Source organism: Pseudomonas sp. 3JA, assembly GCF_036961705.1.
In the GTDB taxonomy this organism is placed as follows: Bacteria; Pseudomonadota; Gammaproteobacteria; order Pseudomonadales; family Pseudomonadaceae; genus Aquipseudomonas; species Aquipseudomonas fluorescens_Q.
Genome location: NZ_JBAMDJ010000002.1, coordinates 114,821 through 172,491 on the forward strand (window position 1 = coordinate 114,821; position 57,671 = coordinate 172,491).

The following is a 57,671-nucleotide window of genomic DNA, read 5'->3' on the forward strand; positions in this document are numbered from 1 at the left end:
AAACCCTGTGGACCTCCGAGCACCACACCCTGGAATGCACCATCGCGCCCAACCCGTTCCAGACCCTGACCTGGCTCGGCCAGCACACCGAACGCATTCGCCTGGGCACCGCGACCCTCGCCGCCGCTTATTGGCATCCGATCCGCCTGGCGGGCGAAGCGGCGCTGTGTGATCACCTGACCCAAGGTCGCCTGGAGTTCGGGATTGCCCGCGGTTCCTACCAGTACGAATTCGACCGCATGACCCCCGGCCTGCAACAGCAGGAAGGCGTGGGCTACATGAAGGAACTGGTGCCGGCGGTGCAAAAGCTCTGGACCGGCGACTACGCCCACGACGGCCACTACTGGAAATTCCCGCAGACCGCTGCGGTGCCCAAGCCATTGCAAAAAGGCCACCCGCCAATCTGGGTCGCCGCGCGGGACCCGGGCACCTTCGATTGGGCGGTGAGCATCGGCGCGAACATCCTGTCCACCCCGCTCTCGCTGCCGGCGGCCGAAATCGCCGTGCTCGGCGAGAAGTTCAACAAGGCCGTGGCCGACAACCCCCACGTGCCGCGCCCGCGCTTCATGATGCAGCGCCGTACCTGCGTGTACGCCAATGCCAACGACTGGGAATTGCCGGTCAAGCACAGCATGGACTTTGGCCGCGCCTTCGAAAACCTGATGCAGAACATCGGCACCGTGCACAACGGCTTCCCGGAGCCGGTGCCGTTTGAAAGCGTGCGCGGCAAAGACAACTACAACCCGGAAAACCTGCGACGCAACCTGATGTTCGGCACCCCCGAGGAGATCATCGAAAAGCTGCTCGACTACGAAGCCGCCGGTGTCGACCAGTATTGCCTGGGCCTGACCTTCAACCTGCCGTTTGAATTGCAGAAGCAGACCCTGCGCCTGTTCATCGATGAAGTGATGCCGTTCTTCGCCGAGCGCGAACGCGCCAGACAACGCGACAAGGTCAGCGCGTGATGGGCCAGGCACAACGTTTCAGCGTGGCCAACGTCACGCTCAACTATCGCCTGGACGGGCATGGGCCGCGCCCGCTGGTGTGTATCCATGGCGTGGGCTCCAGCCTCGAGGCGTGGGCCGAGACGGTGGCCGATTTGCAGGAGCAGTTCACCGTGCTGACCTTCGACCTGCGCGGCCACGGCCAGTCGTCGCGCACACCCGGGCGTTATGAAATTGATCACCTGGTGGGCGAGGCCCTGGCCCTGGCAGATCACGTGGGTTTCAAGCAGTTCGACCTGGCCGGGTTCTCGTTGGGCGGTTTGATCGCCCAGCGCATGGCCCTGACCCATCCGGCGCGGGTGCGTCGTCTGGTGCTGCTGTCCACTGTGGCCGGGCGTAACGCCGAGGAGCGCGAGCGGGTGCAGGCACGCCTCGCCGCGTTGCAGGCCGGGGAGCCCGTGGCCCACTACGAGGCGTCGTTGTCGCGCTGGCTGACCGAGGACTTCCAGGCACGCCATCCCGAGGCCGTCACCCGCCTGCGTCAGTTGAATGCCGAGAACGACCCCGGCTGTTATGCCGCGGCGTATCGCATCCTCGCCGAGTCGGATTTCGGCGAACAGCTGTCACGGATCCACTGCCCCACCCTGATTGCCACCGGCGCCGACGATGCCGGCTCCAACCCGCGCATGGCGGCGTTCATGCACGCGCGCATCGAGGGTTCGCAACTGCAGATTCTGCCGGGGCTGCGCCATTGCATTCTGATCGAGGCGCCGCAACAGGTGGCCGCCCTGATACGCGATTTTCTAACCGACTCGGAGACCCATCATGGATAAATCACTGCAGGCCCAGGGCGAAAGCGTGCGCCGCCAGGTCTTGGGCGATAGCTACGTCGACCAGGCCCTGGGCCGCGCCGACGACTTTTCCCGACCCTTCCAGACGGTGCTCAACGAGTACTGCTGGGGCATGGTCTGGACCGACGACAGCCTGGACCTCAAGCAACGCAGCCTGCTCAACCTGGGGATGCTCGCGGCGCTGGGGCGCATGGACGAATTCGGCACGCATTTTTGCGGTGCCATCCGCAACGGCCTGAGCGACGACGAACTGCGCGCCGCCCTGGTGCAGATCGCGGTGTATTGCGGCGTTCCGGCGGGTGTCGAGGCGTTCCGCGTGGCCCGCAAGGCCCGGGAAAGCATGGCTCCATCGGATTCACCGACCGGTTGACGGCCAACCCTTGCACTCGTCACACCGCTCATGCTGTAAGTGCCTTGGCACCACAACAAGAAATTTTTGCGACTGCACCTTGCGTCGTCATAGCTCGAAGATTTTTAACTGCCAGTAGCCCAAAAATTTCTATTGATGAAGTTTTCCGCAGATTGCAAAACAACAATTGGAGGCAATTGGTGAGCGAACGACTAAAGATTGAGAACCTCTACAAGGTCTTTTCCTCGACGCCCGACAGAGCCATGCAGCTCTTGACCGCCGGGGCCAGCAAAGACCGGATCCTGGCCGAGACCGCAACCGTGGTCGGCCTCAACAACGTATCGCTGTCGATTCCAAGCGGTGCGATCTACATGATCATGGGCCTCTCGGGCTCGGGCAAATCCACCCTGGCGCGCTGCATCAACCGCCTGAACGAACCGACCGCGGGCAAGATCCTGCTGGACGGCGAAGACCTGGTGACCCTCGACGAAAACCAGTTGCGGGAAGTGCGCCGCACGCGCATCTCCATGGTGTTCCAGCACTTCGCGCTGCTGCCGAACAAAACCGTGATCGAGAACACCGAGTTCGGCCTCAAGCTGCGGGGTGTCTCGGCCGCCGAGCGGCGCAAGCGTGCCCTGGAAGTGCTGGCCATTGTGGGCCTGGCCAAGTGGGCAGACCACCATCCCCACGAGCTGTCCGGCGGCATGCGCCAGCGTGTGGGCCTGGCCCGTGCACTGGCCACCGACGCTGACGTGTTGATCATGGACGAAGCCTTCAGCGCACTCGACCCGTTGATCCGCACCGAGATGCAGGACGAGTTGCTGCGCCTGCAACGCACCCTGAAAAAAACCATCCTGTTCATCACCCACGACTTCCAGGAAGCCCTGAAGCTGGGCACGCGCATCGCGATCATGGCCGACGGCCAAGTGGTGCGCGAGGGCACGCCCCAGGAAATCGTGATGGACCCGGGCAGTGATTACGTCGCGGCGTTCACCCGGGAGGTGGACCGTTCGCGGCTGTTCGATGCGCGCTCGATCATGGAGAAAGCCAACACCCTGCTGGTGCAAGGCGACACCCGGGTGGTGGGCAATGAAAGCTCGGCAGCCTTCGTGCTCAACACCAGCGGCAAGGCCGTCGGCGTGCTGGACTCGGCGGCGCTGCTGGCCGTGGGCGGCGGCGCCGACGCCCTGCAACAGTTGTCGAGCCAGTTCGTCAGCGTGCCGGCCAACGCCAAGCTGGTGGAAGCCGCACGCCTGCTCAAGCCGGGCCTGCCGGTGGCGGTGGTGGATGGCGACGGGCTGTTCGTCGGCACGCTCAACAGCGCGCACATTCTTGATTGCATAGCCAGCGTCCCGGCCCCGCGCCCTGCCGCTGCGGAGGTTGCACAGCATGCTTAGTTCAGAAGACCTCGCGGTTCTACCCGTAGACCAATGGATCAGCCAGGGCGTGGAGTGGCTGGGGATTCATCTGCGGCCGATGTTCCAGGCGATCCGCTGGCCGGTGGAGCATTTGCTGGGCTTAAGTGACACGGTGATCCATGCGATCCCGTTCCCGGTCATGGTGCTGCTGATGTTCGTGATCGCCTATCGCGCCGCGAGCCTGGGAGTGGCGGTGTTCAGCGCCGTGGCACTGGTGGTGATCGCCGCGCTGGGAGTGTGGGACGAGGCCATGACCACCTTGTCGCTGATCACCACGGCGATTGTGATCTGCATGGTGGTGGGCATTCCGGTGGGCATCTGGTGTGCCCGCAGTGAGCGGGTGTGGGGCGTGATGCGGCCGATTCTCGACATCATGCAAACCACCCCGACCTTCGTGTACCTGGTGCCGGTGGTGATGCTGTTTGGTGTCGGCACTGTGTCGGGAGAAGTGGCGGTGGTGATCTCCGCCTGCCCGCCTCTGATTCGCTTTACCTACCTGGGCATCCGCATGGTCGACACCGAACTGGTGGAAGCCGGCCACGCCTTTGGTGCAGACACGGCCATGGTGATGTCGGTGGTGGTGGCGATGATCGGCGCCGAAGGCCTGGGCCTGGTGGTGCTGCAAGGCCTGGGGCGGATGGACGTGGGCCGCGCGGCGGTGGGCGGGATTGCCATTGTGCTGCTGGCGATGATGCTCGACCGCATCACCCAGAACCTGGCGCAGCCGACGGTGCGCAAACGCAAGTCGCTGTTCAAGCGCCTGCTGAATCCGAACCCGGTAAACGCTTAAAAATACAAGAAATCATGAATGCCCGTTGTTGACTGCCAACCCTGACCATAACGAGAAAAAAAAGAGGAAATCATGATGCATCCATTCAAAGCCTTGCTTGGATTTGCAGCAGTGTTGTACCTGGCAAGTACGCAGGTGTGGGCCGAAGATTTACCCGGCACCGGCAAGACCATCCGCTTCGTGCAATCGGAGAGCACCGGCGGCAACTACGTACTGACCAAAATCGCGATCGAGGCCACCAAGCGCCTGGGCTATGCAAGCAAGTTGAGCACCGTGAACACCACGCTGTTCTTCCCCGCCGCCGCCCAGGGCGACCTGGATTTGTCGATGGACGTGACTTTGCCGATGCTGCAACCCAGCTTTGACAAGGTGAAGGACCGCACCGAAGTGGTGGGCGCAGGCTTCATTACCGGCGCCGGCTACAACGGCTACATGATCGACAAGAAAACCGCCGATGCGTACGGCATCACCAGCCTGGAGCAAATGAAGGACCCGAAAATCGCCGGGCTGTTCGGCAAGGACGGCAAGGCCAACCTGATCAGTTGTGACCCGGGTTGGGGCTGTGGTGATGTGGTGGATTACCAGCTCGAGAAATTCGGCCTCAAGGACACGGTGAATCCGGTTCGCGGCAAGTACGAAGCGCTGATGTTCGAAAACGTCGCCCGCCTCAAACGTGGCGAGCCGGTGTTTTTCTATGCGTGGGCGCCGTCGTGGATGACCAACACCATGGTGCCGGGCAAGGACGTGGTGTGGTTGCCGACGCCGTTTGATGCATTGCCGGGCAATGTGCCGAGCACCACGTCGGCACTCACGCCCGGGGTTTCCGGGTGTGCCGGCGGGGCCGATCCGTGCCGCATGGCGATGGCGGCGTGGAACTGGTACGCGATCGGCAACAAGCAGTTCATCGCGGCGAATCCGGCGATCAAGAAGCTGGTGGAGCAGATGACGTTCTCCCAGGCGACCTGGAGTTATTGGGAAAAAACCATCAGCGCCGACGGCTCCAGCGAACGCAATATTCGCAAGCTGGCGGAGGACTGGATGAAAGAAAACAAAGCGACCTTTGACGGCTGGATAGCCACCGCAAAAACCGCGAAGTAGCACCCATTCAATGTGGGAGCTGGCTTGCCTGCGATGGCGGTGGTGAATTCAACATCGTTATCGCAGGCAAGCCAGCTCCCACAGTTGATTTTCACCCACCGCAAAAAAAACCTGTTTGGGCGACATCAATCAGAAAAAACCCACTGCCCCACCCCCACCAAACCACCAATCCCGCACGCGCCCCTGCCCTAGCATTACTCCCACTCAGACGAACCGGAGTGAACCCGATGACCTACAAACACCCACTGTTGTTCAAGGCCCTGTGCTACGTCGACGGCCATTGGGTCCACAGCGCCAGTGCCAGCACCATGGCCGTGCACAACCCGGCGAACCAGCAACTGATCGGCCATGTGCCGATGCTGGAAAAACCCCAGATTGTCGCCGCCATCGACGCCGCACACCGCGCCTTCGCCGCCTGGCGTGAACAGAGCCTCGATGCCCGCGCCACGATCCTGCGGCGCTGGGCGGCCCTGATCCTCGAACACCAGGAAGACCTTGCCCGTATCCTCAGCCAGGAACAGGGCAAACCGCTTGCCGAAGCCCGCGGCGAAATCGCCTATGCCGCAAGCTTCATTCCATGGTTCGCCGAAGAAGCCCGGCGCCTGTACGGCCAGAACATTCCCAGCCATATCCCCGGTGCGCACCTGGGCACCCTCAAGGAACCCGTGGGCGTGTGCGCCCTGCTGACCCCGTGGAATTTCCCCTCGGCGATGATCACCCGCAAGGCCGCTGCCGCCCTCGCCGCCGGTTGCACGGTGGTGGTCAAGCCCGCCCATGAAACCCCCTACTCGGCCCTGGCCCTGGCGCAACTGGCCGAGGAAGCCGGCTTCCCGCCGGGGGTGTTCAACGTAGTGCTGGGCGAACCGCAGATGGCCATGCAAACCCTGGTGCAGGACAGCCGCGTGCGTTCGGTGAGCTTCACCGGCTCGACCCGGGTCGGCAAGCTGGTATTGCAGGCGGCGGCCCAGGACGTGAAGAAGGTCTCGCTGGAACTGGGGGGCAATGCGCCGTTTATTGTCTGCGCCGATGCCCACCTTGAGCACGCCGTGAAAGTCGCAGTGGAGGCCAAATTCCAAACCTCCGGCCAGGACTGCTGCGCCGCTAACCGGATCATGGTGGAGCGCTCGGTCTATCCCGAATTCCTCAGCCGTTTCGCCGCCGCCGTGCGGGAGCTACGGGTCGGCCCGGCGTTGATCGGCGGCCAGGAGCAAAACGTCGACATCGGCCCGCTGATGCACCAGGCCGCCTTCGACGTCACCGCCGAGCGCGTGGCCGATGCCCTGGAGCTGGGCGCAAACCGTCTGGTGGGCGGCGAAGCCCATGCACTGGGCGGGCTGTTTTACCAGCCCACGGTGCTCGCCGACGTGACCCCGCAGATGCGCATCTACCGCGAAGAAAACTTCGCGCCGATCGCCGGGGTGATGCCGTTCGACTCGATTGAACAGGCCATCGAGATGGCCAACGACACCGAATACGGCCTGGCTGCCTACATTTGTTCCAACCGCCTGGACCTGATCTACCCGCTGATCCGCCGCCTCGACCACGCCATGGTCGCCGTCAACGGAGTGAAATTCACCGGCCACCCGATTCCCTTTGGCGGCATGAAAGCCTCGGGCCTGGGCCGTGAAGGCGGCGCCGAGGGTTTCGAAGCCTTTGTCGAAACCAAATACTTTTGCCTGCATCACCAAGGCCAATTCCAAGGAGAGCAACCATGAGCCAAGCACTCGAAAGCCTGTTCGAACAAGACCGCGCGCACTTCATGCACCCATCCACCCACGCCCATGACCACGCCAGCGGCGCGCTCAAGGGCCGCATCATCCAGAGCGCGTCGGGCATCCGTATTCGCGACCACGAAGGCCATGAATTCATCGATGCGTTTGCCGGCCTGTACTGCGTGAACATCGGCTACGGCCGCACCGAAGTCGCCGATGCGATCTACAAGCAAGCCAAGGAACTGGCCTACTACCACACCTACGTCGGCCACTCGACCGAGGCGATCATCGAGCTGTCGAGCCGTATCATGGACTGGGCGCCCGAGGGCATGAAAAAGGTCTATTACGGCCTGTCCGGCTCCGACGCCAACGAAACCCAGATCAAGCTGGTGCGTTACTACAACAACGTGCTGGGCCGCCCACAGAAGAAGAAAATCATCTCCCGTGATCGTGGCTACCACGGTTCGGGCATCATGACCGGCAGCCTTACGGGCCTGGCGGCGTTTCACCAGCATTTCGACCTGCCGGAACAGGGCATCCAGCACACCGTTTGCCCCCACTGGTACCGCAAGGCGCCGGCGGGCATGGACGAAGCCGGGTTCGTGCGTTACTGCGCCGATGAGCTGGAAAAAATGATCCTCGCCGAAGGCCCCGACACCGTCGCCGCCTTCATTGGCGAACCGGTGATGGGCACCGGCGGCATCGTGGTGCCGCCGGCCGGTTACTGGGCGGCGATCCAGGCGGTACTCAACAAGTACGACGTGCTGCTGATCGCCGATGAAGTGGTCTGCGCCTTCGGCCGCCTAGGCTCGAAAATGGGCAGCCAGCGCTACGGCATGCGCCCGGACCTGATCACCACCGCCAAGGGCCTGACCAGTGCGTATGCGCCGCTGTCGGCGGTGATCATCGGTGAGAAGGTGTGGGACGTGATTGAAAAAGCCTCGACTCACGAAGGTGCCATGGGCCACGGCTGGACCTACTCCGGGCACCCGATCTGCGCGGCGGCGGCATTGGCCAACCTGGATATCCTGGAACGGGAAAACCTCACCGCCAATGCGGACGAAGTCGGCAGCTACCTGAACCGTCGCCTGCGGGAAACCCTCGAAGGCCACCCGCTGGTGGGCGAAGTGCGCGGTGACGGCATGCTTGCCGCCGTGGAATTCATGGCCGACCGCGAGCAACGCACGCCGTTCGATGCAGCCTTGAAAGTGGGCCCGAAGGTCTCGGCCGCCTGCCTGGAACGCGGCATGATCGCCCGGGCCATGCCCCACGGCGACATCCTCGGCTTTGCCCCGCCGCTGATCCTGACCAAGGCTGAGGCCGACCTGATTGTCGACATCACCAAGGGCGCGATCGACCAGGTGGCCGGGGAAGTGTTGGGCTGATGCTTTAAATGTGGTGAGGGAGCAAGGCTCCCTCACCCCTGGTTAAGCTGATAGCCTGATACTTACCCGCCCGCCTGCCGAGTCCGCTCCCGATGCACAAGCTTGACCGCTATGACCTGAAAATCCTGCGCATCCTCTCCGAGGACGGGCGCATCACCAAGTCGAGCCTGGCCGAGGCCATCAACCTCTCGGTGACACCGGCCTGGGAACGCGTACGCAAGCTGGAAAGCGCCGGCCTGGTCAAGGGCTACCGCGCCGTGATCGACTGGAACCAGGTGTTCAAGAGCCAGCAACTGCTGGTGGAAATCACCCTCGCCCGGCACACCGCCCAGGACATGCGCCGCTTCGAACAACGCATGAGCGACGCCCCCGAAGTCGAGTTCTGCTACGCCACCGGCGGCGGCGTGGACTACATCGCGATGATCCGCGCCACCGACATCGACCAGTACCAGCGCTTTATCGACCAGTTACTGCTGGAAGACTTGGCGATTGAGCGTTACTTCACCTATATCGTGACAAAGACTATCAAGCTCGGCGGGGCTTCGCCAACCCAAATATTGAACACTTTACCATCCGTCAACTAATATGTTTTTGGTAGAAATGACTTAGCATAAAATTTGAAGCCACCACTTTCAATACATCAACAACCGACACGCCACCATGCATAAAATCATCGTTGAGCCAGACGAATACGTTATCGCCATAACTGACATGCATACTCCCCACTTACTTCGCCGCCGCTAAAGAATTATGCTGGCGCTGAATATTCCGCTGAACAACACACCAGAGGATAATAATGGTGCCCTTGCTAAAACCGCCACAAGGTTGTTGCTAATGTCCGGTCGATCACGTCGAATAGATTGTTATCGAGCGCCATGTCCATGCGGCCAATGATGTCACCGATCATTCACGCAGAATCAACGTCATCAAAGGCCTTGGTAATCAGCGCATACTCGGTTCTCGGTGAAACCCTACAGCAGTACAGTCAGACGGTTTCATAAGCCATGCAAATGATCTGATAAGCGAAACTCACCGAGACGACTGATTGCATGATAAAAGAACTGCAAGAAGGTAAATTTTATGGTGATTACAGTCAGTTACCATAAGAATCAAACACTTGTTTGCAAGCTATGCTTTCAACCTCATCTGATCACTCGATCAGTAAATAAAAAAGCACGCCACTTTTTACTTCTATCGTTAGCAAATATAAAGTCAGGGCTTTTTAATTGTGGCTTTTTTCACAGTTGTCTCATAGAATCAATTGCGTAGGCTAGCTCCTCTCAGATTTGGTCTACGTTTCCATTTTTTACCCAGCCGTCACACGCTGGGTTTTTTTACATTTATAGCGCAGCAGTAAACTGGCCGATAAACAGAGTTATAGTATTGAGACTAACGCACCTACAAAACAAATGAGGTCATACGGATCCGAGCTGTGCTGAGATCCGCTAGGTACACAACGAGGCAGGAGACGTGCCTAGCGTCTGCCCATTGTATTCTGCCAACTTATCTACGGATAAATCCCCTCCGTTTTTAGTCAACCCTCAGTCATGCAGGGCACGTCCTTATCTAATCAACTCTACGATAGAGAGATTAGGCGTTGAGCGACCATCTCAGGAGAACGATCTATTGAAATACCACTATTTTTAATTACCAAATTAGGACATATATTCAACAACTGAAATTGGGCTTATTTAGCCGAGCGTAGTGAAGTACACCTTCGACTTTAATTATCTCCATGACTATTATATGTCGATGGTAGAAACCTGACCTACAGCAACTTTATTATTGAGAAAATTCAGAAGAGCTCGACGCCAGGAATCGCTCCGACTTATAGAACAGCTATTTTTTCAAACTTTTCGACTCATTCACCACCATGTTGTTTGGCCGAATGCCAATACTATTAGTCATGACATCACACTAAACTAAGTAAAGCCGATCCTTCATAGAGAAACAATTAATAGTTACCGGCCCGAATTATTCGCACAACTATCACTCGAATGACATCCGCTCCGTGAAGGTACTGTTAAAAACTCATACATATAGAACCCGTTCCCTCTCCAGACATGCGTGGTTGAATCTTATTGAGCTTGATCAGTTAGACTGGTTTTCGGCTTGACGACGACCGTCGTAGTGGTCCCCGCCGATAAAAGCATTCCTGTTGGGATGAAATCAATATGAATACGTACGGGGACACGCTGCGCAAGACGCACCCAGTTGAATGTCGGGTTGACGTCCGCGATGAGTTGCTGGCTCTGCGGATTATCACGATCGTAAATCGCCCGCGCGATGCTAACGACATGTCCACTCATACGCTCCCCACTCATTAGCTGCATTTCAGCCTCGTCTCCAATGCTAATCCGCGGCAGCTTGGTTTCTTCAAAATACCCGTATACCCAGAAGGAATTTTTATCAACCACCGCAACTTGAGCAACCCCCACCTGCGAATAGTCACCTTCGTGCACATCGAGGTTGGTGACATAACCATCTACAGGAGCCAATACACGAGTGCGCTCTACATTCAGCCTCGCTGCTGCTACCGCGGCCAATGACTCGCGATAAGCAGCTTGAGCTGCTGCTGCTGTATTCCTCGCATCATCCAGACTTTCTCTGGAAACCACATCGTCATCCATTGCTGCGCGGCGCTTGGCATTGAGATTGCGCATTTCCATCGTGGCCCTACGCGAAGCAGCCAACGCCTCTGCTTGTTCCAATAAAATTGCATAATGTTTCGGATCTATCTCTAGGAGTACATCTCCTTTTTTTACCAACTGATTGTCCGTAATCGGAACACGAGTAATCACGCCGGCCACTTCTGCTGCGACATTCACGATATTTGCGCGCACTCGCCCATCACGAGTCCAAGGCTTTTCCATGTAATTAAACCAGAGAGCACGACCGATCATTACGGCAGCGCAAGCAATAGCCAGCGTGGCAAGCAGACCAAGTAACGGTTTTAATTTCATATTTTATCTTCAATTATAAACCATAAGGGACAAACTACCGAACAGACAGACGTATAACGAGACCCGAAAGAGAGCTGGATGCCAAGAAAAATTATATATGCCCATCGCCGCGAATAATCGGTCCAACGTCCAACATATAACCGCTGCTACCGCAGCGAGCAGGGTAAGCGTTGGAAAATATACACCTTGAAATGCCAGTTCACGCGGCAGCTCATCAAAAAGAATCATATTAATTCCCAACTGTTGCGAAAGTTTCATCAGCTAGCGGTGACTCTGGGTCAAGCAAGCTGCTTCGAATGAAATGCAAATAGCTGGTGATTCGACGAAGGGGTGAATATTCAAAGTGATGTTCAAACGCCCCCATGGCTTCGACAGTCGTGGCAATAGCGTATTCAACTGCTTCAAGCGTGTTTTCGCGGAGAGCTACACTAGGGTGGCGGAATAGTTCGGCCAATGCCATACCCATTCCCCTGACAGCTTGTCGCCAAGGTGCTGTTGGCGCGTAACAGGCCAGATCTGGCAGCCGTGATTGTTCCTCCCGCAATTCAATGATTCCATGACCGACCTCAAGTACCAGGAACATCCAGCGCAACAAGGATCTTTGCACTTTGGGATGCGTGGCTGAGACTCCATAAGCCTGATTCATCAAGTCACGAGTAGAGCTCTCAAAACGCTCACTAAGCCCCACCAGTTTACTGGTCATGGCTCGGGTAACTCTCATGCGCAAATCTTGCTCCAGGCGACGCCATAGCCAGGCACTTGTTGGTGGTAATAGGATTGCTGCAAATAGCGCAGCGGCTGTCTGCGAGAGAACTAACGCGATATATTGGTTAATCAAATTGCTAGGATCGTAAACGGTCAGGTTGGCGGGTACCGCACCGAACGAAAAGAAAATCAGCAACCCCATCCCATAGCCCGCATAAGGAGGTTTCACCGTAAGATATCCACCGGCGATGTATACGGGGGCGAGCGCCAAGCACAGCAAGGGAAAGCCATCCAGATGCGGAAAAACAAAAAACATCTCAATACAGCCTAAGATCGCGCCGCAAAAGGTGCCAACTGCCATCTGCCTGGCTTGCTTTGCTGGGTTCGGGGTGGCAGATAACATTGCGGCAATTGCAGTGGCCACCAGAACGAAAGTACTACCGCTAGGCCAAGCCGTCTCGATCCAAACGGTGCCTAGAACAAGGATCATGATTGCGGTGCGCGCACCCGCTACCAAAGCACCGACCATATTGGCTTTCGATGAAAAACCAAATCTCCAGTTTTCACGCTCATGGTGGTGATCCGCCAGCGACGCATGCGTCAAAAGGTAGTTATGTAAATCAGTCACGAGCCGATAGAGCAGCTCTCCCGCTGTTTCGAAATCCATCTGAATAGTACGGCTTGAACCATTCATCTGAAGTCCCACTCGCGCACTCCTGATTATTTCCCTCAATGCGTCTTGGTGTGCAATCAGTTCTCGCGCTAACACCTCCGCGTCGATATCGGTGAGCGGCTTACCCGCCCAAGGCATCAGAAGCTCTTTTAGGAGTTCTAGGCACGGCGTCAATGCATCCAAAGCGGCATACTCACCTTTACGTCCAAACCTGACTAGCACCTGATGCAACGCGTGATAACGTGTCGTAACCCCCATGAACTCACTGTTTGCGCGTGCAAGACGTCCCGCGCGGAGGCGCATATGTGGATCTTCGAACCAGGTGGCGCTGCGCAATGCCTCCAAACCTATCGCCTGGGAAACAAAGTTTATATTGGCGGCCTCAAAGTGCTTTTCCACTCCTCCACCAAGATTATCGAGAACAAATTGTGTGAACTCACCAAAGCGTAGATAAAGCGCATTACGCATCGCGGCGGCAGATGTCTGCGGTAGTATGACCGCGCTAACGACGCCGGAGCATACAATGGCCAAGAAAATCTCAAGCAATCGCCAGACCGCCAACATAAAAGCGTCTTGTGGTTGTAGCACCGCAGGGAGGCCGATTTGAGTCGCACTATACCCTGCAAGAACACACGCATAAGAGCGGAAGTCTCGATATCGCGCCGCACCGGCAGTGCAAAGGCCTACCCAGAGCGCAACCACCATTAAAAATAGAACTCTCTCCTGTGAGAACAACGCAATTAACACAAGCATTACTGCAAGCCCTATTACACTGCCAAGCATGCGATAAAAACTTTTCGCAAATACTTGCCCGCTTTGTGGCTGCATTACAATAAAAACTGTAATCACCGCAATGCTGGGCTGCGCAAGTTCGAAAACATAGGATAACCACAGCGTCAAAAATGCGGCAATCAACAGTTTAGCGATATAAACCCAAACCACACCATCAGTTCTTGCCCATTCAAAGAATGCTCTACGAAAAACATCGATAGATGCTTGCGTGCCATTTTTTTTAAACATGTTAATAGCTACGCTCATGCTTCGCAGTTTCAATGTACCTTACCCGAGAGTTCATCGGATACTGATCAATCGGAACTCCCCCCCCTAACGCAACGACAAGATCAGCCTGTGTTTTTAATAAACCAGCCTCCACACGCCGCAACTCAATGCGCTGCTGAAACATTTTGCTCTGTGCATTTAATACATTTAGATAGCCAGTCAGTCCGCCCCGAAATGCTTTCGTCGAGATGCTGAAGGCTGCCTCTGCGTACTCCACCGCCTTTAGTGCATGTTGATGTTGATTGCTCAATGAATTAAAACGGATAAGTTGATCCGAAATGCCTTTCAATGCATTGACAATTGTCTGATTGTACTCACCCACTGCAGCATCATAGGTCGCAGTTTGATAGCCGTATTGCTGGCGGCGTCTTCCTGCGTCAAAAATTGGTAACGAAATTGCAGGCCCTGCGTTGTAGTTGAACTTGCTTTTAGTCAGATACTCCAGCACCCCTCCGCCAACGGCACTGAATCCTAAGGTCGCAACCAAGTCCACATTGGGATAAAAGTCGGCCCGTGCTACATCCATACCCTTGGCCTGTGCTGCAATTTTCCAGCGTGCAGCCACAACATCGGGTCGATGCCCTACAAGCTCCAGGGGAACTGCGGTTGGCAATGCCGTGGAAACGCCTAACGACAGCGCTGGCCGCTTAATTACCGAGCCTGCCCCGGGGCCCTTCCCGGCCAATGCTGCGATCTGATTACGAGTCAAAACAATACCTTGATCAATTGCTTCAATTTTTCGCTCAGTTTCCGGCAAAGCCATCTGCGCTTCGACTATTTCCAACCTCGGGCCCAAGCCGCCTGCGAATCGACGTTTGGCGATAGATAATATTTCCTGCTGCTGTTGAAGCGTCGATTTAGCGATATCCAACTCCGCGTATTGTAAAGATAGCTGGATGTACACTCGGACAATATTGCTAACCAACTCAAGCTGGACCATTTGCGCCTCAGCTGCGGACATATATGCTAGATCCGTGAACCGCTCGGACTCACTGCGGTTACGTCCCCAGAAATCAAAGGCATAGCTAAAACCCAGATCAGTGTTGTTATCCCATGTGGTGGTATCGGCAAGGTCTCCAGCACCGTAGTGCTTATCCGTAGGCCACTTACGACGAAGAAGCGACGCATGGGCGCTCAATTGCGGAGATTCATTTGCGACCGCCAGGCCCGCCTGAGACAACGCCATGCGCACTCTAGCCGCAGCCTGACCTAGTGTTGGACTATTTTCCAGCGCTAGACTGACCCAATGATTGAGCTGAGGATCAGCATAGGCGCTCCACCATTGAGCCGACGGCCAAGCTGCGTCCTTGTTGGCAGATTCAATGGCTGCATCCAGCATCAACTCACTATCACCTACAAGTCTTTCCTGCGGGGAAATGCCATGCGATCCAATACAACCTGTGAGCAAGGTGAAAAAGGCCACAGAACAGAGAAACGCCAGGCCGTTAACGAAGTGTCGCAACACGGTAGAAGTCCTGGAGGATATAGTGGTGTTCGAGGTAACCCCAGAACGGAGCTGTGTATCATGGCAAGCAGAGTGGTTCGTGATAAGACCGCTGGTTTGGGTTTCATTACGTACTAAATTGCAATAATCCGTTTTCCTTTGGCAGGTAGAATCGTTGCTCACCACAAGCGATAAGGCTCCAAATGGATACTCTGCAAACCATGCGCGCGTTTGTCTGCGTGGCTGAAACAGGCAGCTTCAGCTGTGCTGCCAAACGGCTCGGCTGCACAAACTCATATGTGTCGAGGGCCATTGCAACCCTCGAAGCGCATTTACAGACACGACTCCTCAACCGCACAACTAGGCAAATTGCCCTGACCGAAGCGGGTCAACGATATCTTTCGCGTTGTGAACACATTTTCCTGTCTCTCGAACTGGCAGCAGCAGAAGCGAGTGACATGATTGCCCAACCCGTTGGTAAATTGCGTGTGCATTCGATGACAGGAGTCGGCCTGCATTACATCGTAAAAGCTATTGCTGGCTACCGGAAATTATATCCCGGTGTCAACTTCGAAATGACGATGGCCAATCGTGTACCTGATCTCGTGGAAGAAGGTTTTGATGTTTCCGTAGTCTTAGCAACTGAGCCACAAAGCTCAGATATGGTGTGGGAGCAAATTGGGGAGACCTACGGAGTTCTCTGCGCTTCTCCTCTTTATATAGAGGAGCATAGCCTACCCACATCACTCCAAGATTTGACGCATCACCAATGCCTGCGAATTCTGAGCAGAGTAATGACACTCGACTCATGGATTTTTACCGGACTCAGCGGTGAAGAAGCAGTCGAAATAAGAAACTCACCATTGACAGTTAATCATGGCGATGCGATGTTGAGGGCAATACAGTGCGGGATGGGGGTAGGTATTTTGCCAATTTATTCAGCCCAGCAAGGCCTACAAGATGGCACCTTAATTCGCGTTCTCAGCGAATACAAACTACAGTCTATTAATATCTATGCGCTTTATCAACCGCGAGAACATTTGGACGCAAAGATAAGAACATGGATAAGTTACCTTAGGAAGAGTTTTCCCGAAATGCTCAATGAAACATCTAGTTCGACGGCACCGTAGTGAGTGGTTATACACCCAACTCTCTCACATATATCTGTACGTGCAAAAGTAGCGCATACGACTCCCAACTAGCGTATGTGATGTGATAATTAGTGAGAGGATATGCGATCTTGGAGCTTTAGGACATGGAGGTTCGCAACACGTTTGAAACGCGAAACCGAAGCCGGCAATGCTGACCGTGTCGCATAAGCGCCTACCGTCATAGATAGTGAAATGTTGTAAATTATTAGAACACAGCTGCCAAGGACTCCGCGACCAGTGCCGTCGGATAGTTTTTCGGCCTTAGAGCTCCAAGCGTGATCACTTCTTATCCTCGGGACTGGATAGGTAATTTTCCCCCGCCCCCCAGAGAATAAAGATCAACATGGCCAAAGCACGAAGCTTAATGATGTAGCGTTTAGCTCACCGCGTGAGAAGTGAAAATTATTGCGGAAACTGCAGCAATACACAGCCCAGTGCAGCAATAGGAACCAGACAAGGCTGAATTTTAGTAAGCGACGGAAATAATATGCCCATACCACCCTTAAGGAAGGTCTGAAGTACCCCGCGATTTTTTGATGCTCCAATCATTTGGAGTTCAAAAAATCGACGGTCTGCCAAAAATCAGACTTAGGCTCTTCTTAATTCATTGTTTTTCCTTGAGGCGCGCCTTTTCTCCGCGTATTTCGCGCATCACAGACGCACCTCTCCCGCAACCAACAGCCGTTTTCGCATCATCCACAGGTTTGACAGGGCAAACAGCGTGGTCTGTTGCGCGGTATTTTTTATCAGCCCGCGATAGCGCACTTTCGTATAGCCAAACTGGCGCTTGATCACCCGGAACGGATGTTCGACCTTGGCTCGCATCTGGGCCTTTGCGTATTCGATTTTGCGACGCACCTGAGTGATCAAACTCTGCTTGCCGTGCTTCTTATACGTGCTGGGCCGTGCGGCAATTGACCAGATCATCTGGCGATCTTGATGTTCCGGACGCTTGTCCACGCCGGTGTAACCGGCATCGCCAGAGACGTAAGTTTCCTCTCCATGCAGTAACTGATCGACCTGGGTCACGTCCGCCACATTCGCCGCCGTGCCCACCAGGCTGTGCACCAAACCGGATTCAGCATCGACACCGATATGCGCTTTCATTCCGAAGAAATATTGATTTCCTTTCTTCGTCTGGTGCATTTCTGGATCACGTTTACCGTCCTTGTTCTTGGTCGAACTCGGCGCATGAATGATCGTTGCATCGACCACCGTCCCCTGGCGTAGCAGCAAACCACGGTCGCCCAGATAGCCATTGATGACCTGCAAAGTCCCGGCAGCCAACTCATGTTTTTCCAGCAGGCGGCGGAAGTTGAGGATCGTGGTTTCATCCGGAATCCGATCCAGATGCAGCCCGGCAAACTGGCGCAGAATCGTGGTTTCGTAGAGGGATTCTTCCATCGCCGGGTCGCTGTAGCCAAACCAGTTCTGCATCAGATGAACCCGCAGCATGGCCATCAACGGATATGCCGGACGACCGCCTTCACCCTTCGGATAATACGGTTCGATCAACGTAACCAGACCTTTCCAGGGCACGACCTGACCCATCTCGATCAGGAAGCGCTCGCGGCGGGTTTGCTTGCGTTTGCCAGCGTATTCGGCATCGGCGAAGGATATTTGCTTCATCGGGGCTCAACCGTTCAGTTCGTGGGGCAAGCGTATTTCAGCAGACTTGGGAGTCTTTTTCAGAGTTTCCTTAACATCCACAATTCCAGCAAGATACAGGAACCAAATAGGAATCCCTCCTAGCCAGCTCCACATTGCCGCCAACTTTTCGATAGATAAAAAACTTCATACTATCAACAAAAATGAACAGAAAAAACAACTACCTGAAATATCCAAAGACGACATTGCAATAGCCTCCCTCCTCGCCACATAAATTGTGGGGACGGTGGGCAATTCATGCCTCCTAAAGTTAGGTCATGTTGGTTTCAAAACACTTAGCGATGGTTGAGCTTCGTAAACGTCTACGCATAGCCGCATCCATATTAAATGCTGGCACAAATTAAAAATTTATTATTAATTATCTTATTCATGAAATTTGATAGAGTTAACCTAGTGCTTTCCATGTACTAGCAGTACTTGCACCTTCGGTGCCAGGGTTGTCGCTTATTCTGCTATTCCTCAAAAACATGTCGACGGTTGGCGTGGAAAAGGAAGGAGACTGGTCGCACCGTATTACTAATCCACACCCAAAGCCGCATCACTAAAATGATGCTGCTTTGCCATGTAACCCCGTCTATGCTCTTCCTCGGAGGGTCTAGCGAAATGTCATTGCTCAATGATACAGGTAGTAGGATACATAGCCAGCTTTACTGTCCTGATATGATTCGGAATGATTACAACTACAAGGCTGAGGTAAGATTATTGAACAAACGAAGAACGGAGTATCACAACCTTGTGGGCCGACCGCGGATCAGTAATGTCATCCCATACTCAGACTCACTACTTAGAATATCGAAATACTATCTATTTGGTTTGTCATCCTGAGCGCCTCACGAGCTTAGGCGAAAGAAATCATGCACAGTACAACCACAATCGCCATGTATCATGGCCTGCCACACCCGCTGAGCGAAATCATAGACCGTACTATGAAATGTAGACTTAGCAGTATTAGCCGCTACACACCTGTCAAAAAAAATCGAAGCGATGGTTGAATGGAACTCGAAGCCCAGCACGGAGCGTAACCATATTGTCGAGCCTGGATTGAACTAGAAATCAAAATTCGCATTGCTGCACGGAACGCAGCAACTTTTTTAAAATTGCCGCACCGTATGAACCCAGCTCCATTTGTACCGCATTACAGAGCTTACAAATTTCATCTTAATTCGAGCATTCTGGATCAGAACAACCTAAAGAAAATCGATTAAAAAGCCACCGTCCAGCCGGCCCCAAAAAGGCGTCTTTCTTATGAGCAACCACCAAAGCAAAACCAGGCATTTTGTTCGCCCCCTGCCAACGATCAGGTCTTAACTCCACAAGATGTCCAGCCTTTAAATCATCTTCAATTCTGGATTTTGGCATCGACCCCCACCCCACTCCGGCAAGAATCAAATCGCGCTTGGTATGGAGATCCGTGACTCGCCACCGATTGACTGCTTGGACGCCATAGTCTCTACCGATATCCGAATCCGGAAAGTTACTCAGAACTATTTGCGTGTACTCCTTAAACAGCGAAGCGTCGAACGCGTCATCAAGTAAGGCCAGGGGGTGGCTTGGCGCAACAACTGCGACTAGATCAATCCACCCGCATAGGTCTCGCTCAAACTCCGCAGCGAAGGGCTCATGCTCGATTAGCAAGCCGAGTTCAGCCCGACCATCTCGCAAAAATTGAGTTGCTGTATTGAAAGGAACCGTTAAAAGCTGGACTTCGACGTAAGGATACGCCGCTTTAAAGTCATTGAGCACGCGCCCGAGAAGCGAGGCAGGAGTGTACGACACTAAAACCAACGTTATTTTGGCCTCCACCCCCGAAGACATACCGCGTGCCATAAGGCGCCAATCGGTTAAGTCCTCCAGAATTCGTCTAGCTCTTGGAAGCATAGCGTGCCCTGCTTTCGTCAGCGTCGGCCGATAGGCTGAACGATCAAACAACGGCAGACTGCTCTGCTCCTCAAGTTTTTGAATGGCATAGGTGATTGCGGATTGAGCGCGATTCATCCGCCGGGCGGCTGCTGCAAAGCTGCCCTCGTCAACAACAGCGATAAAAACCGCAAACTGATCGAGCGTAAGTGCGTTCATAGTTACTCAGATTACCCAATAATGAAGTTAGTAACAAAGCTTAATCCTAGTGAATATTCGGCACAACGGGAGAAGTACCACCCATCGTTCGACTCGGGAGGCATAAATCGCCGTGCTCCGCTGTCGATCTAGCTGAAAGCTTTAGCTTAACGACCCAGTCACTGACAGAACTGATCGAAACCGGGCTAGCAAACAGAAACCTCAACTCCATCTAATCTTTCGAACAACACAAACTAAATTGTATAATTTCTTAGAAAGTCCGCACCCTGTATTCTACTATACGCAACACGCCTTGGGCACTGGCACCTGCCCCTTATCCAATTAAAACCAGGAGACAAACTCATGATCAATAGCCGCATCGAGAATTATGCCGCACTTATATTAAGGCTAACACTAGGTGCTCTCTTTCTGGCTCACGCGGGAGTCAAACTCTTTATATTCACGCCGGCAGGCACAGCTCAATTTTTCACCTCGTTGGGTTTGCCGCCCGCCTTTGCCTACTTAACAATTGCATGGGAACTTTCTGTAGCTATCGCTCTTGTTGTAGGTTTCCGGACCCGAGTTGCGGCACTCGCAGGCACAGCAACTCTACTTGGCTCAATCATATCTGTTCATGGCTCTGCCGGATTCCTTTTCACCAACCCAAACGGTGGCTGGGAGTTTCCTGCCTTGTGGATCATAACGCTTGTTACATTAGCCATTCTTGGTGATGGCGCTCGGATCAAAGAGCCAACTCCCGATCTCAAGATGAATCACAAGACGTAATCGAAACAAGAGGTGCGCATGCATTAGGCATATGGACATCGAGCATTGGACAAAATACCTGCGCAGCCAGGAAATTTATCACAACTTCTTATGCAACCTGCATCGACCGACCGGATTTAAAAAACCAGCGAATATATTAGCCCCATACCCCCCCCTAAACCAGGAAACTACTTGCTTTCATCATACAAAATTCGTCCATTGCTCAACTTTGATCATCAACTCCATGGGTGTACGACAGATCAAAAAACTCATTTCAAGCAATCAATTTAACGAACAAGATTACGAAAAACTGAAAGCCCTTAACGTTGATAGTCACAACTCCTTTGGTTATCAACGCTCCTTTAGCCGCTCATCTTGAGCGGCTTTTTTTTCCCAAACATGCACGATGTACATAAACTAGTTAATTTCAGTCGCCGCACTGGATATTGGAGTTAAAATCCACCGCCACCCGACAACAGTAGATGTTAGCTACAACAAGAAATTCGGGGACGCCCGAAAACCTTAAGGAAACCCAGGACTAAATGCAAGCCCGCCTAAAAGAAAACAGATAGAGGCACGACCGACCATACTTACAAGGAACGCTGCCATGTAGGCCCGTCGCGACTTTGTGACCGGAGTGATGTCGAGCGGGAACACTAATCTACAACTAGATGGGATATCGCAAGACGGTCCGCCGTGACCGTTGCTGTTGCACATCCTGCTCAACGAACTGGACCAAGAACTGACACGGCAGGGCATAGCTTCGTGCGCTACGCCGATTACATAAACATCTAAGTACCAGATATCGTGAGGCGAACGAGCGACGGGTAGCGTCGAACGATTGCTCAAGGAAAAGCGCGGGATGGCACGACCTAACTGTAATTATCTGGACTATGGGATGAACCGGCAATAGCTGAGACTGTGAATGGTGAATCTCGGCCTGCATCACTTGCATAACAGATACGGGACCTGCTGGGTCAGGTACGGGACCGTTTGATGATGGTAGACAAAGTCTTGCCGGGCATACAATACAACTCATTGTTGCTGTCCGCTTTGTAAGCCGGACTATTATCATCATTTGAGGTGACGCTTTGGGTTCATTCTTCGACCAGTGTTCTGTCACCTTTAATAGTCGAACGCCGAGTGGTACAAGGGCCTTATGCTGAATTCGCCATTCGATAGATTAGCCCTTGAACCACCCTAACTATCGAAGCAATTCAAAGTGTAACAACAAGCTCATTCTCAATCAAAATAGAAGCCTGTGGGGCAAAACTGTGATAATGCTCGAAGTACGCACTCCCGTGAATGCAGCCATAGCTCACGCGCTATAAATTCTCTCCTACCGAGTAGTCAACAGGAGATTTTCGTTCAACAGCATGATCAGTCAACAAGCGTATGAATTATTTATATCCAACACCCTCACCCAAGCCAAAAGATCAGTTCTCGATATACGGCAATATTAAGCAGCAAAAATCCGCGCTCATTTTCGCTACCACTTAAAACTAACCGTGGATCCACGAAATATAGCTCTTCCGGCGCCGACAACTTAGCAAATCAACGTCAACGCGTGCCGCGCCGCCGTAACTCAGCAGGATTAAAGTAATCACCCGACGGGTTTGGCTGATCAAAATCAATGGCGCTAGGTTCTTCACTATCGAGCTTGTGCGCAACATAACGACGAGACTGCAGATCGTGAAAAACGTCAACAGCCGACCAGATAGTGGGTAGATTATAATAGTTTATCAAATAAGCTATGGATACTCTCCACAATTCTCCACGACTGTCGTACTGATCAGCTAGGACAATCTGCCAGCTGTCCTCATCAAAATATAGCGTGCGTTTGGAGTATAGATGCCGCGCCCCGGACTTCAACGTCCCCTCCACTTTCCATACACGGTGCAATTCGTTACGCGTAAATTTCGGATTCAAATGTCCAGGTTTCAACAGCTCTTTGTAAGCCACACCAGCAGCGGTCATTTTATAGTTATTATAAGGTATATATATTTCTTTTTTTCCTTGTAATTTCCAGTCATAACGATCCGGTGATCCGTTGAACATATCTTTACTATCAAGCGTCATCACGCCTTCGGTATCACCTGGAGTATCATAGGCCAATGTCGGAGCACGCCGTACTCGACGAGTACCTGCCTCATAAGCCCAGGCTAGACGTGGCTCACGCACCTGATCCATGGTCTCGTAAACTAGGTTAACCCCACCCGCAATTCGCGCGGGACTCAATGCTTCGCTGAAGTAATGAAACATAACGTTTTGTAGTTGCGCAAAATTGGATGTGGGATCGTAATAGTTAAACATTACCTCTTGTTTGTAACGGTACATTGTATAGCTTCCTTCAGCCTGTACCGTTGCCTCGTTTAGTGGTTGCACCAGATGCGTTCCACGATAGCGCGCGAGATGATTCCAGACAGCCTCCACGCCGCTCTTTGGTATAGGGAATGGAATACCTCCAAACGCATCGGAAAACCCATTCCCGCCCTCCAGCAGTTTCGCGCTAGTCGCATTCTTTAGCGTATTATCGTAAACCCACTGCGGTGCCGCAGCCGTACGTCGGGTCTGATAAACCGGCATCTGATAACTGTCGGGATAGGCCTTGAACAACGCAATCTGACCAGCTGTAAGCTTATCTTTGTAGTGTTCTAAATTTGTTGCAGTAATGGTGAACAGTGGTTTGTCTTCCGGGAAGGGGTCAATATAGTGATCTCCCGATTTGTAGGGAGTCGGTGGTTTTACCAGCCCGCCAGTCCAGGCAGGAATGCTGCCATCAGCATTACCGGATTTTTCCCCGCCCAGCGGTGTCAAAACAGTGCCTAATTCCTGGGCTTCTTGAACAGAGACACTGGCTTGTACCGCAATCGAACATAAACCGAGCAGCATAGCCACACTTAGAAGGGACGCTACTTTAGACATTATAAATCTCCGGAATCAGCATATGAAAATTCTTCAGAAAGAGTATTTTACGTTGAAGCTCACATTATCACGATCGCGCAAGGTATTACTCTGGCCTGCGCCATAAAAAGCTGTATATAGAAGCTCGGCTTCCAAGCTCCCTCTATAGTCTGCTTTTACACCAAGAGTATAAGCCTCCCGCCCCTCCATAAAATTTCCCGTAAGATCGGAGTTACCTTTAAAATCATTTGAATAAACAATATACGGCGAAAGATTGACTCCGGCATAGACATCGTTCCAAGTACCCGTTGCCACCAGCGTATAACCATAAGAATCACGACTAATAGGGTCATTAGGCAAATCCGGCGAGCCGGCGAATTTTCTTTTTTCTGACGTTGGCGTAAACGCTGTGTACGTTAAACTACTCCCATGAAGACTCTCAGCAGCCAGCTCCGCAATGCCAACCAGCGAATCAAAGCCGAGTGCGGGACCAAAGTTGTAAATTGTCCCTAACGAAGCATTAAAAGACTCCACTCGTTCGAAATTTTTCAACGTTCCGCTTCGACAAAGCTCTTTACCGGCAACTTGAGCACAGGCTTGAGCGCCCGCAATAGAAGCATCATAAATATTCGTGGATCCAGAGACCCCTTGGCCAAGAATGTCGCCCAGCAGATCATTGGTGGCGCTAATGCTGATTGGTAAGTTTGGTCGATAGGCTAGCTCACCAAACACGGAGGCACTGCCTAACGTCGTGTTAAAGCTGAAACCGTACATCCTCACATCTTCGACATATGCACGACGAACAACCGCATTACCCACCAAGTCCATAGTCGCCACGGCACCTGCGCCACCACCTACCAACGCCGACAACGTTGATAAATCAACCCCTTGATAGTTACCAAACCCGACGGACTCAAGCGGCTCCTTAGTGTGGTAATTAATAAAATACAAACCAAAATCAGTGTAGTTCAAATCTGGCGCGATGTAATGCAGGTTAATTCCAAACTGACCGCTGTCGCGGGCCTTTTCATCTTTGCCAATATTGGCCACCTTGAAGGTACCGGTCGATGGATCCATGAAGCTGTTGGGACCATAAGGACCTACACCAAGACGGGCGCCTGGAACCGCAGCGGCAATATTTTGGTAAGCGATGAAGGCAGGAGACAGTTCCGGGACGTTTACATAGGCCTGCTTTCCCCCCTTGCCGAATAAATCTGTCGTGGAGTAGTAGGTTCCCACTGGGTCCAACGAACTTTCCTTCCAGTCCACTTGATAGAAAGCTTCCATGGACAAATTATCGGTAAGTCCCAGATTGAAACTCAGAGCGCCCACCGGCACCAGAACCTCCTTGAGTTGAGAACCAGGTAATCGAAATTTTGTCACATCCAAGGGATTGGTCGTGTTCACCCCTCCTCGATAGAACATACTTTCCCCCCAGTTGAACACTTGCTTACCCATCCGAACCGAGAGAGGGTGATCCATGAGATCCCATTTACCATAGACATAGGCATCGAGAATTTGCGCACCCCGGCCTGCATCACGACGAGCCTCGTCAGTAAAACTGTCATCCTTGGGATAGTTCTGACTAGGCTCAACCACGGCCGAATTATTGTAGTAGTCGGTACGCTTATCCATAATTTGACTATCGTAAAATGCAGTCCCACGAATAAAAACACCATAATTTTGATACGTAGCCCCCATCTCTGAAGTCAGCTTGTAAACTTCCGAGACAAGTCCGGTATCAAAGTTTCGATTACCATCATTACCGTTAAACTCGTCGTTTTGCTTGTCCCGACTCTGAACTCGCCATGACGTCCCATAAGAGACGGTCGTATCCAGCGTACCTTTGAGCTCGTGATCTAGAAAACTGAACTCTACGGCCCCGGCGCTAGGTATTATCAACGTCGTCGACAACAAACTAACCAACGCCTGACCGACGTTTACTTGTACACACATCCGACCAGCTTTTCTATAATTTTTATTCATTCGGATATCGCTCCGCGGCAGGTTTTCTTATTCTTCTATTCGCCTCATCTCTCAGGGTGAGTGCGAGTGTTTCCAGGTTTGCCTATACGACCAATCTCAAAGTCTTTATAAAAATCACGACATGAGCATACAGGTATAACCTGCCAAAATTTTGATTCTATTTTCCACACAATTACACAATTTAACCCAGCTCACGAGAAACCACATACGCGGAAATTTTCCCGGTCACTGTTCTCGACGGTGAAATACGTGCCAACCAAGTCACAATGTTATTGCTGATGCCTGGCATGACCATAGTTCGGCCCGCTTGCATAGCTCGGTAGCCGATCAGAGCAATTTCGTCCGGCTGGCTGTAGCCTAGCTTGGCCATACGCCGTTCATCTACCAGCCCTGCGGAAGCAAAGAAGTTGGTTCGCGTAGGCCCAGGTGCGAGATGGGTACAGGTAACACCAGTACTTCGCAGATCATGGGACAAGGATTCGGAAACACTAATGACGTAGGCCTTCGAAGCCGCATAAGCAGCCTCCAAACCATGAGGAACCACATACCCGGCAGAGGAACTAAGATTGAGTATGCGACCGTGACCTCGCTCAATCATTGGCCTCACGTAATGCAATGTAAGTTGCGACAGTGTGACTATATTGAGTTGCAGCATCGCGGTCAGTTGGCTTGGATCGTAGTCTTGATAAGCCAGTCCTACAATGCCGGCACCCGCGTTATTGACCAGGTACTCGATAGGCAGTTCTAGCTCTTCCACTTGCCCAATCAGGCGGTCAGCAGCCCCCGGCAAGGAGAGATCCTCACAGAAACCATAAGCCTCAATGGGGTATAGCCGCCTCAGCTCGGCAACCAAAGCCAGGAGCTTGTCACGACTGCGCGGACTGGAACATAACACCAAGCCAATTCCGTCACGAGCAAACAACTTGGCGAGCTCGGCGCCAATTCCACCTGATGCTCCCGTAATCAACGCGTAGCGCATGACTTCACCTTTCTTCTTGTTGTGGAACTGTGCCGGTTTCGAGTGTAGGAGCAGAATCGACAATGCTCGCATAGGTCCGCAGGCCAGTTTCGGGTCAGTTTCGGCCATCCAAACATCGACCTTGCTGGCCTGTTCTGACCCCTAGAACGGCCTCCTTTACCCTTGGTGGCTGTTACCCGCCCCTTCTATCCTTCCTCCACTACGGCGAAGTATTCCCCGTCTTTATCCTATGATCATGCAGAGAAAGCCCCATGAGCCGTGTAGACACAAAAACAACAGCACGCCTTGAAACACCAACACACGACTACCTCTATTACAGAGAGGCCCTGACCCATCATCGGCTACCGGCAGCGTTTATCGATCTCGATCATTTCGCCACCAACCTTGAACAACTGCGATTACGTGCAGGCAACCTGCCAATACGACTGGTCACCAAGTCAGTGCGCTCAGTTGAAGTCATTCGCCGAATCTTGTCGGCAGGACCGTTCATGCAGGGTCTTTTGTGTTATTCGGTGGGAGAGGCAGCCTGGCTGGCAAGCGAGGGGTTCGACGACATTGTGGTGGCCTACCCTAGTGTAGAGCCGACCGAAATTAGAGCGGCTGCTACACAGATACGAGAGGGTCGATCCATAACGCTAATGGTCGATAGCGTCGAACAGGTGATTAAGATCAACCATATCGCGCAGGAAGAGGAAGTTGTCATTCCACTGGCCATTGACCTGGACATGTCTTCAGCTTTTCCGGGCGTCTACTTTGGCGTGCATCGCTCCCCGGTTCACGACGTACCAACCGCACTCGCAGTGGCTCGGGAAATAGCCAAGTGCCAAGGTGTCGTATTGGAAGGGCTCATGGGGTATGAGGGACAAATCGCAGGGCTGATGGACGATGTCCCGGGAGAAGCCATCAAGAATGCAGTGATTCGCTACCTAAAGAGCAAGTCGATCCGTGAAGTCAATACCCGTCGCCAGGCCGTTGTTGCGGCCTTGAAAAAGGACGGACATGTACTGCGTTTCGTCAACGGAGGCGGCACCGGCAGTTTCGAAAGTACCCGTGAGGACGCATCGATAACCGAGTTGGCCGCCGGCTCTGGACTCTATGCTCCGACGCTGTTTGACCACTACAAAGCGTTCAAGGTACTACCCGCCGCAGGCTTTGCCCTACCCATCACTCGTGTCCCGAAAGCCGGCGTCGTGACCTGTTCGGGAGGTGGCTACATCGCCTCCGGACCGTTTGGCAAAAATCGCGTACCTCTGCCGTGGTTACCCGCAGGTTGCAGCTTGATCGACAACGAATCCGCCGGCGAGGTACAGACGCCGGTGCGCCACTCATTGGAGACTGCGCCTTTGATTGGCGAGCCCATTCTGTTTCGCCATGCCAAGGCTGGCGAACTCTGTGAGCGCTTCAATGAACTATTGCTCATTCAAGACGGCAAGGTCATCGACAAGGTACGCACCTACAGAGGCGAGAGAAAGTGTTTCTTCTGATCTGAGCAGCCAGTCCCGTAACTCCAGTCGAATATCCAGATTGCGATTCGCCACCGGAAAATAATAATGAACCAGCCCGCAAATTCAGTTACAACGTTACTCGACCCAGCCAACGAACTGCAGTCAATCTTCAACGCTCAGCAAGAAGCCGTGCGTGTCAATGGCGCGCCCTCCTACAAGCAACGTATTAACGCGCTTAATAAATTGGAGCAGATGGTCAAGAGCAACCGTCAGAGGTTTCTGGAAACGATCTCCATGGACTTCGGCAACCGGTCGTTCAGCGAAACCGAACTGGGCGAACTCATGCCCATCCTGAACAGCATCAAGTATGTGCGGGCTCATCTCAAAGCGTGGATGCGACCACACAAACGCAAGGTTGGCATCGCCTTCAAACCTGCGAGTGCCGAGGTTGTCTATCAGCCTCTGGGGGTCGTCGGCATCATGGCACCCTGGAACTACCCCCTGACGCTGACGTTGGTCCCGCTAATCGAAGCGTTGGCGGCAGGCAACCGCGTCATTATCAAACCGGCTGAACTTACGCCCCGCACTGCGGACCTATTGAGAGACCTGGTCAGGGCGAGCTTTCCCGAGGACCTGGTCGCCGTCGTTACGGGAGGTCCAGAAGTAGCCGCGCACTTGAGCACTTTACCCTTCGATCATTTGCTGTTCACCGGTTCGACAAGGATCGGCCGTCAGGTGATGGCTGCTGCCGCACTCAACTTAACCCCTGTCACTCTCGAGCTAGGGGGAAAATCGCCAGTCGTGTTCTGTCGCGATTACTCCTTGAAGAAAGCCGCGAGGATTATCGCCATTGGCAAATTCTTCAACGCCGGCCAAACATGCGTTGCTCCGGACTACGTACTGGTTCCCAACGACCTGACCGAGACATTCGCAGCGGCCTTGCTCGACGCGGCCAAAACGCTATATCCGAGCATCAGTACCAACAAGGACTACACCTCGATCATTTCCCTACGCCACTACGAGCGTCTGGATGACATGATCGAGCAAGCCTCGTTTTTGGGCGCCAAGGTCTGGCAACTGAGCAATGAGGGTGCGGCTCAGGAGCGAAAGATTCCGCCAACGATCCTGACCAACGTCTCTTTGGAAACCACCGTCATGCGCGAGGAAATCTTCGGACCAATCCTGCCAGTTATCGGTTATGACACTCTTGATGAGGCCATTGAACTGATTAACGATCGGCCCAAGCCATTAGCGCTCTACTGCTTCTCTCATAAAGGGGAGGCTATTGAACAGGTTCTTGACCAAACCCGTTCCGGCGGCGTGACCATCAATGGGACGATGCTGCATGCCACGCAGGAGGATTTGCCATTCGGGGGAGTAGGCGAAAGCGGCACAGGGGCCTATCACGGCTACGATGGCTTCGTGCAGATGTCCCATGCCCGCGGCGTATTCAAACTGAGTCGTTTCAACATGTCCCACCGCATCGCGGCCCCCTACGGAAAAATGACCCGTTTCATCACACGCCTGATGCTCGGAAAGTAATACGTCCACCCATTACAACAAGCAAGGTGAATCGATGAAATCAGCTCTAGCTGCAACGCCATCCATGCGTCCTGAGCTAAGTTCAAGTGAGGTTATAAGACTGGCCCTCGCCTACTCTCTGGCCACGAGCGGGCTTGTTTTAACACCCTTCCTGGTCGCCGCTGTCATGTTGCAATTTCAGCTCGACGAGAGCATCGCAACGCAAATTGCCGGCGTGGAAATACTCGGGGTGGCCCTCAGTTGTGCCTTTATGCCGCGCTGGATTGCCCGAGCGGCGCGCAGTTACACTCTGATTGCCCTCGTCGGGACCATCTGCGGTCAAACTCTTAGCGCACTGGCCACAACCATCACAGCTATTGGTCTTGCCCGCGGTTTGACTGGTATTTGCGAAGGCATTCTGTTCGTCATCGTCGCTGCTGGCATCTCCCAGCGTGTCTCGGCCGACCAACTCTGGGGTAAAATCAATCTGCTCGCGGGGGCTATCAACGGCAGCATTCTGGTGGCCATTTCGTATCTGCCTGAGAGCTGGTTGGGGCGCTGGCTGTTCCTGCTTCTACTCGGCGTCGCAGTGCTGGCGGCTCCTGCGATCCGAGGAATTGACCGGTTTACCAGTCAATCGGTTCAATCTCGCTCTTGCAAACGCGTGCCGATTCGCCTGGTGCTGACCATATGGACAGTCACTGGATTAGTCTATGGCATTCAGGCGTCCCAATGGGCGGTCTCGGGCATCGTTGGAAACCACGTAGGGCTTTCGCCCTCCATGATTGGCATCCTACTGTCGGTGTCCTCTCTGCTGGGATTCGCCGGCGCAATCATCCCTTCACTGCGCGTCAGTCACACGCATCGACTGGCAATCATCTGGCTCGCACAGCTAGGCTTGATAGGTTCGATTATCTGGTTCTTTCGCGTCACCGACGGCTGGGCGTATTTCCTGAGCCAGCTGGCGCTCAACTGCTCTTTCTTCGTGATCATTCCGTTCATGACGGGGCTGCTTTCCGAAGTCGATCCCGATGGCTCACTTGTAGCATGGGGTGTTGTCGTGACGTTCGTCGGTGCCGGTGTCGGCACCGCAGTGGCCGGATCGCTCTTCGCTCAATTTGGTGGCGTCCCGTTCTCCTACGGACTAGGCCTGGGTATCGCACTTGCGCTGCCCTTTGTCTGGCTGTCACTGCGCGGCAGCAGTACCCAGGAGACACACGCACTGACTCAAAAAATACCCGGCTGATCCACTCTCTTACTCCATCAGGAAGATTGATCCGTGAACACCATAGAACCCTCGATTACCGTCTGCACCGATGTGCCTTTCAAATTGGGAGAAAGCCCGCTCTGGGACGTCGCACGTCAAGTGCTGTGGTTCGTCGATATCGATGCACCGGCTCTTTTCAGTTTCGATCCGATTACCCACGAACTAACGCGCTTTGATATGCCCTCTCCGATTGGTTGCATCGGTCTGACCCACGATAACCGGATCATCGCGGGCCTCAAGTCTGGTGTGCATCTATTCGATCCGAAGACCCATGAGCTTCAGTTCCTGGTCAATCCGGAACCCGACCGTCCGGACAATCGCCTTAACGATGGCAAGGTTGGTCCCGACGGCTGCTTCTGGGTCGGCAGCATGGACCAGAACAGCATCAACACCACAGGTGCGCTCTACCGTGTGACGCCCGACGGCCAGTCCACTCTGGTAATGGACAACCTGTTCGTCTCAAACGGATTGGCCTGGAGCCCGGATCACCGAACGCTCTATCACACCGACGGTATCAGCGCTGCGATAAACGCTTATGACTTCAACCCCGTCAGTGGCGAGATTTCAAATCCTCGGGTGCTGATCTCACTCGACTACGAACAAACCGGTTGGCCTGACGGTGGCACGGTGGATATTGAAGGAAACTACTGGAGCGCGGGAATTTACCGAGGAATGATCAACCAGATTTCTCCTCAGGGCGAATTGCTGCGCAGCCTCCAAATGCCCGTGATCGGCACCACCATGCCCTGTTTCGGCGGTATCGATGGCCGTACCCTTTTCGTCACTTCACTCACGGTGGAAGTAGACGACCAGGAACAAGCAGGGACATTGCTCTCTTGCTACATCGACGTTCAAGGCGTCCCGATCTGCAAATTCGGACAACCCGCTTCATTCCCCTCCAACTGATCTATCCACTTGTGGTAGCGACAGGAACAACACTATGAAGAATAAAAAACCACAGGTTATCTTGCTGACCGGCGCCGCCAGCGGTATTGGCGCCGCAAGTGCAAAACATGCGATTTCATTGGGCTACAGCGTGATGCTGGCGGACATCAACTTTAAAGGGGCCAGCGCGTTAGCCACCTCTCTAGGTGAAAAGGCCCGCGCCATTGGGCTGGATATCTGTTCGGCTAAACAATGGGAGCAAGCTATCGACGCAACCCTTAAGCAGTTTGGTCAGCTCGACATTCTCATCAACAATGCGGCCATCGTTTGCCCCGGTTACGCCCGGGACGTCTCTCTGGAACAACACCAGCGGACACTCAACACCAACTTCATGGGCCCCCTCACCGGCACCCTGGCGACACTTAAGCATTTTACCGAGCAAGGCCACGGCCACATCGTGACGGTATGCAGCATGACTGCATTCATGCCGTTCCCCGGCATCGCCAGTTATGGAGCTTCGAAACAGGCGCTGCGAGCTTTTCACCATGCGCTCGCTCTGGAGGAACGTCACGGGCCTGTGAACTTCACCATCCTTCACCCAACCTCAACGGAAACCCCGATGCTGGAACAGGAAGCACAAGATGACGCCTCGTCATTTGCCTTTGCTACCGACTCGGTCACACCCGAGTTCGTCGCCGAAACACTGTTCAAGGCCATCAAGAAAAAAGCCGTAGAAGTGTTTATGCCACCCGAACAAGCCCGCGCGATTAGAATGCTGGGCACCGACCCGAAGAAAATGCGCAATCTGTTCGACACCATGGAACAAATTGGCAAGCAGGCTTTACAGGCAAGGCGAGCAGAAGCTCCCCTTTAAACTCCAAAAAGGGAAGCCCTTGACAAGGACTTCCCCCTCGAGATGACGAAAGCCAGGGAGGACTCAATGCCATCCACTCGATCGTCATGATGCTAACTATTGAAGCTGCAGCTTTCCACCTTTACTGAGCTGGCCCGCTCGCAAGCCATAACGATAACAATCGTCATGGCTTCGGCTAACTATCAACCATCAACCTCGCTGAAACACCGGCAGCCATTGTAATGCAGCGCCCGGATCGCCCTTGATCTTGATTTTACCCTGCATGAACGCCACTGGCGCGTTCAACTTACCAGCGACTAAGCTTTCGAAATCCTTGCGCGAAATGACAATGGTCGTGTCGGCGTCGATATCATCGTTCGTCACGGTCGTACCCGAAACGGAAATGAACCCTATATCCTTGAGATTGACTTTCAGACTGCTACCAGGAGTAGGACCGCTGGTGATAGATGATTTGAACTTTTCGGTGACTTCAGTGAGGTATTCCATCTTGAAACTCCAATATGAGATGTTCCCAGCCGAGGACGGTCGGGAGGAATGAATATAATTCTACGGACGTAAGTCCGGCTGTTTGAATTGCACTTCATGCAAAAGAGCAAATTAGTTCTTGTAGCTGGTATCCAGACGATCTAGCTTGCGCAACAGTGCCGGCCAGACAAAGGCGCCACCCAACCCCTCAGTTTGCACACGGGCCGCGTCAGCCACGCCCTTAAGAATCTGCGGATCAATCGAGAGCAAATCGCCACCTGCCTGGGCAGAAACCTGGATCTGGCACGCGCTTTCAAACATGTACATCGCCAGAAATGCGTCTGCGATGGTTCGGCCGACAGTGAGCAGCCCATGGTTGCGCAACATCAGGAAACTGTGCAGTCCCAGATCGTCCTGAAGTCGCGGCTTCTCGTCGTCATGCAGAGCAACGCCTTCGTAATCGTGATAGCCGAGGCCGGTGAGCACGAACGAAGCCTGCTGCGACACGGCCAGCAGGCCTGCCCGCTGGGCACTGACAGCCACACCTGCCCGAGTGTGAGTATGCAGCACGCACTGAACGTCGGTACGCAGGGCATGAACGGCACTGTGAATCACAAAACCCGCGCGATTCACATTAAATCCAGACTCACGAACCTGGTTGCCCTCCTGATCTACCAGCACCAAGGAAGAAGCCGTGACTTCTTCAAAAAGAAGCCCATAGGGATTGATCAAGAAATGGTGATCTGGCCCCGGGACACGAGCACTAATGTGAGTGAACACCAGATCCGTCCAACCATACAAAGCAACCAATCGATAGCATGCCGCCAAATCGCATCGCAGCTGCCACTCTTGCTCACTTACCTCCTCCTTCAGCGAAGGCATGTCCATTTGAATCTCCTTACCATTTCGGTTCTTATTGTGCTGTTCACGTAAGTTCTACGCGGTAAGCATAAAACGAGACCAAAGGCTTCCCTGTCGCTCAAACGGACAGCCGAGAGTCATTTCGGGTCAGCATCGATTACAGCTACGAAGACATCCGCCACAGCAGCACGCTGAAACAGCTGACGGCGTGAAAGACCCATAGTCATACAAATTACCCCCGGTGGTGTTATTGGAATTTTTTACTGGACATGAAAGCAGTCAGCGCCAAGAACTATTCTTCCAAGCACTGCACGCAAAGACCCATCGGCGGCATGCTCTTATAGCCTTTAATGATCCAGCAGAGTGTCGACACCTTGGGCATCCTAGGCGCCCAAGCCTTGGCATCGCCTACCAGCGGCGCACCGGAGGCAGGATTGGCATGACAGGCTTTGCAACTGGTTGTCGTAAATTTTGCGCGAGAGCTTTATCCATTGGTATCACGCTGGTAGCTTTGGCATCGAACGGAACAGGGTTGGATTCATCGTCGCAGGCCAGAGCAAGCCCACTGAGGCAGTTAACCGGCTAATACCAGCGATACGAACGCAAACAGAGGTCTTTGACTACATGGCTATTTTCTCTAGAAGACCTGTCAAGCAGGTTTCTGTTATGGAACGTGGTGAATCAATACTAAGGCTACGACGCTAAGCCTGTTGAGGGTATACAGGAACGGAAATGGGGCTGGAATGGCCACTAGGCGCCACAGCGCGAGTCAAAAAAACGAGCAACCGGGGAAGCTGACCTGTTGTTTTTAGCTTGACCAAGACGACGCAAAAAGTCGTAGATATTTGGACAAAACACCGCTAAGACTTTAGAAACAGAAAAATAAAGGGAAAGCTTGATGGATGGTTCTGCTCGTTATACAACAGCAAATTTGCATGTTTATCTTTTGCGCTGTCTTACCGGAATGAGCAAGGATTTTGGTATTGATCCGACGCGCTTATGCATGGGGTTAGGGTTCGATACCAGTGACCTTTCAAATCCAGACTGTCGCGTTTCATTTCGTCAAGCCGCGTCAATGATTCGACGGGCCTTGGAATTGACCAAGGGTCGAGATCGCGGATTGGGGCTTGATATAGGAACCAATGAAACCATTGGTTCAATTGGACTAGTGGGATACGCAATGCTTACCAGTCCGACACTCGATGAAGCAATTAACCTAGGCCTAAAAATGCAGAGTCATGCTGGTACTCTTCTGCAACTTGACCGAGTCGATAGCGAAAAATACATGTCAATTCGTGCAAATAGTATGTTCCACGAACCTGATATCCAAACATTTCTGATCGAAGAAACCTTCGGTATTTTTCTGAACTTGGTGCGTACTCTGGTGGGAGATACCTTCAACCCTACCTCTATCAATTTAAATTACTCGAAACCTCCCTACGCAGCTCATTATGATCAGGTATTTAGATGTCCAATACGCTATGAGCAGAAGGAAAACCTGTTTACCTGTGAAGCACGTTGGGCTGACAAGCGGATTGCCACTTACGATCCACTCAGTCATCGTCAGGCCTTGGCGTTTCTACAAATGACCATTGCCCACCAATCGACGGAGGATGAGTTTATCGAATCTATAGAACGAATCATCCGTCGTGATCTTCGCCAGACGCCAGCCCTCGCGGCTGTCGCAGCACAGTTGTGCATGAGTGACAGAACCTTACGACGACGCTTGGCAGACCAGGGGCAGTCTTACCAAAATATACTGGATCAGATCCGCATGAATCGCGCGCTCATATTACTAAACAACCCGCGTATGACTATTGACGAAGTGGCCTATGAAGTAGGTTTCAGTGATGCCCATAATTTTCGGAGGGCTTTCAAACGATGGACGGGGCATGGCCCACGGCAAGCCGAATGACATACTCTGATCGCAACGAAAAAGCCCACCCGAATCCCAACCTTTAGGGGCGATGTTGAGGGCTGATCTAAACTCATATCAAATCTTGCTTACGTAGATAGGGATAGAGGATTTTGCCTAACGGGTATCAGTCGATTGGCGACTCTGCTCCTGAGTGGCACTCGCTATACTTAGACTCATCTGTTTAATTGTGTTCACCTCAGTGGCGATTTCGGCAAAGACCGCCAACGCCTCCTGATCACTTCGACGGTGTGCCGGCTGTCATTACAACAGTCGTTTGTTCCTAATGTGCAGTGGCGGACTATATCTTTGAAGCCAGTTATCAGACCTTCAAATTGCAGGGTGGCGGCCTGAGTTCGCAGGGCCAGACCGCGGACTTCCTCTCCCACTAACGCAGAACTATGTCCTTGTTCACCCGCCCGCGCCAATTCGATCGCAGCGTTCAGTGCCAGTAGAGTGATTTGCTCGCCGACGGCTCGGATGATGCCAAGGATTTGGCCGATGGACTGTTTTCATTGCATAGACCTAGAATGCCTCTACGGATTTCTGCAAGGTTGTACGCCAAGAAGGTGTTATACGCTCGGATGCGTGACGCACACTGCTCCCGCCGATCACGGTCTGTTGATACACTTGTTGGGAGGCCTCGTTTGGGTAGTATAAACGGCTACTCCTGGATTTAAACGGACACTCTGCGCATCACGATAGGATAGCGCTCGGTGAGTTGCACATGGCAAGCCATTCACAACTCGTTAGTTTCAGCATATTTTTCAGCTATTTAATCGCAGGCACAGAGCAAATATTAAGTTAATTACTTTCTAGCAACCAACTCATCTTCTCGGGCACTTTAGCAAATAAAATGTGTCACACCAACATTCTCTCTAGTGACTGTAAACCACTCAGCCATCAAGACGTCACAGTGCGCGAGTAGGTTTGAAGAGGACAAGTTTTATAAGAGCCCGAAGTTCAATTACAGATAACACCTCGGTTTTTTTTGGGGGACGGAAATGTTTGTCTTTGTCGAAATAACGCTCGGACGGACGCGATCGACGAATGGAGCAATATGAAGGCACCCCACCTTGTATTTCTTGAGAGATGTTTATACAATCAATCAAATGCGCAAATGATCAAGGGTATTAACATTGTATTCTACATCTTCTGACACAGGTGCCTTGGCCGAATGCGCGAATGCGCTTGCACATGCGCATCGATTGCAACTGCTAGAACTACTGCGAGGCGGCCCTTTGAGTGTGGATGAGCTGGCCAGGCGAACAGGTCTAACGATGTCTAATACATCCCGGCATTTGCAGATCCTGCGCCGCAGCGGTTTCGTCGATCCGGAGCGCCGTGGTAAGCAGATTTTTTACAGTCTCAGCAGCATTACAGAATACAGCGCGCTGGTAACAGTCTTGCGCGCCGTACGTGAGCGGCATGCGTCAATTATTGGTCAGCTGCGTTCTGATTATTTGCGTGCACAGGAACTCCTGGAGCCAATTTCTCGAGATGAACTTGTAGCAAGGCTGCGTGAAGGCTTGGTTACCGTGATAGATGTACGGCCCGAAAACGAGTATGCGACTGGCCACATCGCAGGAGCTATAAACATACCTCTGAGTGACCTTCAAACCCATCTTGGTAAGTTTGAATCAGGTCGAGAAATCATTGCCTACTGCCGCGGCGCTCATTGCATCCTGTCCTTTGAGGCAGTGGCGGCGCTGCAGGCGTTTGGATTCAGGGCACGTCGCTTAGACAGCGACCTGGCTGAATGGACGATTGCAGGTTTGGCCGTGGCTCCCATGCCATAATTAAGTTGCTGGAGACTGCTATCGATAAACTTGTACTAGTTGGTTTTATTTATTTGTGGCGTGGAAGTAGTCAAAATTAAAGGGGAGCGATAAATGATTGAGTTTATGTTGCGTAGCATTGCAATTGGGGTTGGTGCTACTGCTATTTACGATATATGGGGAAGGCTAGTTGCATTTATCTTGGCGCTACCCAATCCAAATTGGGCTATGCCAGGCAGATGGTTTAGCCACATGACGAAAGGTCAATTCATCCATATCGACATTAGCGCGGCGGCTGAGATGCCGGCGGAAAATGCGGTTGGCTGGACAATGCATTATCTGATTGGGATTATTTATGCAGCTATACTGATCGCAATCTGGGGTATGGACTGGGCCCGCCGTCCTACTTTATTTCCTGCCCTTATCGTCGGCTTTGTCACAATTTTGGCTGGCTGGTTCTTGATGTCTCCGGCAATGGGGGGGGGAATTGCAAGTGCGAACATGCCAAACTCCACTTATATTCGAGTGATTCAGTTCGTGGGGCACGGAATATTCGGGATGGGGTTGTATTTAGTAGCACTTGTTACATCTAAAATCTGGTCAGTTAACTAAAGGAACACCGTATCACGGTATGCAGTGCATATAGTTAGATCAATAGGTCCAGCGTATCAAAAAGCCGGACATCCTCCATATTCGCCGAGCGGGCACGCCGGCGAATCACCTGTGTCAGGCAGTCGACGAAGCACTGCGCTGCCACACCCAGCTGGGCGTTGCGTGGGGTAACGATTCCGATGATATCTTTCTCATTGGTCTCGATCAACTCCAGACATTGAACTCGATCGCTAAACATCGGGACGGTGAGTATTGGTCGTGGAAAGTAGCTGAGCATATCGGTCTGCGCAACTAATGATAGCGTTAGTTGGACCGATTGCACTCTTTGAATCCGCTGAACATCGATATGCGCGCCATGTTGCCAGAATATTTCAGTCATCAGAACATCATGGCTTGCGTCCGGGTAGTTGACAACCCAATCCTGCTCGAGAAGCTCATGGATGGAACGGCTGGCTCGCAGAGGATGATCGTGACGGGCAACCACACTCATCTGGTAGGCAAACAAAGGGTCGCTAACAAATTCCGGACGTGGTAGCGATGCAGAGACCAAGCCAACTGCAAACTCCATCGTACCGTCGCGCAGTCGGGGCAACGCCACGGCCATCAACCCCTCGAAGATTTCCAAGCGCACTCTTGGCATCCGTTCGCGGAACAGGGTGACAACTTCAGGAAGAAGGGTCAGGCCCATCCAAGGCGAGATCCCCAGGCGCAATTGACCTTCGGCATTGTTGCTCAGGTGCGAAAGCTCTAGGCGCGCGCGCTCAAGTTGACAAAGCATCTGCCGAGCATGCTGCAGTAGTGATTGACCGTAAGGAGTTAACACTACACCACTGGCATTTCGAACCAATAACGGTAGTTGTAAATGCTCCTCTAATTCTCGCAGTGCCTTGGCCACTGCCGTCTGAGATACCGCTAGCTTACGCGCGGCCGCACGGATGCTTCCACAGTCGGCGGTCATCACCAGTGCGCGTAACTGATTCAGTTTCATCGATCGCCCCTATCCTTGCTTCCACAATTAGAGTTTACAGTCATACGATTTTTACCTCTGTCGGCAAGCTGCTGCTATGCCGTAATAAGTTAGGCAACAGCTCGTATGCTACTTCCGAATTTGTATTCTAGGTGTAAACCATAGGTTTTCAGCAACCATTTTTTGAGACTGCCGAAATGCGTACATATTGAATACGCTCATGAAGGAGCCCTTGACCGCCTGAGAATGCGAGTCAACACGCCATTAACTGCCTATTACGGCAACTATTGACAATAATATGGTGAAGAAGATGACCTATCAGCCCGTGCTACCCGGAATCCGCGCGATTGAAGACGAGATGATAGCACTGCGCAGACATATCCATTCCCATCCGGAGTTGGGCTTCAAGGAGTTTGCAACGTCTGATTTGGTAGCGAGTAAGCTGCATGAGTGGGGCTTTGAGGTGCGGCGCGGCCTTGGAGAAACGGGTGTCGTGGGATGTTTGAGTCATGGCAAAGGTCGTAAGATGATTGGCTTGCGTGCCGATATGGATGCGCTACCTATCTTAGAGCAGACTGGATTGCCATATTCCAGCCGCCACGAAGGCGTGATGCATGCGTGTGGTCACGATGGTCATACTGCGATGCTTTTGGCAGCAGCGAAATATTTAGCTAGTAGCCGACAGTTTGATGGTTCGCTGGTGGTGATCTTTCAACCAGCCGAAGAAGGTGATGGCGGCGCCCAGCGAATGCTGAATGACGGGCTACTGGAGCTGTTTCCTTGCGATGCATTGTTCGCGATGCACAATATGCCCGGGCTGCCTGCGGGAAAGTTCGGCTTCCGAGCCGGCCCGTTCCTAGCGTCAAGCGATACCGTGACCATTCGCATCGAAGGTGTCGGGGGGCACGGTGGTATTCCGCACAAGGCAACTGATCCGGTACTGGCCGGTGCGGCCATCGTGATGGCGTTGCAGAGCATCGTGTCGCGCAATGTCGATCCACTCGACACCGCAGTGGTCACAGTTGGTTCGTTCCATGCGGGTGACGCGCCCAATGTCATCCCCGATCATGCAGTGCTGCAATTGAGCGTACGTGCACTGAAGTTGGAAGTACGCGATCAATTGATCAGTCGTATTATCACCGTTGCGCAATCTCAAGCAGCGAGTTTCGGCGCGAGTGCCAGTGTCGAGGTTCACGACGGCGAGCACTTTCCGCCTCTAATCAACGATATCGACAGCACGGCCTTCGCTCGTCAAGTGGCCGTTGATTGGCTGGGGGAGGAAGGGCTAATTCCCGATATGGCGCCGATTGCAGGAAGCGAGGACTTTGCTGTGATGCTACAACATTGCCCTGGCAGTTACTTATTCATGGGCAATGGTGATGGGCAGGGTGAATGCATGGTGCATAACCCTGGCTATGACTTTAACGATAGCTGCCTGGGAATCGGCGCCAGCTACTGGGTACGTTTGGTTGAAAGCTTCTTAGTCTGATTTTCACCAAGTTTAACTCTACCCACTACTGCTAGGAGCCCATCCTATGTCCGTGTCTATCCCCCGATCAGTTGGTACTGAATCCGCTGTTTATGTTAGTGCCCGGCACCCGGTCCGCGCGCGCGCGATTGCCGCAATCACGATTGGCTCTGGTCTTGAGTTTTATGATTTCACTGTCTACAGTTTTTTTGCCACATTAATTGGTCGTCAGTTTTTCCCGGTAGAAGATACCCTTGGCCAATTGTTGCTAGCTCTAGCCACCTTCGGAGTTGGTTTTGTTATGCGTCCGATTGGCGGCCTGATACTTGGCTCCTATGCTGATCGGGTCGGTCGAAAACCAGCTATGATTTTAACATTGATGCTGATGGCGTTGGGAGCGTTCATGTTTGCTGTTACTCCCACCTTTGCTCAAATCGGTGTTGCTGCTCCCATCATGATTGTGCTGGCGCGACTGATACAGGGATTTGCTATCGGCGGCGAAGTAGGTGCCTCCACGGCGATGCTGATGGAGTACGCCGACGATCACAATCGTGGCTTTTATGCTAGCTGGCAGTTATTTAGCCAAGCTTTGAGCTTCCTTCTCGGCGCCCTAGTTGCTTTGGCCCTTAGCGTTTTTCTGCCGGTTGAAGCTCTGGAGAGTTGGGGTTGGCGCCTACCATTTTTACTTGGCATCCTAGTGATACCTGTTGGGATTTATATTCGTCGCCATCTTGAGGAAACCGCTGTTGCTTTGCCGCAGGCTGACGCAGCAGTACCCGGTATTCGCCTGATATTTACCCGTTATCGACGCATGCTGTTGGCCGGAGTGATGCTGGTGATTGGCAGCACTGCCTCTGCCTATACCGTTCTGGATTACATGACCAGCTACACCGTTACTGTGCTGCATTTACCCCTGGCGATGGGTACCGGGGCCTCTTGTCTAGGCGCGCTGGTCCAGATATGCCTGTCAATTTGGGTCGGCCGGCTCAGTGATCGTATCGGTCGCCGACGCACTATTGTGTTGGGCAGCATCCCGATGATGGTACTAATCTATCCTTCTTTTATGCTAATGAACCAATATCCGACCTTAGGGACGCTGCTAGCAGTTTCGGTACTGAGTTCCATACTGTTGGTATTCATCATTGTGCCTACGGTTGTGATGATTACTGAACTATTCCCGCGTACGATTCGCGCTACCGGGCTATCAACTGTTTATTGCTTGGGGGTATCGATATTCGGAGGGTTCGCTCAGTTTTTTGCAACGGGGCTCATTGGATTGACCGAAAACAACAACGCGCCAGCAATCTATGTGATGTTTTGCCTATGCTTTACGCTGGCAGGGTTGATGATGGTTAAGGAAACAGCTGGAAAACCACTTGGTTAATTCAGTAAAGATCAAAGTTGGCAAAGACAAAGTTCGTACCAGCCCCTGAACGACGAGTGCAACCCAGACAGGCTTACTTCTGGTATAAACTCAACCAAGCCATGGGGCTGGAGTTCGTCAAACATGACGATCTTGAGCGAAGAGATCCCCTCAATCGACTGCGACAGCAGTAAGATTCTTGATCTATCAGTGACGGTCTTGCTATGAGCCAAAGAGCATCGTTAAGCTCAATGGGCACACAATTTGAACACTGCTAATCACGTAAATTTTTTATAGAGAACCGAGCCCTTAATATTCAGTTTTACAGAGGACATCACCCGCACGGAAGCTAGATCGTGGATCGATATTAATTCGGTACCTGGCGGGCCTACCCTCTAATAGAGGCTATCCCTATGGATATTCAGAATAGTTTTAATCCACATGCAAAATTGTTCTACCGTCCCATTGATGTAGCGATACGCTGGTGCAATTTAATGGCGTTCGAAACTCAGATACTCGAGGCAGCCTGGGACCGCCCTGATCTACTTGCGGTCACATTCCCCCAGTGGCCGTGTTTACATTCCAACACTGAAAAAATTCTGGATGCTATACGCAATCATGAGCTGCGTTATGGTGCCTTCGGTACCTCAGTCGCATCCGGTACCCCTGTTGACCTCCGGGTGCTGACAATCAGACATTCTGACTTAAAGTGGTGGATGATTCATCACCATCCAGACCAGCGCCCTTCGTTTCTCTTTAGCTTGGCGCTATCCGACAAGGAATATATCCGATATGGGACTTATCTCGTATTGCAGGCGGACAGGGATGCGCTGCAGGTGCAGCTAAAAGCAACCGAAGCGGCACTTCAAACTCTAACAACCGAACTCGCCGAAGCAGGACTGGAGCGTGAAAGCTTACGCATACTGGTCGACAATAAAAAACATCTCAGTGATCAAAGCAAAGTGAGCTTTCTGAATGTCATTGGTGCACTTATTAATACCTTGCTGGGATCGTCTAAATCGGGAAGACGGCATTCAATATTCGACAGCCAAGCATCCATTGTTGACTCTATCACCGCGCACTATGACGGTGTTGCAGGGCTGAGCAAGCGCTCACTAGACGAAAAATTCGCGGCAGGTAGACGTAGTCTTTCACAAGCTAAACAGTAGCCATTGCACTGCAGTCCCATCGATTGCAATGCAATGACTCCCCCACTTTTCTGCTATTCAATTCAGGTCGTTTCCCACCATGCGCCATCCGGTGCCAAGGAGTGACAACCATGCAAACGCAAGCCCTTCCGACCGCGGCTCAACCACAGCAATCGTCCGATCGTCACATCATGCGACGCGAGGAGGTGGAGCGAAAAACCGGCTTCAAGCGTGCGCATATCTACAACTTGATGAAGGAAGGTCAATTCCCTCAAGCCAAACGCATTGGACTGCGCGCCGTAGGCTGGGACTCGCTGGAGATCGAACAGTGGATCACTGAGCGCTTGGCGCAGCAGAGCTGATGCTATGCGCGTGGTATCGGTGGTTTCCACTAAAGGTGGCGTAGGCAAAACCACAGTAGCCGCCAATCTCGGCGGTCTGCTGGCGGATGCTGGTCTACGCGTCCTACTGCTCGACCTAGATAGCCAACCCACCCTCTCCAGCTATTACGCCTTAAACCAGAAAGCTGTCGCTGGCGCGTACGAGCTCATTGCACTCAACTTAACAACGCCTGCACAGATTGTTTCCAGGACCGTGATTGCCGGGCTCGACCTGATCATCTCCAACGACGGTCAGGGCCGGTTAAGTACATTACTGCTGCACGCCCCTGACGGGCGATTACGGCTGCGCAATTTGCTGGACAATTTCCGCTCCCGTTATGACCTGCTTTTGATCGACACTCAGGGTGCACGTAGCGTGCTGCTGGAGATGGCGCTACTGGCCTCCGATCTCGCTGTATCGCCCATCACGCCGGAAATGCTCGCCGCTCGCGAACTGGGCCGCGGCACCTTGAAGCTGCTCAGTGAACTCGAACCGTTTCGTCACCTGGGCATTACTCCGCCTCCTTTGCGATTACTGCTGAACCAGGTGAATGTCATTCGGGTGGACACCCGTATGATCATCCGTGGCCTGCATGAAGCCTTCGCTGGGGCTACTCACATTTTGGTCCTAAATACCGTAATTCCCGATCGAGTCGCGTATCTGAATGCCGCCTCCCTCGGCCTACCAGTCCACCGAATCGAAACGCGTCGGTCACGTGAAAGACATTCGCCCTCACCTTTGGAAACCATGCAAGCGCTGGCTATTGAACTGTTTCCGGAATGGCGCGAAGCGATCTCTAAGGTGAGCAGATGTGCAGAGGTTCGATGAGACGATTTCCGAAGACGGTATTTATCGCCAAGTCATTTTGACTGTTCAACCTTGAGGCCAACAGCGTTTGGCGAGGAGTCTTTTGATGTTGGATCAGTTTCCCATCATCGTTCAGCCATCCATTCGACAAGATCATCCACCTAGCGAGGAATACTGCACCGTGGTGTTTCGCCTGCAACGTGGGCGATCGGTCATGCGTTGGTTTCTCGCGGAACTGTCTCGGTATTTCGAAGATTCGGCAACAGCCGAGATCGTTAAGTTCGAGGTCGGTGACCATTTGCGTAACCGGCGTTAACTGAGGCTTTTCCAATGAAGAAGCCCAGTCAGGAGGAAATCACCGGCAAACTGCACCAGGACCACTTCCCCCACGGTCCAGAAATGGAGCGGTTGTCCGATCCACTCACTGATACGCCTATGCTGATCACTCTGGAGCAGTTGCGGCCCTACGAACACAACCCGCGGTTCATCCGTAACCCGCTTTATGACGACATCAAGGCCTCAATCCGTGAGCGCGGGCTGGATCAACCGCCGCCGATTACCCGCCGCCCTGGTGAAACCCATTTCATCATCCGCAACGGCGGTAATACACGCTTGGCAATTCTTGGCGAGCTGTGGCACGAAACCCGCGACGAGCGTTTCTTCCGAATCCATTGCCTGTTCCGACCCTGGACCGATGAAATCAGCGCTCTACTCGGCCATATTGCTGAAAGCGATCTGCACGGCCAGCTCACCTTCATCGAACGTGCTCTGGCAGTGACCAAACTCAAGACCATGCTCGAATCAGAGGGAGCAACACTCTCGCAACGTGAGTTGGCACGACGTCTTGCCGCTGGAGGCTATCCGATTTCCCAGTCGCATATCAGTCGGATGCTCGACACTCTCGAACATCTACTGCCCGCCATTCCACAAACCTTGTATGCCGGGTTGGGAAAACCAAAAATTGAACGCCTGATTGGTCTGCGCAGCCAGGCTGAACGAACCTGGAATCGTTATCCAACCGACGCCATCGCTTTTCCCGAGTTTTGGCTCGACACCTTAGGGCAATTTGATGCCGACCCAGAGTCCTTCGACCTTGAGCGAATCCAGGATGAACTGCTCGAACGCATGAGTCGCTTACTCGGACAGTCATACCGCATGTTGGCCCTGGAGATGGGTGATACCCAACGGGTTATCCAGACGCCCGGCGTGGTCGTCACGCCTCCGGAGAACAACTCTCTGCCGAGCGTCAATGAGCCCACGGCCGAGCCTCACCCCACCGAGCCGCATTCCAAATCAACTGAAACCAGGACGCAGGCCGAAACAGAGCGAGAGGAGCAGCTCACGCTTCCCGAAAAGAAGGTCATATCAGCAGCTCGCCCTCCGTCACGTGTCCAGCAGATCCGCGAACAGATAGATCGCGCCACTGCATCCGAATCAGCAAAGACCGTCGCAACCTGTTCGATCGACGACATCTGGATTATCGCACCAACACTGGACACCCCCGAACAACTGCGTTTAGCCATTGCCGGCCTGGCTCGGGAAATGGCGGCCTATGCCGGACATCCCGAGAGCATCTTCGACCAGAAGCATGGCCTGGGCTTCGCCCTCAGCATCGAGCAACTTGATCTTGCAGCGCCTCGTGCGGCCGGCGTTCACCTACTGCTCTTGGCCCTGCTGCGTGCCCAAGACGAAGTGAGCTGGGAGGATCGCAAGCAATTGCCCTCAGCCCTGTTCGGGCAACTGCTATTGGGGGTCTATCAACTCCCGCTGGCCGATCGTCCCGCCGTGGACGTAGGACTGGAGCGACTGCCCGACTATTTGTTAATCAAACTGTATCGCCTCATTCGCTTAGCCCGGCGCCTGATCGACTTAACGCTAACCCATGAAGACGATTCACCAAGGGAGCTGCCATGAACCTGTCCTTCAATGTGCTCAACCAGGCCATGCTGACCCAGGTCCTTCACGAGTTGCGCCTGGGTAATCTGCAACGCTGCAAAGCACTAGGACTGGGTGAAGACGACATCTACCTGCTGCAATCATTACCGCCGACCACACTGTCACGCCTGGCCCATGCCACCGTCCCCTGGGTTGAGGTCAAGATTGATTCGCCGGTGTTGCATCGGTTGATCGACCAGGCCGAACGCGACGAACAGAACGAGCGTTTGATCAATCGAGCTCTCAAGCTCGGTGCTAGCAGTACCATCATGTATCAGTGCTTCGGCTTGGCGCACTCGGAAACCGCCCTGCGTCGACGTCTGCTCAAGATAGAAACCCGTAAGGGCCGCCCCCAGAACTTGAGCGAAGCGCAGGAACATGCGCTCTGGCAGCGTTGGTGCCAACTACGCGCTGAGGACGGTGCTGAGGATCAGCTCGATGCCATGATGATGTTGGCAGAGGAGCAACAGATCAGCTTGACCATCGTTTGGCAGCAGATCGACCATTACAGCAACGGAACATGAACACTGCCCCGTCCAGTCGCTGGCAACGTGTTCTGCAGCAATGCAGCCAGCAGTTAAATGAGCGCTGGCCCGCACGCCCTACCACCGAACCACCCTCCAATCAGGCTCTTCAGGCTGGATTTCTGTTCAGCGGCCAATCACACGAAGTCGTGCCGCGTCGCTTGCTGCTGGATTGTCGGCTGACGCCATTGGAGCGTAATGCATGGCAAGTATTTCGACTCATGCTACAAGGCCAGGGCGTGGTCACACCCCGCTATGAAGATCTGCAACCTTACTTGTCGAGCGTACCCTACGGTGCGTCAGCCTCCCGTGAGACCATCGCTCGCGTCTTGATGATGCTTAGATTGACGCGCTGGCTTAGCTTGGTGAGTCGTGGCCGCGATCAGCTCAGCGGCCGCCTACAAGGTTCTCTGTACGTCCTGCACGATGAACCGTTAACCCCCGCCGAAGCCATGGAGCTGGATCAGGATTACCTGGAGCTAGTCGGACACGCCCTCGATCATGCAACCAAGGCTGTGCGAATTGTCGCTCAGCATGTTTTGGAAGAAATCCGCCAAGACACCGATATCGATCTGGGTCGACTCCCCACCCGGCTCGACAGTTGGAGTGAACATTGGACACAACAAGGATTGGATCAGGCGACCGATGAAGCGTTACACGATTCCGAACTGGGTGGCGGCCACCCCGTTCGGAATCGTGCGGGACCTCGTTCGGATTCCGAACCGGGTCTGAACGCCAAGGTTTCCGGCAGCGTTCGGAATCCGAACACTCCCTGTACTGTATTAAAAGAAAGTATTTGTACGGTACCGCGCGCGACCCCAGCAGTGGATAACCTGCACTGGCCTGATCCGCTGCACCTGAGTCCGAGCGAGCGACAGGCCGTCACCGTGGCGCTGAACAAGCTGGAACCAGCGGATCGGCAGGCGGTGCTCAACGAAGCTGGGGCGCGATGTGCGGCAGGAAGCGTTCGCAAACCGGCGGCGTATCTGATGGGCCTGATACAGCGGGCGTTGAAAGGCGATTTCCGCCCATGGGCAGGTCAGGCTGAATCGTTACCCATTGCAGAACCGCCACCCGCTCCCCCGCGCCAGCTTAGGAAAAAGGGCGAACCCGCCTCTGCCCTCGCCCAAGCGTGTCTGGATGAACTGCGCCAGCTGCGCAGCAAACGCTCTGGACGTCAGTAGATTTGATGCCACTGGCATCACTGTCGAGCGTGTCGGAAATTATCCGTTTCGCACCAAACCGAACACACCGCATTCAGCTTTTCTACTGTCCTTGACCCCCATCTGTCGCAACGTCCCCGTCCAAGCCTATGCGAGGACAACACCGTGGCCGATCACTATCAGCTCAACCTGGGTTCGTTGCGCAGCAGCATTACCCTGACACTGCATACCCACCACGCCGCCCGAATCTGGCAAGGCCGAACCGCACGCGAAGGCGTCCACTCGATCATGGGTATGGCCGGCTACATCAGCGTCACTAACCTGATCAAACAAGCCGCAGCGCAGGACGATCCTTATGCCGACTGGGCGATCGTGCAGCTCGAAGAAAAATTGATGCAGGCCAAGGCTGGGATGCTGGAACTGACCCAGGAGTTGGACCGGATCAGACAGGACCTGCCGGCGCAGATCGACATGAGCGATAACCTCAACATTCATCCCGTCTCCTTGCCCTTGTACATCGGCAGCCAACTTGGGTTTCTTGCCGTTTACCTGCTAACTGATTACGACACGCTGGTGCGCCACACCCTGTTGGCCCATCACACCGCCTTGATTGGCCGCAGAGACATGGAAGCCTGGATCGACGACGGTGCACATCTGCTGCGCAGCCTGTTCGGCCAGGCACAGCGCTATCGGCATGCTGGCGTCACCCGTGATGACATGGCGGCGAATAACGCTCGTGCTCTAGCGGCCATGGAGAAGTTTGGATTACCCCCTACGGACATCCTTGAGGGGCATCGCCGCTCCCAGTTCGCGCCACCCATCGTTCGTCGTGGTGCTGTGGCGGTGGATGACGCTGACGCGTTGGCGGAGAACGCAGTAGAGACATCTGCGACAGTCGATGAGTCGGAGGACGAAGCATGAAGTCCATTATCTCGACTCAGCCAATCCCCCTCGAAACACTCACACCGGATTCCTATCGACAGCTCGAACACGCTGCCTCCCTAAAAGGCCTTTTAAAACCTTTTAAGGGTAAGGGGGAGCTGGAATACCTGGCGCAGGTGGCGAGGGAAACCGAGGCGCAGTTATGTCGCCTAATGGAGGCTGTGGCGCAGCAGGCCGGACAACCGCCTTACTCGTTGCTGGATATTCGATTGGTGCTGCAGAACACCAGTGCGCGCAGCACCTTTTTGCGATGGCGCACCCGCGATTTTGCCCGTATGGGCGTTGCGGTCTGGGAACGACAGGTCTCCAACAAGGCCTTACCCCAAGCCGTACGCGAGGGATTGCACCGTTTCGAATACGAGCGTATCGCACTGAACTTGCAGATGAGCGTGATGCATTCGCTTTACCGTCAGGCTTCAACCTGCGCGATCAAAATGGCCAGCGCCGAACGGCTGCTGCGCCAGTCCACACCAGCAGCGGAGATATCACCATGAGTACTTTTTTCGTCGGCGAAGGCAACATCGGCAGTGCGCCAGATTTCCAGGAGTTCCCGTCAGGCAATGACGAGCCACGGCGTCTGCTGCGGCTGAATGTGTACTTCGACAACCCCGTGCCACGCGATGGCAGCTACGAAGATCGAGGCGGCTATTGGGCGCCGGTCGAGCTCTGGCACCGCGAAGCTGAACACTGGAGAACGCTGTACCAGAAAGGTATGCGCGTGTTGGTCGAAGGCCGCACCGTGCGCGATGAGTGGGAGGACAGCGAAGACAACGCACGGGTGACCTTCAAGATCGAGGCGCGTCGTGTCGGCATCCTGCCTCATCGCGTGCAGAACGTGGTCATGCGGGAGCGCTCAGGTGAATCAGCCTCGTCTGCAGCTCCCGTCGGGCAGGCTACAGACGAGGCCAACTCGCCTGCGTCGAAGTCCAAAAAGAGCAGAGGGTAGCCACCATCGGTATGACGGATTTGAGGCATAAAAATTGCGCCTTTGCGCGAAGTACCTGGCTTGTCATTACTCGCTGCTCGTGAAGCACTGTCGTCCACGTGACTACAAGGTAGTAGCCTCACCCCCAATCAAGACTGCCCTCACCGACTAAAATGAGGAACCTGCCATTCAGGTTTCTCATAGCTCGCCACTGCTGTTTCCAACAACGCTGCTCCGAACTCAATACGGAGCAGATCTATGCGTCTCTTTCTCTGCGAGAAACCCTCCCAAGGTCGTGACATCGCCAAGGTTCTCGGAGCCAGCCGTCGTGGCGATGGTTGCTTGATCGGACCCGAGACAACCGTCACCTGGTGTATCGGTCATCTGCTGGAAACGGCCCCACCTGAAGCCTATGGCGATCAGTACAAAACCTGGTCGTTGGATCATCTACCGATCATTCCCGCGCAGTGGAGGGTTGAGGTCAAACCCAAGACTGTCGCGCAGTTCAAAATCATCAAACACCTGCTCAGCGAAGCTACCACCGTCGTCATCGCCACCGACGCCGATCGCGAAGGTGAAATGATTGCCCGCGAGTTACTAGAGCTCTGCAACTATCGTGGTTCTGTCGAGCGTCTCTGGTTATCCGCACTCAACGAGGCGTCGATTCGCAAAGCACTGTCCTCGCTGAAGTCTAGTCAGGAGACCTTCCCGCTCTATCACTCAGCCCTCGCCCGCAGCCGCGCCGATTGGCTGATTGGTATGAATCTCAGTCGTTTGTTTACCCTCCTAGGACGGCGGGCGGGCTATGACGGCGTGCTGTCGGTTGGACGCGTCCAAACGCCCACTTTGCGCTTGGTGGTTGAACGAGACCGCGCGATTGCCAGCTTCGTTTCTGCGCCGTATTGGGTGGTGGATGTGCACCTGTCTTCAATGGGGCAACCCTTTATCGCGTCGTGGATACCGCCCAGCTCAGGACGTGACGAAGCCGGTCGCTGCCTGCAGCAGGCGCTTGCCAGTCAGACCGTCCAAGCGATTTTTAGCAGCAAGACCGCCACCGTAGTCTCGCTGCAGACTGAGCACTCGCGCGAAGCTCCACCCCTGCCCTTCGACCTGAGCACACTGCAAGAAGTCTGTTCACGCAAGTTGGGACTCGGCGCTCAGGAAACCCTGAACATCGCCCAAGCCTTATATGAAACTCACAAAGCCACCAGCTATCCGCGCAGCGATTGCCGCTATTTGCCAGAGAGCATGTTCAACGAGGTCGCCGCGGTATTCGCTGCCCTGCTCAAAATGGATCCCGCGTTACGCCCAGCGCTCGGAAGCGTCGATCGATCATTGCGCTCACGAGCATGGAACGATGCAAAGATCACCGCGCACCACGCCATTATCCCCACCACCGAGCCGGCGAGCCTTGGGCGAATGTCTGAACAAGAACGCCAAGTCTACGAACTGATTCGTAGCCACTACCTCGCGCAGTTTCTGCCGCCTCACGAATTTGATCGAACTCAGGTTGAACTGGAGTGTGGCGAAGAACGGTTAACCGCTGTTGGCAAACAGATCCTCGTCCAAGGCTGGAAAGGCTTGCTCTCCGACAACGCCGAAGACGATGAACCCGGTCAAAAGACCCAGGTATTGCCTGACCTACAACAGGGTACACAGTGCGCAGTGGACGACGTCGAACTCAAGTCCATGCGCACCACTGCGCCCAAACCGCTCACCGAGGGCGATCTGATCAAGGCGATGAAAAACGTCGCCAAGCTGGTCAACGACCCGCGCCTTAAACAGAAACTTCGGGATACCACCGGTATCGGCACGGAAGCCACGCGAGCCGGCATCATCAAGAGCTTGATTGATCGCGGTTACTTGCTGAAGAAGAAACGTGCCTTAATGGCCTCCGCAGCGGCCCATACGCTGATCGAAGCGGTACCCGCTGCAGTCGCGGATCCGGGTATGACCGCGATCTGGGAGCAAGCTCTGGATGAAATCGAAGCGGGACGGCTGACCTTGGATGCATTCGTCGCCAAGCAGGCGAACTGGATTACGCAGTTGGTCGAGCACTCCGGAGCGCTCACCTTGTCGGTACCGGTCGAAGCAGGACCGCACTGCCCCATTTGCAACGCCTCAATGCTTAGGCGGAAGGGAAAATCAGGACCGTTTTGGTCATGCTCCCACTACCCGAACTGCAAAGGCACTGTGCCGATCAGCAAAGGGCCGCGTCGGCCATGACGCACCGTTGGTGATCACATGAATCTTCGGGGGGCTGATGTACGGGTCAGTGCATCATCAACGGCAGTTGATCCTTCTCCAAGTCGCTTAGCGGTTGTCCGATTTCACGGGCCAACGCGATGCCTGTCGCGATCCATATCTGCCCCAGTTCGTTGAACGCTTTCAGGTGAGCAGGATCTTCATTGAGCCAATGAACAAGGCTGTCGAGGTGTGCGGGGTTATCAGGGCAATCATGGATCTTAATGAACAGCTCCAGTGTTCGATCCCAGATCAAGTCCATGTCGTTCTCGCGCTGCTCATCCATGCTCAACCTTTCCTCCATTTGGTCCTATCAGACCGCTCAGTCTCACTGGTCACTACGGGCTCTGATTCCTGAAGGAACACATGTCACGTCGCGACAAACAGGTATTTCAGTCAATATAACAACCCTATAAGTCGATACTCAACCGTTAAGGATGTTCATGTCAACGGGTCTTTGCTCAACCATTCGGGTTGAATTGGAGAATTCATCACTTGGCACATAAACATCCAACCCAAGCCCAAATCGGACGCATGATCGCGAAGCACCGCACCCAGCGTAATCTGACCCAGGAAGAGGTGGCTGAACGACTGGGGATCGGTAGCGAAGCCATTTCGCGCCTTGAGCGGGGTGTGGTGGAGCTTTCCGTGGTCAAGCTGATGCAACTGGCAGACATCTTCGACTGCCGGATGGATGAACTGCTGACGGAGTCGAGCACTCGCCCCAACGACCAGGGCCAGATGATCGCGGGCCTGCTGAGCGGCCTTCAAGAACGCGACCGTGCCTTTATCCTGACGACCGTCGAACAGCTGGCCGCTCATCTCAGTAGCAAATAACCTCTCAGCACACTGGCTTGACGTCGTCACACCCGCTCTGCTGTAGTGCCTCAGGATCATCGCTACGGCGACCCAAGACCGATTCGCTCCGGGTAGCTCGGTCGGACTCCCTGAGTTCGGAGCCTTCTCTTCTGCGGAATTTCATTCCCGCTTTGTGCTCGACCGGATTAATGTGGCGGATGACCACTGTTGCTTCTGCCAGGCAGCAGCGGTCATCCGCTACCGCGATCGCATTCAGTCCCGGAGCCCGCCGGGGAAATACTGGGCACCCTTTGTGCGCGGATGCGTGCCAGCGTATTCCGACCCAGGCCACGATAAGGGTCGGTTGGCGAATCATGGCCCAGTTAAATCAAGTTTTGCGAGGAGCTTGTCGACTGCGTCAGACCGCCTAAGGTGGCTTTTCTATTCCTCGCCTGGCCCCTAGCCAGGCCCATTCTTCACTTTCTTCAGTCCAGTAATTTCCACTGTATTCCGGCCATAAAAAAACGGCTTGGGGCGTCTTGACGCTCCCCTATGACAGGCTTATACAAAAGGTGTGGTTCGCTGTCGTTGACAGCCCAGCCCAGGTAGCCAGAACCTTCAAGGCTACGCCACGCTCGTGGTGGTTTACCCAAGTGCGATCAGCATTCGGAGGCTCGCACGATCACCGCGTCAGCGGTGATGAATGCCCACTACCCCAGATCCGCAGACCACTACTGCGGATCCTCTTCTGCTGCATCGCTATTCCCCAGGCGCACCGTTCTGATCGTCATCGGCTTGCCGGTGACGAGTCGTTCATCGCTCGCCTTCACCTTACCCACCCTGACGGGGCTCACTTCCCCCTCAGGGGGCTGTGCGTCGCCGTTTTCCCTTGAAACAGGAGAACCACCATGGCCCACACCAACCAATCCCAAGAAGCGACCACTTACTTCAATCTGCACACCGTCGGTATCGGCTACCTCAACCGTGTTCGTGAAGTACAAGTCCGCCGCGGCCAGCCGTTCATGGCCTGCGATATCGCAGCCCTGCACGGTGCCACCGATGCAGTCGAGTACACCCGCTTCGACTGCAAAGTCGCTGGAGGCGAAGCTGAACGCTTGATTCGTCTCTATATGGACGCCGTCAAAGCCGAGAAAAAGGTCTTGCTGTCGTTCCGTATCGGCGACCTGTGGATTGACCCATTTCTCTATGAGAAAGGCGATAAACAAGGCCAGCCGGGCGCCAGCCTGAAAGGTCGTCTGCTGTACATCGACTGGATCAAGGTCAACGGCACGTACGAATACAAAGCGCCTGCCAGGCAGGAGGCAACAGCACCTGCTGAGCAAGCGCCAAACAGTGAGCCATCCCCACCATCGGCCGATGCCGAAGCTGAGGATTCCGAAAACCCAACAGAATCCAGGATTGAACCTGAATCTGCACCCACTCCCCGCACGGCCCGCCGTGTCGCCACACGTGCTGTTCAGTCCGCCTGAACAATCCACGATGTTTACATCAAGGCGCTCAATCGAGCGCCTTTCTTCAAACCGCACAGGAGAACCCACATGGAATCCTTCTGGCTTTGCGACGATTGCCTGTTCGCCGCGGCTTACGAGGACTACAGCACGTTATCGCTCTACTACACGACGGATGAGATCGAGAAACGCATTGCCGGTCTCCATCATGGGCTGCTTCGGTTAATGCCCATCAGTGCCGACTTCGATCCCGAATCCGGCCGGGGAATAAGAACCTTCTCCTCATTGCCTTGTGACGGTTGTGATTCACACCTGCACGGACAACGCCACCGATTCACTCGGATGTAAGCAGAACGTCATCGGCTAATAGCCGTGACTCTATACCACCTTGGGGCCACCACTCCCCACGGGTGTGTACCCCTGAAAGTTCCCTTCGGAGGTACTACCATGAGCACCCAACTCACCCTGATTGAAAGCTCGGATGTCGAGGCGGATCGTATCGTCCAAGAAAACCAGGTGATCGACGAAGCGCTGCACATTCTGGATCGTCGGCTGTTCACCCGCGGCCCCAACCTGACGTCACCTGACGCCGTGGCCTCATATCTGAAACTTCATCTTGCGCAACAAGAGCATGAAGTTTTCGGTGTGATTTTTCTCGATGCCCGCCATCGCGTTCTAGCGTTCGAGATCCTCTTTCACGGCAGCATCGATGGCGCCAGTGTTTATCCCCGCCAGATCGTCAAGCGCTCCCTAGCACATAACGCAGCAGCAGCCATTTTTGTTCATAACCATCCCTCGGGATGTACGGAACCCAGCCAGGCAGACCGCGTCTTGACCGCACGATTGAAGGAGGCCTTGGCCTTGATCGAGGTTCACGTACTGGATCACTTCATCGTAGGTGAAGGTCGCCCACTTTCTCTTGCCGAATACGGTTGGCTTTAACCTTACAGGCGCCTTCGGGCGCCTTGTTCATTTTTCATCCTGGAGAATACTCATGAACTCCACTACCGAAACCCCAGACATGCTGGGGGCTTCAAACCCATTCGTTCGCGGCTATGACAATCTATCTATCGAACGGCTGCTACTGATCACCTACGCAAACGACTGCCCTCCCTGCTTTCGCTCCATACACGACTCACAAGCTCATCTACTCGACAATGCGCTGGAACTGTTCGCCTGCCTGTTCAACGACGACTTCGCTCTGATCAGCGAGGGTCAGGCCATTCCGGATGAATTGGATGAACACTTCCAGTCCACCGCGCTGGTGCGGCAAGTGATCTATGCCGTGACTGGCGAAATGCTCAACGAACGATAGCATGTCGGTGACCTTTACTCCCTCGAAGAAGCCCAAGCCATGGTCCATCGTTTGAGCTTCGACACAGGACACTACAGTCGAGCCTGGGAGATCAGCACCGCACACCTCACTGACGAAGCACTGCGCCACTTGGAGAGCCGAGTTGGCAATGTCGACTCCAAGCCAACCGGACTGCTGTTTGAACCCTTTGCCCTGCCAGACTGCAATGGCGTCGGGTGTAAGCTGATCGGCACGCCCTGGACCGACGATAACTTGGTTCAAATCGAGGGCAATCCTTACGCGTCGCTGAGGCAAGAGCAACTCGACGCCGGTACGCCGGAAGCCTTGGTCAACGTACTGTATCTGGCGGCATTGGCGGATGTGAGGTTATTGATTTTCGACCCCGACGCTGCCGTCTTGGACGGGCTCGCGATTTTTGATGAATAGCAACGCGTTCAGCGTTAACACGATCCACCTTGAATCAACTTCCTCACTGAATCGCTCCTTCACCTCATGTCAGGTTCTGCACTGAATCTGACATGAGGTTTTTTCCATGGAGCGTTTTTTCACGCCTGTCTGCCTGCTGGGCTTGTTGAGTGCCTGCACGGCGCAAATCCCAACCCCATTGCCGACTAAGCCAGAGATTGACAGTAGCTCCAATCGGCCCCAGTTGTCGCGGAGCCGGGCCGACGAAAGCCATCCGTCAGAGCTCCGCTATGGCCGCTATACGCTGGTCAGCACCGAGCCCACCACGGAGCAACGTGATCTTCTCGCTCAAATCATTGACGTGAGCATTCCGTCCAACCTGAATCCCTCGGTACAGGAGGCGATGCACTACGTGCTGCAGCGCTCAGGTTATTCGCTCTGCCCTGCTGCCGAACCAGTAAAGATACTTTTCACCCGGCCTCTGCCCGCAGCCCATTACCGGCTCGGCCCGATCCCATTACGCAGCGCACTGCAGGTACTGGCTGGCCCCGCCTGGCACCTCACGACCGATGAGGTCAGCCGTTCGGTCTGCTTCGAACGGGAGAAAAATGATGCTGGCACGGTGCGGGTCACACCAACCTCGTCCCATCAGTCGGAGGCACGCCCATGAAAGCCTCGACATTTCAAACTCTCATTGTCGGCTCCCTTTGTCTGGCGGTCTCCGGGCTGAGTGGTGGTTTGTATAATCAGCATCAACGCATGATCGAGCTAGAAAACGCGAACATCCAACGCCTACAAACCCTGGATACCCTGCAACGTGATTCGAGCGCTCTCCAGGATACCCAGGAGAAGCTGCAGTACGCGCTGAAAGACCTGAAGCAGATGGTCGATACCGGAGAGCAACAGGCCGATACCCTCGATCCGATGTTGGATCAATGGGCGCAAGAGATACAGGAGCTACGCGACGGTCTGGCAGACCGTGCCACCGCAGCCGACATGATCACGCTACGCGCACGACTTGAGCACGTCGAACAACAACTCCTGGACCTCAAGACCCAGACATCACTACCACCACCGACGCCTTCCTCGACCAAGCCGAAAAAAGCCGCTCGCCCCAAGCCTGCCCCGCTCTCGCCGCCATTCTCAGTGTTGAGTGTCGAGACCCGTGGTGGCGAGCGCTTTCTGGCGGTCGCTCCTCCTGATAGTCGCTCGCTCAAGGATATCCGGTTGCTGCACAACGGCGAGCAGCTCGGCGCCTGGCAGCTGAAGGTGCTAGAGCCGAACGCGGCCATCTT

53 protein-coding genes and 2 pseudogenes (2 of these 55 running past the window's edge) are annotated in these 57,671 nt (G+C 53.9%); 39 read left to right on the forward strand and 16 right to left on the reverse strand.

Features of this window, described 5'->3' with window-relative positions; genetic code table 11:
- From V7773_RS02080 to V7773_RS02120, 9 genes are all read left to right on the forward strand, one after another.
- Positions 1-965 carry the 3' portion of an LLM class flavin-dependent oxidoreductase gene (locus V7773_RS02080; RefSeq protein ID WP_177042695.1) on the forward strand. It extends 112 nt beyond the left edge of the window, so the window shows 965 of its 1,077 coding nt (coding positions 113-1,077); its start codon lies beyond the left edge, outside the window; its stop codon occupies positions 963-965.
- Positions 965-1,777: an alpha/beta fold hydrolase gene (locus V7773_RS02085; RefSeq protein ID WP_330212862.1), complete on the forward strand. Its 813-nt coding sequence runs from the start codon at positions 965-967 to the stop codon at positions 1,775-1,777. The genes V7773_RS02080 and V7773_RS02085 overlap by 1 nt, the downstream gene beginning before the upstream one ends.
- Positions 1,770-2,165: a carboxymuconolactone decarboxylase family protein gene (locus V7773_RS02090; RefSeq protein ID WP_336072086.1), complete on the forward strand. Its 396-nt coding sequence runs from the start codon at positions 1,770-1,772 to the stop codon at positions 2,163-2,165. The genes V7773_RS02085 and V7773_RS02090 overlap by 8 nt, the downstream gene beginning before the upstream one ends.
- 179 nt (positions 2,166-2,344) lie before the next feature.
- Positions 2,345-3,541, forward strand: a complete 1,197-nt coding sequence (locus V7773_RS02095) for a quaternary amine ABC transporter ATP-binding protein (protein WP_259195652.1) — start codon at positions 2,345-2,347, stop codon at positions 3,539-3,541.
- A complete protein-coding gene (locus V7773_RS02100) occupies positions 3,534-4,352 on the forward strand; it encodes an ABC transporter permease (protein WP_336072087.1) in 819 nt (272 codons plus the stop codon). The genes V7773_RS02095 and V7773_RS02100 overlap by 8 nt, the downstream gene beginning before the upstream one ends.
- A gap of 72 nt (positions 4,353-4,424) precedes the next feature.
- The gene (gene proX, locus V7773_RS02105) at positions 4,425-5,450 is read left to right on the forward strand and encodes a glycine betaine/L-proline ABC transporter substrate-binding protein ProX (protein WP_336072089.1); all 1,026 of its coding nucleotides are present in this window, start codon (positions 4,425-4,427) and stop codon (positions 5,448-5,450) included.
- Positions 5,451-5,677: 227 nt separating this feature from the next.
- Positions 5,678-7,165: an NAD-dependent succinate-semialdehyde dehydrogenase gene (locus V7773_RS02110; protein ID WP_336072091.1), complete on the forward strand. Its 1,488-nt coding sequence runs from the start codon at positions 5,678-5,680 to the stop codon at positions 7,163-7,165.
- A complete protein-coding gene (locus V7773_RS02115; protein WP_336072093.1) occupies positions 7,162-8,547 on the forward strand; it encodes an aspartate aminotransferase family protein in 1,386 nt (461 codons plus the stop codon). Before V7773_RS02110 ends, V7773_RS02115 begins: the two co-directional genes overlap by 4 nt.
- 92 nt (positions 8,548-8,639) lie before the next feature.
- Positions 8,640-9,131 carry an Lrp/AsnC family transcriptional regulator gene (locus V7773_RS02120; RefSeq protein ID WP_336072095.1) on the forward strand — a complete coding sequence of 164 codons (492 nt, stop codon included), beginning with the start codon at positions 8,640-8,642 and terminating at the stop codon, positions 9,129-9,131.
- 1,494 nt (positions 9,132-10,625) lie between these two features.
- Here the strand turns inward: V7773_RS02120 and V7773_RS02125 are convergent.
- From V7773_RS02125 to V7773_RS02140, 4 genes are read right to left on the reverse strand one after another with little or no spacing between them, the layout of a single operon-like run.
- Positions 10,626-11,510 (reverse strand): efflux RND transporter periplasmic adaptor subunit, encoded by an 885-nt coding sequence (locus V7773_RS02125; RefSeq protein ID WP_079443392.1) that lies wholly within the window; start codon positions 11,508-11,510, stop codon positions 10,626-10,628.
- Between the two features lie 9 nt (positions 11,511-11,519).
- A complete protein-coding gene (locus V7773_RS02130; RefSeq protein WP_079445005.1) occupies positions 11,520-11,720 on the reverse strand; it encodes a DUF1656 domain-containing protein in 201 nt (66 codons plus the stop codon).
- A gap of 19 nt (positions 11,721-11,739) precedes the next feature.
- Positions 11,740-13,926 (reverse strand): FUSC family protein, encoded by a 2,187-nt coding sequence (locus V7773_RS02135; protein ID WP_336072098.1) that lies wholly within the window; start codon positions 13,924-13,926, stop codon positions 11,740-11,742.
- A complete protein-coding gene (locus tag V7773_RS02140) occupies positions 13,910-15,412 on the reverse strand; it encodes an efflux transporter outer membrane subunit (protein WP_336072100.1) in 1,503 nt (500 codons plus the stop codon). The genes V7773_RS02135 and V7773_RS02140 overlap by 17 nt, the downstream gene beginning before the upstream one ends.
- A gap of 182 nt (positions 15,413-15,594) precedes the next feature.
- Between V7773_RS02140 and V7773_RS02145 the strand changes: the two genes are divergently transcribed.
- Entirely contained in the window at positions 15,595-16,521 is a 927-nt protein-coding gene (locus V7773_RS02145) for a LysR family transcriptional regulator (RefSeq protein WP_336072102.1), read from the forward strand.
- A gap of 672 nt (positions 16,522-17,193) precedes the next feature.
- Here V7773_RS02145 and V7773_RS02150 read toward each other — a convergent pair.
- Positions 17,194-18,171 (reverse strand): IS5 family transposase, encoded by a 978-nt coding sequence (locus V7773_RS02150; RefSeq protein ID WP_336072104.1) that lies wholly within the window; start codon positions 18,169-18,171, stop codon positions 17,194-17,196.
- Positions 18,172-19,368: 1,197 nt separating this feature from the next.
- Positions 19,369-20,286, reverse strand: coding sequence for a LysR family transcriptional regulator (locus V7773_RS02155; protein ID WP_336072107.1), 918 nt, complete (start codon positions 20,284-20,286; stop codon positions 19,369-19,371).
- A 342-nt stretch (positions 20,287-20,628) separates the two neighbouring features.
- Between V7773_RS02155 and V7773_RS02160 the strand changes: the two genes are divergently transcribed.
- Positions 20,629-21,051, forward strand: coding sequence for a DoxX family protein (locus V7773_RS02160; protein WP_336072108.1), 423 nt, complete (start codon positions 20,629-20,631; stop codon positions 21,049-21,051).
- Positions 21,052-22,590: 1,539 nt separating this feature from the next.
- Here V7773_RS02160 and V7773_RS02165 read toward each other — a convergent pair.
- The 3 genes from V7773_RS02165 to V7773_RS02175 form a co-directional block, all read right to left on the reverse strand.
- On the reverse strand, positions 22,591-23,955 hold the full coding sequence (locus V7773_RS02165) for a DUF1329 domain-containing protein (RefSeq protein WP_431479973.1): 1,365 nt from the start codon (positions 23,953-23,955) through the stop codon (positions 22,591-22,593).
- Positions 23,956-23,988: 33 nt separating this feature from the next.
- Positions 23,989-25,890 (reverse strand): DUF1302 domain-containing protein, encoded by a 1,902-nt coding sequence (locus V7773_RS02170; RefSeq protein ID WP_336072313.1) that lies wholly within the window; start codon positions 25,888-25,890, stop codon positions 23,989-23,991.
- 211 nt (positions 25,891-26,101) lie between these two features.
- Positions 26,102-27,007: an SDR family NAD(P)-dependent oxidoreductase gene (locus V7773_RS02175; RefSeq protein ID WP_227778837.1), complete on the reverse strand. Its 906-nt coding sequence runs from the start codon at positions 27,005-27,007 to the stop codon at positions 26,102-26,104.
- 143 nt (positions 27,008-27,150) lie between these two features.
- Between V7773_RS02175 and V7773_RS02180 the strand changes: the two genes are divergently transcribed.
- From V7773_RS02180 to V7773_RS02200, 5 genes are all read left to right on the forward strand, one after another.
- Positions 27,151-28,383, forward strand: a complete 1,233-nt coding sequence (locus tag V7773_RS02180; RefSeq protein WP_079443383.1) for an amino acid deaminase/aldolase — start codon at positions 27,151-27,153, stop codon at positions 28,381-28,383.
- A gap of 66 nt (positions 28,384-28,449) precedes the next feature.
- Complete coding sequence (locus V7773_RS02185; RefSeq protein ID WP_079443382.1) at positions 28,450-29,886, forward strand: coniferyl aldehyde dehydrogenase; 1,437 nt, start codon at positions 28,450-28,452, stop codon at positions 29,884-29,886.
- A gap of 34 nt (positions 29,887-29,920) precedes the next feature.
- Positions 29,921-31,111 (forward strand): MFS transporter, encoded by a 1,191-nt coding sequence (locus V7773_RS02190; protein ID WP_079443381.1) that lies wholly within the window; start codon positions 29,921-29,923, stop codon positions 31,109-31,111.
- 33 nt (positions 31,112-31,144) lie between these two features.
- Complete coding sequence (locus tag V7773_RS02195) at positions 31,145-32,038, forward strand: SMP-30/gluconolactonase/LRE family protein (RefSeq protein WP_227778835.1); 894 nt, start codon at positions 31,145-31,147, stop codon at positions 32,036-32,038.
- A gap of 34 nt (positions 32,039-32,072) precedes the next feature.
- On the forward strand, positions 32,073-32,891 hold the full coding sequence (locus V7773_RS02200) for an SDR family NAD(P)-dependent oxidoreductase (protein WP_336072114.1): 819 nt from the start codon (positions 32,073-32,075) through the stop codon (positions 32,889-32,891).
- A gap of 189 nt (positions 32,892-33,080) precedes the next feature.
- On the opposite strand, the gene V7773_RS02205 is transcribed toward V7773_RS02200, so the two are convergent.
- The 3 genes from V7773_RS02205 to V7773_RS30340 all read right to left on the reverse strand — a co-directional run bounded on the left by V7773_RS02205 (position 33,081) and on the right by V7773_RS30340 (position 34,632).
- A complete protein-coding gene (locus tag V7773_RS02205; RefSeq protein ID WP_079443379.1) occupies positions 33,081-33,377 on the reverse strand; it encodes an SCP2 sterol-binding domain-containing protein in 297 nt (98 codons plus the stop codon).
- A 111-nt stretch (positions 33,378-33,488) separates the two neighbouring features.
- Positions 33,489-34,244 carry a class II aldolase/adducin family protein gene (locus V7773_RS02210; protein WP_079443378.1) on the reverse strand — a complete coding sequence of 252 codons (756 nt, stop codon included), beginning with the start codon at positions 34,242-34,244 and terminating at the stop codon, positions 33,489-33,491.
- A gap of 265 nt (positions 34,245-34,509) precedes the next feature.
- Positions 34,510-34,632: a hypothetical protein gene (locus V7773_RS30340; RefSeq protein ID WP_431480442.1), complete on the reverse strand. Its 123-nt coding sequence runs from the start codon at positions 34,630-34,632 to the stop codon at positions 34,510-34,512.
- Between the two features lie 483 nt (positions 34,633-35,115).
- Here V7773_RS30340 and V7773_RS02220 point away from each other — a divergent pair, with 483 nt between their 5' ends.
- Positions 35,116-36,132, forward strand: a complete 1,017-nt coding sequence (locus tag V7773_RS02220; protein WP_336072118.1) for an AraC family transcriptional regulator — start codon at positions 35,116-35,118, stop codon at positions 36,130-36,132.
- Between the two features lie 194 nt (positions 36,133-36,326).
- Here the strand turns inward: V7773_RS02220 and V7773_RS30345 are convergent, their stop codons facing one another.
- On the reverse strand, positions 36,327-36,635 hold the full coding sequence (locus tag V7773_RS30345) for a methyl-accepting chemotaxis protein (protein WP_442963439.1): 309 nt from the start codon (positions 36,633-36,635) through the stop codon (positions 36,327-36,329).
- A gap of 666 nt (positions 36,636-37,301) precedes the next feature.
- Between V7773_RS30345 and V7773_RS02225 the strand changes: the two genes are divergently transcribed.
- Complete coding sequence (locus V7773_RS02225; RefSeq protein WP_227778879.1) at positions 37,302-37,931, forward strand: metalloregulator ArsR/SmtB family transcription factor; 630 nt, start codon at positions 37,302-37,304, stop codon at positions 37,929-37,931.
- 93 nt (positions 37,932-38,024) lie between these two features.
- The gene (locus V7773_RS02230; protein ID WP_336072119.1) at positions 38,025-38,522 is read left to right on the forward strand and encodes a DUF2938 family protein; all 498 of its coding nucleotides are present in this window, start codon (positions 38,025-38,027) and stop codon (positions 38,520-38,522) included.
- Positions 38,523-38,556: 34 nt separating this feature from the next.
- Here the strand turns inward: V7773_RS02230 and V7773_RS02235 are convergent, their stop codons facing one another.
- Complete coding sequence (locus V7773_RS02235) at positions 38,557-39,510, reverse strand: LysR family transcriptional regulator (RefSeq protein WP_336072120.1); 954 nt, start codon at positions 39,508-39,510, stop codon at positions 38,557-38,559.
- A gap of 289 nt (positions 39,511-39,799) precedes the next feature.
- On the opposite strand from V7773_RS02235, the gene V7773_RS02240 reads away from it, so the two are divergent.
- Both V7773_RS02240 and V7773_RS02245 read left to right on the forward strand, forming a co-directional pair.
- Positions 39,800-40,978 carry a M20 aminoacylase family protein gene (locus tag V7773_RS02240; protein ID WP_336072314.1) on the forward strand — a complete coding sequence of 393 codons (1,179 nt, stop codon included), beginning with the start codon at positions 39,800-39,802 and terminating at the stop codon, positions 40,976-40,978.
- 46 nt (positions 40,979-41,024) lie between these two features.
- On the forward strand, positions 41,025-42,341 hold the full coding sequence (locus V7773_RS02245) for an MFS transporter (RefSeq protein ID WP_336072122.1): 1,317 nt from the start codon (positions 41,025-41,027) through the stop codon (positions 42,339-42,341).
- Between the two features lie 42 nt (positions 42,342-42,383).
- Here V7773_RS02245 and V7773_RS30350 read toward each other — a convergent pair.
- Positions 42,384-42,561, reverse strand: a pseudogene (locus V7773_RS30350) (TraI domain-containing protein); the annotation flags it as partial.
- Positions 42,562-42,733: 172 nt separating this feature from the next.
- Between V7773_RS30350 and V7773_RS02250 the strand changes: the two are divergent.
- From V7773_RS02250 to V7773_RS02300, 11 genes are all read left to right on the forward strand, one after another.
- A complete protein-coding gene (locus tag V7773_RS02250; RefSeq protein WP_167379482.1) occupies positions 42,734-43,489 on the forward strand; it encodes a hypothetical protein in 756 nt (251 codons plus the stop codon).
- A 110-nt stretch (positions 43,490-43,599) separates the two neighbouring features.
- Positions 43,600-43,830, forward strand: coding sequence for an AlpA family transcriptional regulator (locus V7773_RS02255; protein WP_336072125.1), 231 nt, complete (start codon positions 43,600-43,602; stop codon positions 43,828-43,830).
- A gap of 4 nt (positions 43,831-43,834) precedes the next feature.
- Positions 43,835-44,677 (forward strand): ParA family protein, encoded by an 843-nt coding sequence (locus tag V7773_RS02260; RefSeq protein ID WP_336072127.1) that lies wholly within the window; start codon positions 43,835-43,837, stop codon positions 44,675-44,677.
- 85 nt (positions 44,678-44,762) lie between these two features.
- On the forward strand, positions 44,763-44,972 hold the full coding sequence (locus V7773_RS02265) for a hypothetical protein (protein WP_336072129.1): 210 nt from the start codon (positions 44,763-44,765) through the stop codon (positions 44,970-44,972).
- A gap of 14 nt (positions 44,973-44,986) precedes the next feature.
- Complete coding sequence (locus V7773_RS02270) at positions 44,987-46,570, forward strand: ParB family protein (protein ID WP_336072131.1); 1,584 nt, start codon at positions 44,987-44,989, stop codon at positions 46,568-46,570.
- The gene (locus V7773_RS02275) at positions 46,567-47,115 is read left to right on the forward strand and encodes a DUF2857 domain-containing protein (RefSeq protein ID WP_079443368.1); all 549 of its coding nucleotides are present in this window, start codon (positions 46,567-46,569) and stop codon (positions 47,113-47,115) included. The genes V7773_RS02270 and V7773_RS02275 overlap by 4 nt, the downstream gene beginning before the upstream one ends.
- Complete coding sequence (locus tag V7773_RS02280) at positions 47,112-48,299, forward strand: STY4528 family pathogenicity island replication protein (protein WP_079443367.1); 1,188 nt, start codon at positions 47,112-47,114, stop codon at positions 48,297-48,299. The genes V7773_RS02275 and V7773_RS02280 overlap by 4 nt, the downstream gene beginning before the upstream one ends.
- Positions 48,300-48,443: 144 nt before the next feature.
- A complete protein-coding gene (locus tag V7773_RS02285) occupies positions 48,444-49,199 on the forward strand; it encodes a PFL_4669 family integrating conjugative element protein (RefSeq protein WP_336072134.1) in 756 nt (251 codons plus the stop codon).
- The gene (locus tag V7773_RS02290; RefSeq protein ID WP_336072136.1) at positions 49,196-49,714 is read left to right on the forward strand and encodes a DUF3158 family protein; all 519 of its coding nucleotides are present in this window, start codon (positions 49,196-49,198) and stop codon (positions 49,712-49,714) included. The genes V7773_RS02285 and V7773_RS02290 overlap by 4 nt, the downstream gene beginning before the upstream one ends.
- Entirely contained in the window at positions 49,711-50,166 is a 456-nt protein-coding gene (locus V7773_RS02295) for a single-stranded DNA-binding protein (RefSeq protein ID WP_079443364.1), read from the forward strand. Before V7773_RS02290 ends, V7773_RS02295 begins: the two co-directional genes overlap by 4 nt.
- Before the next feature lie 237 nt (positions 50,167-50,403).
- The gene (locus V7773_RS02300; RefSeq protein ID WP_336072138.1) at positions 50,404-52,371 is read left to right on the forward strand and encodes a DNA topoisomerase III; all 1,968 of its coding nucleotides are present in this window, start codon (positions 50,404-50,406) and stop codon (positions 52,369-52,371) included.
- Positions 52,372-52,417: 46 nt separating this feature from the next.
- On the opposite strand, the gene V7773_RS02305 is transcribed toward V7773_RS02300, so the two are convergent.
- Entirely contained in the window at positions 52,418-52,675 is a 258-nt protein-coding gene (locus V7773_RS02305) for a hypothetical protein (protein WP_039011294.1), read from the reverse strand.
- 209 nt (positions 52,676-52,884) lie between these two features.
- Between V7773_RS02305 and V7773_RS02310 the strand changes: the two genes are divergently transcribed.
- The 7 genes and pseudogenes from V7773_RS02310 to V7773_RS02340 form a co-directional block, all read left to right on the forward strand.
- A complete protein-coding gene (locus tag V7773_RS02310) occupies positions 52,885-53,226 on the forward strand; it encodes a helix-turn-helix domain-containing protein (protein ID WP_039011292.1) in 342 nt (113 codons plus the stop codon).
- 869 nt (positions 53,227-54,095) lie between these two features.
- Positions 54,096-54,677, forward strand: coding sequence for an STY4534 family ICE replication protein (locus V7773_RS02315; RefSeq protein ID WP_053184496.1), 582 nt, complete (start codon positions 54,096-54,098; stop codon positions 54,675-54,677).
- Between the two features lie 69 nt (positions 54,678-54,746).
- Positions 54,747-55,004: a hypothetical protein gene (locus V7773_RS02320; RefSeq protein WP_336072148.1), complete on the forward strand. Its 258-nt coding sequence runs from the start codon at positions 54,747-54,749 to the stop codon at positions 55,002-55,004.
- 99 nt (positions 55,005-55,103) lie between these two features.
- A complete protein-coding gene (gene radC / locus V7773_RS02325; RefSeq protein WP_336072150.1) occupies positions 55,104-55,598 on the forward strand; it encodes a RadC family protein in 495 nt (164 codons plus the stop codon).
- A gap of 52 nt (positions 55,599-55,650) precedes the next feature.
- Positions 55,651-56,397, forward strand: a pseudogene (locus V7773_RS02330) (DUF5983 family protein).
- 106 nt (positions 56,398-56,503) lie between these two features.
- The gene (gene pilL2, locus V7773_RS02335; protein WP_336072152.1) at positions 56,504-57,046 is read left to right on the forward strand and encodes a PFGI-1 class ICE element type IV pilus protein PilL2; all 543 of its coding nucleotides are present in this window, start codon (positions 56,504-56,506) and stop codon (positions 57,044-57,046) included.
- Positions 57,043-57,671, forward strand: the 5' portion of a protein-coding gene (locus V7773_RS02340; protein WP_336072153.1) for a chemotaxis protein. It continues 43 nt past the right edge of the window; 629 of the gene's 672 nt are visible here — the first part of the coding sequence; the start codon lies at positions 57,043-57,045; its stop codon lies off the right edge, out of view. The genes pilL2 and V7773_RS02340 overlap by 4 nt, the downstream gene beginning before the upstream one ends.

Excerpts from the sequence above, each read along its gene's own strand:
- V7773_RS02085 (WP_330212862.1), top strand. The coding sequence starts at position 965 with ATGGGCCAGGCACAACGTTTCAGCGTGGCCAACGTCACGCTCAACTAT.
- V7773_RS02090 (WP_336072086.1), top strand. The coding sequence starts at position 1,770 with ATGGATAAATCACTGCAGGCCCAGGGCGAAAGCGTGCGCCGCCAGGTC.
- V7773_RS02100 (WP_336072087.1), top strand. The coding sequence starts at position 3,534 with ATGCTTAGTTCAGAAGACCTCGCGGTTCTACCCGTAGACCAATGGATC.
- proX (WP_336072089.1), top strand. The coding sequence starts at position 4,425 with ATGATGCATCCATTCAAAGCCTTGCTTGGATTTGCAGCAGTGTTGTAC.
- V7773_RS02110 (WP_336072091.1), top strand. The coding sequence starts at position 5,678 with ATGACCTACAAACACCCACTGTTGTTCAAGGCCCTGTGCTACGTCGAC.
- V7773_RS02115 (WP_336072093.1), top strand. The coding sequence starts at position 7,162 with ATGAGCCAAGCACTCGAAAGCCTGTTCGAACAAGACCGCGCGCACTTC.
- V7773_RS02120 (WP_336072095.1), top strand. The coding sequence starts at position 8,640 with ATGCACAAGCTTGACCGCTATGACCTGAAAATCCTGCGCATCCTCTCC.
- V7773_RS02125 (WP_079443392.1), bottom strand. The coding sequence starts at position 11,510 with ATGAAATTAAAACCGTTACTTGGTCTGCTTGCCACGCTGGCTATTGCT.
- V7773_RS02135 (WP_336072098.1), bottom strand. The coding sequence starts at position 13,926 with ATGAGCGTAGCTATTAACATGTTTAAAAAAAATGGCACGCAAGCATCT.
- V7773_RS02145 (WP_336072102.1), top strand. The coding sequence starts at position 15,595 with ATGGATACTCTGCAAACCATGCGCGCGTTTGTCTGCGTGGCTGAAACA.
- V7773_RS02150 (WP_336072104.1), bottom strand. The coding sequence starts at position 18,171 with ATGAAGCAAATATCCTTCGCCGATGCCGAATACGCTGGCAAACGCAAG.
- V7773_RS02155 (WP_336072107.1), bottom strand. The coding sequence starts at position 20,286 with ATGAACGCACTTACGCTCGATCAGTTTGCGGTTTTTATCGCTGTTGTT.
- V7773_RS02160 (WP_336072108.1), top strand. The coding sequence starts at position 20,629 with ATGATCAATAGCCGCATCGAGAATTATGCCGCACTTATATTAAGGCTA.
- V7773_RS02165 (WP_431479973.1), bottom strand. The coding sequence starts at position 23,955 with ATGTCTAAAGTAGCGTCCCTTCTAAGTGTGGCTATGCTGCTCGGTTTA.
- V7773_RS02170 (WP_336072313.1), bottom strand. The coding sequence starts at position 25,890 with ATGTGTGTACAAGTAAACGTCGGTCAGGCGTTGGTTAGTTTGTTGTCG.
- V7773_RS02175 (WP_227778837.1), bottom strand. The coding sequence starts at position 27,007 with ATGGCCGAAACTGACCCGAAACTGGCCTGCGGACCTATGCGAGCATTG.
- V7773_RS02180 (WP_079443383.1), top strand. The coding sequence starts at position 27,151 with ATGAGCCGTGTAGACACAAAAACAACAGCACGCCTTGAAACACCAACA.
- V7773_RS02185 (WP_079443382.1), top strand. The coding sequence starts at position 28,450 with ATGAACCAGCCCGCAAATTCAGTTACAACGTTACTCGACCCAGCCAAC.
- V7773_RS02190 (WP_079443381.1), top strand. The coding sequence starts at position 29,921 with ATGAAATCAGCTCTAGCTGCAACGCCATCCATGCGTCCTGAGCTAAGT.
- V7773_RS02200 (WP_336072114.1), top strand. The coding sequence starts at position 32,073 with ATGAAGAATAAAAAACCACAGGTTATCTTGCTGACCGGCGCCGCCAGC.
- V7773_RS02205 (WP_079443379.1), bottom strand. The coding sequence starts at position 33,377 with ATGGAATACCTCACTGAAGTCACCGAAAAGTTCAAATCATCTATCACC.
- V7773_RS02210 (WP_079443378.1), bottom strand. The coding sequence starts at position 34,244 with ATGGACATGCCTTCGCTGAAGGAGGAGGTAAGTGAGCAAGAGTGGCAG.
- V7773_RS02220 (WP_336072118.1), top strand. The coding sequence starts at position 35,116 with ATGGATGGTTCTGCTCGTTATACAACAGCAAATTTGCATGTTTATCTT.
- V7773_RS02230 (WP_336072119.1), top strand. The coding sequence starts at position 38,025 with ATGATTGAGTTTATGTTGCGTAGCATTGCAATTGGGGTTGGTGCTACT.
- V7773_RS02235 (WP_336072120.1), bottom strand. The coding sequence starts at position 39,510 with ATGAAACTGAATCAGTTACGCGCACTGGTGATGACCGCCGACTGTGGA.
- V7773_RS02240 (WP_336072314.1), top strand. The coding sequence starts at position 39,800 with ATGACCTATCAGCCCGTGCTACCCGGAATCCGCGCGATTGAAGACGAG.
- V7773_RS02245 (WP_336072122.1), top strand. The coding sequence starts at position 41,025 with ATGTCCGTGTCTATCCCCCGATCAGTTGGTACTGAATCCGCTGTTTAT.
- V7773_RS02250 (WP_167379482.1), top strand. The coding sequence starts at position 42,734 with ATGGATATTCAGAATAGTTTTAATCCACATGCAAAATTGTTCTACCGT.
- V7773_RS02255 (WP_336072125.1), top strand. The coding sequence starts at position 43,600 with ATGCAAACGCAAGCCCTTCCGACCGCGGCTCAACCACAGCAATCGTCC.
- V7773_RS02260 (WP_336072127.1), top strand. The coding sequence starts at position 43,835 with ATGCGCGTGGTATCGGTGGTTTCCACTAAAGGTGGCGTAGGCAAAACC.
- V7773_RS02265 (WP_336072129.1), top strand. The coding sequence starts at position 44,763 with ATGTTGGATCAGTTTCCCATCATCGTTCAGCCATCCATTCGACAAGAT.
- V7773_RS02270 (WP_336072131.1), top strand. The coding sequence starts at position 44,987 with ATGAAGAAGCCCAGTCAGGAGGAAATCACCGGCAAACTGCACCAGGAC.
- V7773_RS02275 (WP_079443368.1), top strand. The coding sequence starts at position 46,567 with ATGAACCTGTCCTTCAATGTGCTCAACCAGGCCATGCTGACCCAGGTC.
- V7773_RS02280 (WP_079443367.1), top strand. The coding sequence starts at position 47,112 with ATGAACACTGCCCCGTCCAGTCGCTGGCAACGTGTTCTGCAGCAATGC.
- V7773_RS02290 (WP_336072136.1), top strand. The coding sequence starts at position 49,196 with ATGAAGTCCATTATCTCGACTCAGCCAATCCCCCTCGAAACACTCACA.
- V7773_RS02295 (WP_079443364.1), top strand. The coding sequence starts at position 49,711 with ATGAGTACTTTTTTCGTCGGCGAAGGCAACATCGGCAGTGCGCCAGAT.
- V7773_RS02300 (WP_336072138.1), top strand. The coding sequence starts at position 50,404 with ATGCGTCTCTTTCTCTGCGAGAAACCCTCCCAAGGTCGTGACATCGCC.
- V7773_RS02305 (WP_039011294.1), bottom strand. The coding sequence starts at position 52,675 with ATGGATGAGCAGCGCGAGAACGACATGGACTTGATCTGGGATCGAACA.
- V7773_RS02315 (WP_053184496.1), top strand. The coding sequence starts at position 54,096 with ATGGCCCACACCAACCAATCCCAAGAAGCGACCACTTACTTCAATCTG.
- V7773_RS02320 (WP_336072148.1), top strand. The coding sequence starts at position 54,747 with ATGGAATCCTTCTGGCTTTGCGACGATTGCCTGTTCGCCGCGGCTTAC.
- radC (WP_336072150.1), top strand. The coding sequence starts at position 55,104 with ATGAGCACCCAACTCACCCTGATTGAAAGCTCGGATGTCGAGGCGGAT.
- pilL2 (WP_336072152.1), top strand. The coding sequence starts at position 56,504 with ATGGAGCGTTTTTTCACGCCTGTCTGCCTGCTGGGCTTGTTGAGTGCC.